We start from the raw sequence: 55,012 nt of genomic DNA, 5'->3' as shown, positions 1-55,012 counted from the left end.
CACCCTGCGCTACGAGGGCTGGGCGCGCACGGCAGAGCGCACCGTGAGCCCGCTGGGCCTGGTGCTGAAAGCGGGCGTGTGGTACCTGGTGGCTTTGCCTATGGGAGCCGACGCGCGCGGGCCACGCACCTACCGGGTGTCGAACATCCTCGCGGCCACGACGCTCGACCAACCGGCCAAACGCCCCGCACGCTTTGACCTGCCCAGCTATTGGGCTGCGTCGATCCGGCGTTTTGAGTCAGGCCTGTACACGGGCGAGGCCGCACTGCTGGCGACACCCGAAGGGCTGCGGGGCCTGCGCGCGCTCAGCAGCGCGGTGGCGCGTGCGGTGGCTGCCGCTCCACCGTCGCGCCGCAAGGATGGCCGCACGTCCGTGACGATCCCCATCGAGTCGGTGGAGCATGCCTGTGGGCAGCTGATGCGGCTGTCGCCGCAGGTGGAGGTGCTGCGGCCCGTGGCATTGCGCCGCGCGCTGGTGGCACGGGTGCAGGCCACCGCGCGGCTGTACGGCGCGCTGTAGCGGTGCCCTGACTAAGCGGCGGTGAGCGCCTTGGGGAACGGAGCCCGAACGCCCTGGGGCTGCATCTTCACGGCGCCTGGCCGCTGCTGCGGCGGGCGCTGCACATCTGCCACGGTGCGCACGGGCTCTTCCACGCGGAACACCGCCACCGATTCCACCAGGCCATGGGCCTGCTGGTTCAGTGTGTGGGCGGCGGCGGCCATCTGTTCCACCAGCGCTGCGTTTTGCTGGGTGGACTGGTCGAGCTCGGCCACTGCGTTGCCGATCTGCCCGATGCCTGCGCTCTGTTCGCGCGTGGCGGCGCTGATTTCACCGATCAGGTCGGCCACGCGGTTCACCTCGCCCACGATCTCGGTCATGGCGGAGCCTGCCGTGTGCGCCAGTGCCGACCCTGTCTCCACCTTCTCCACGCTGGCCTCGATGAGCGACTTGATTTCCTTGGCCGCTTGCGCGCTGCGCTGGGCCAGCGTGCGCACTTCGCTCGCCACCACCGCAAAGCCCCGGCCCTGCTCTCCGGCACGGGCGGCTTCCACGGCAGCGTTCAGCGCCAGGATGTTGGTCTGGAACGCAATGCTGTCGATCACGCCGATGATGTCGCCAATGCGGCGTGAGCTGGTGGTGATGTCGTCCATGGTGCTGACCACCCGCGCCACCACCGTGCCGCCGTGTTCTGCGGCCTCTCGCGCCGCCGATGCAAGCTGGGCCGCTTGTTGCGCGGTGTCGGCGTTCTGCTGCACCGTGGCGGTCATTTCTTCCATGGAGGCTGCGCTTTGCTGCAGGTTGCCGGACTGCTGCTCTGTGCGGTGCGACAGGTCTGCATTGCCCGTCGCAATCTCCTGGGAACCCGCCTCAATGGTCGTGGCCGATGCGCGCACGCGCCCCACGATGCTGGCCAGCGCGACCTGCATGTCCCCCAGCGACGCGAGCACACTGTCGGCGGGCGCTGTGGCGCTGCCGGACACGGTGCCCAGGTCGCCCGACGCAACGCGCCGTGCGGCGGCGCTGAGCTGCACCGGGTCTGCGCCCAGAGAGCGCATGAGGCTGCGGTTGATGAGCGCAGCCAGCGCCGTGGCCGCCAGGATCGACACCACGGTGGCCAGGATGAGCAGGAGGCGCTTGTTGCCGAACTTTTCGGCCGCGTGGCTGATTTCCTGGTCTGCGGAGGCCGCCACGGCTTGCGTGTAGGCAGACGTGGTGCTGATCAGCTGCTTGAGCAGTGGCTGGCATTCGGCATTCATCTTGGCGATCGCTTCGTCCTTCTTGCCGTCCCGTGCCAGGCCCACGATGGCCAGCGCCACGGGCCCGTAGCTGCGCTCGATGGTTTGCAGTTGCTCGAACAGCTCGCGCTCCCTCGCGGGCACCTGTGCGGCGTTGGCCACGGCCTGGCGCAGTTCTGACATCTTGGTCTGTACGCGCTCGTGAGCGGCCGTCACGGCCAAGGTCTCTGCCTGCAGGTCTGCCGCGCTGGTCAGCAGGATCAGGTTGCGGGCCGCAATGGCACGTGCATTGGCGGCTGCCTGGATGTCGCGCGCCAGGCCACCCCGGTGGAATTCATTGCCCACGAAGCGCTGGAAGTCTTCGCGCGCGTCGCCCAGGCTGCGCAGCGACAGGAGGGCAACGGCGATCAATATCGCGATCAATACAGAAAAGGCAAACGCCAGCTTTTGGGTGACGGTTTTTTGGTGGAAAGCCATGGAAAGTCCGGGTGGGTGTCATGCACGGCCGAGGTGCCGTCTGACCGGCTGGCAAACGGGTGCCAGCCAGAGGATGGGTGATGCGCGCAGTGCGTTGTAACCGTGCGTATCAATTTGTGAATTGTCGGTCACAGAGCGCCACGGCCGTGTAGGCCAAGTTCGACAACCTGCGCCGCCACAGGGAATCCGTCCTTGTTACAAATCAGCGAATGGGAATCCGTGCTAAGGGATGAAAGGGGGGCCACCCCGGCCCGCCCACGCGAATGCGCGCCGGAGTGGGGCGACCGATACTGCTGGCAACGGAGCCGCGAGCCAGGGCCATGCAGGGCCTGTGGGTGGGGCCTGGTGAGGCCGCGCGCTTACAGCCCCCGTTCCACCATGTCCAGCAGGCGCTGGCCCAGCAGGTCCAGCATCGGCTGGGGCGTGCCGCGCAGCGGTCCGTCGATGGCGAGCAGCGCCATGCCGTGCACGGTGGACCAGGCCAGGTATTCAGCGCCTGGGCGGCGCGCGGACGGCAGGGCGCCAGCGGTTACCAGGTCGTCCAGCGCGGCGCTCAGGTGCTGGAAGGGGTTGAGCCCTGTGGCGCCGCCCATGGCCGGGTCGGGCGTTTGCTGCACCGTGAAGCGGCCGCCGAAAGCGGTGCGAAAGAGCCCGGTCTCGGCGTGCGCGAACCGCAGGTAGCCCGCACCCACGGCGCGCACCTTGGCATGGGCCCGCTCGGCGGGCGTGCCAGTGGTGGGCACCAGGGCCAGCTCGGCCTCCATCGACCGCGCGGCGGCTGCCACAGCCGCGGCGCGCACGGCACCCAGCAGGTCGTCGCGGTTGGCGAAATGGCGGTAGGCCGCATTGGGCGCCACCCCCGCACGGCGCGTGGCCTCGCGCAGCACCACGGCATCGGGCCCGCCCTGGCGCGCCAGTTCAATGCCCGCGTCCAGCAGCGCGCGGTGCAAATCCCCGTGGCGATAGGTGCTGCGTGCGGCAGGTGTGCGGGAGGGGGCGGCCTTGTTGCGGGTGCTTACGGTCATGGATCGTTTGGATGTGGACACTGTCCATTATCTTTGCTATTGTTTGTGGACGGTGTTCACAATTGCGCGTCGAGGTGTTCACTGGCCCGCCAACCCTCCCGAGGAGATCCCATGAAAGTCGAGTCCTACCTGATGTTCGAAGGCCGCTGCGATGAAGCGCTGGAGTTCTACCGCCGCGCCCTAGGCGCCCAAGTCACCATGCTCATGCGCTACAAGGACAACCCCGAGCCCGCCGCTGGCGAGGGCTGCGCCGATGGCAGCGGACCGGGCCCCAAGCCCGAGATGGTCATGCACGCCTCGTTCACCGTGGGCGACACGCAGATCATGGCGTCGGATGGCATGGGCTCGGGCCACGCCAGCTTCCAGGGCATCTCGCTGGCGCTGAGCCCTGCCAATGCAGCCGATGCCAAACGCTATTTCGATGCGCTGGCTGATGGCGGCAAGGTGCAGATGCCGCTGACCAAGACCTTTTTCTCGCAGGCGTTTGGCATGGTGGCCGACCGCTTTGGCGTGCCCTGGATGGTGGTGGCTCCCGAATGAGTGCGACCCCCGCCAACCACACCGACCCACACACAGGACCCCGCATGCTCGCCCTCTACGGCCACCCTTTTTCCTCCTACACCCAGAAGGTGCTGATCGCGCTGTACGAGAACGGCACACCGTTTGAGCTGCTCAATCTCGACCCCGCTGAGCCCGTCAGCCATTCCGCCGACTGGTTGCGCCACTGGCCGCTGGCCAAGTTTCCGGTGCTGGTGGACGGCGACCACACGGTGGTGGAAAGCAGCATCGTGATCGAGCACCTGCAGCTCGCGCACCCGGGGCCTGTGCCGCTGATTCCAGCCGACCCCCGGGCGGCACTGGACGTGCGATTCATGGACCGCTTCTTTGACCTGCACATGATGGCCCCGGTGCAGCACGCGGTGAATGCCGCGCTGACCGGCAGCGCCGAGCGCAAGGCAGAAGGCGTGGCCTGGGCTGCGGAGAAGCTGGAGAAAGCCTACGCCTGGCTGGAGGGCATGTGGGCAGGGCGCACCTGGGCGGCGGGCGAGCCGTTCTCGCTGGCCGACTGCGCTGCGGCGCCCTCGCTGTTCTATGCCGACTGGACGCACCCCATCGCGGCCACCTACCCGCAGCTGCGCGCGTACCGTGCCCGGCTGCTGGCACGCCCCTCGTTTGCACGCGCGGTGGAAGGCGGGCGCCCCTACCGCCATTACTTTCCGCTCGGTGCGCCCGACCGCGACTGAGCAGCGTCCGCACCACGGCACCAGGAGACTCCGATGATGAATCCCGAACCCCACGCCATGCATCGCTGGCTGCAGCAGCTGCTGGGCGACTGGACCTGCGAATCCCTGGCCGACATGGGCCCGGGCGACCCCCCCGCGCAAAGCCGGGGCACCGAGCAAGTGCGCGCGCTGGGCAGCCTGTGGGTGCTCTGCGAAGGGGTGGGCTTCATGCCCGGTGGGGGCGGCGAGGCCCGCATGCTGATGACGCTGGGCTACGACCCGGACCAGCAGGCGTTTGTCGGCACCTGGGTGGGCTCGATGATGACCCACCTGTGGGTGTACCGTGGCACGCTTGATGCGGACCAGAAGGTGCTGACGCTGGAGACCGAAGGCCCCAGCTTCAAGAACGATGGCGCCACCATGCGCTACCGGGACGTGATCACCCTGGTCACCACCAACGAGCGCACGCTCACCTCATTCGGCCAGCAGCCGGACGGCAGCTGGAAGCAGTTCATGCAAGCCAAGTACACGAGAACCCCCTGAGCCGCTGCGCGGTTTCCCCCTGGAGGGGGACGCACCCGTTGGACTGGCGGAGCCAGCTCCACAGGCGCACTGGCATGGCACTCCGCCAGCCGCAAGTGCAACGCGCGTGACACACTGCGCTGTCCATCTCTTCTGATTTCCGCTGTCCCATGACCCTCCGCATCGAAGGCCGCGCACGCTGGCCCGCACTCATCCTGCTGTGCCTGGGCGAGCTGATGATCGTGCTCGACACCACCATCGTGAATGTCGCGCTGCCCAGCATCAAGGCCGACCTGGGCTTCACCGAAACCTCGCTGGTGTGGGTGGTCAACGCCTACATGCTTACCTTTGGCGGCTGCCTGCTGCTGGGTGGGCGCCTGGGCGATCTGTACGGCCACCGGCGGCTGTTCCTGGCGGGCATCACGCTGTTCACCGCGGCATCGCTGGCCTGCGGGCTGGCGAATACGCAGGGGTTGCTGGTGGCGGCGCGTGCGGTGCAGGGCGTGGGCGGCGCGGTGGTGTCGGCCGTGGCGTTGTCGCTCATCATGAATCTGTTCACCGAGCCCGGCGAGCGTGCGCGCGCCATGGGTGTCTATGGCTTTGTGTGCGCCGGCGGCGGAAGCATTGGCGTGCTGCTGGGTGGCGTGCTCACCAGCGCGTTGAGCTGGCACTGGATCTTTCTGGTCAACATCCCCGTGGGCGTGGCCATCTACCTGGCCTGCCTGGCGCTGTTGCCGGGCGGCAAGGGGCAGGCGCACGGGCAGCGGCTGGACGTGGCGGGCGCCGTCACCATCACCGCGTCGCTGATGCTGGCGGTGTACGCCATCGTCAACGGCAACGCGGCGGGCTGGACCTCGTTGCAGTCGCTGGGGCTGCTGGGGGCTGCGGCGGCGCTGCTGGCAGCCTTTTTGTTCATCGAGTCGCATGTGGCCGCGCCGCTGGTGCCCCTGCCGCTGCTGCGGTTGCGCAACCTGGCCATCTCCAACGTGGTGGGCGTGCTGTGGGCGGCGTCGATGTTTGCGTGGTTCTTCCTGTCGGCGCTGTACATGCAGCTGGTGCTGGGCTATGACGCGATGCAGGTGGGCCTGGCGTTTTTGCCGTCCAACCTCATCATGGCGGGCTGCTCGCTGGGGCTGTCGGCCTGGGTGGTGATGCGTTTTGGCATTTGCCGCACGCTGGGCTGGGGGCTGCTGCTGGCGGCGGTGGGCCTGGCCCTGTTTGCGCTGGCACCCACCGAGGGGCGCTTTGTCATCCACGTGCTGCCCGGCATGCTGCTGCTGGGCGTGGGCGCCGGCATTGCGCTCAACCCGCTGCTGCTGGCCGCCATGGGCGATGTGAAGCCCGAAGACTCGGGGCTGGCCTCGGGGGTGGTGAACACCGCGTTCATGATGGGCGGTGCGTTGGGGCTCGCCATCCTGGCCAGTCTGGCCGATGCGCGCACCGACCACCTGCGTCAGGCCGGGGCCAGTGTGCAGCAGGCGCTCAATGCGGGCTACCAGCTGGCATTCTGGGTGTCGGCGCTGTGTGCGCTGGTGGCGGCTGCGCTGGGCGGCTTCGTGTTGCGCCCGGCATCGCCGCCCTCAGCCGCTGCGCCTTCCCATCCGGGTGCCGTGTGAGAAGAAGGTTTGCTATCTAGTTGATAGCTGCTCAGGCATGTTGCACTAGCGCATGCGGCCGATTTTGCTTGAAATGGTGGCGCAAGCTGTGTGCGCACACTGTGCGGCACTGTCCTGTACGCCGCACCGCACTGTTCCACCCAGCGCACTTCTGAAAGCAGCCTCAGGCCTTATCTTTGGCAGGCGTGCTGCCCGATAGCCGGTGGCGCAAACCCAAGGAGCCCTTGATGTCGTCCTCCCCCACCGTGTCTTCGTCGGCCGCCAGCCAGCCCGTTGTGCAGGCCCAGGCGCTGGGTCCGCTGTGGCCCACGATGGACCCGTTCCTGTTCTGCGCCCACCATGACGACGCCTATCCCGCCGGCAACGGCGCGTTTGCGCCCGCCGTGTCGCTGGAAGGCCGCCAGATCGGCAGCGACTTCAGTCGCAAGGACGGCTGGAGCATGTACCACGGCGACACCGTGCCTGGCTTTCCGGGCCACCCGCACCGGGGCTTTGAAACCGTCACCCTCGTGCGCAAGGGCCTCATCGACCATTCCGACTCGCTGGGCGCCGCCGCGCGCTTTGGCGGGGGCGATGTGCAGTGGGTCACGGCGGGCAAGGGCATTGTCCATTCAGAGATGTTCCCCTTGCTCAACGCCACCGAGCCCAACCCGCTGGAGCTGTTCCAGATCTGGCTGAACCTGCCCGCGAAGAACAAGATGGTGGAGCCCCACTTCACCATGCTGTGGAACGAGCGCATTCCGCGCCTGGTGCACAACGACGACGCGGGCCGTGCCACCACGGTGACCGTGGTGGCGGGCGCCCTGCCCGGCGCGCCCGCGCCCCTGTCGCCGCCACCCGAGTCCTGGGCTTCGCAGCCCGAGGGCGATGTGGCCATCTGGACGCTGCGCATGGACCCCGGCGCGCAGTGGACGCTGCCCGCCGCGCGCGGCCAGGGCACGCGCCGCATGCTGTACTTCTTTGTGGGCGACAGCCTGCGCGTGGGCCCGCAGGACGTGGGCCAGCACGCTGCACTGGAGCTGTTGGCCGGGCAAGACTGGCTGCTGACCAACACCGGCGCCACGCCGCTGGAATGCCTGCTGCTGCAAGGCCAGCCCATCGCCGAGCCCGTGGCGCAGTACGGCCCGTTTGTGATGAACACGCAGGCCGAGATCATGCAGGCGATGAACGACTACCGCCGCACCCAGTTTGGCGGCTGGCCCTGGCCCGACCAGGACCCGGTGCATGGCACCGAGGCGCGGCGTTTTGCGCGCTACCCCGGCCAGACGGAGGAAGAACGCCCGGCCGAGGCCCCGGTGGGCGCATAGGGCTGCTCACTCAGCCCCGAACGAGGCGCCCGGCATGCCACCGGGCGCCTCGTGGACAATCCAGGGTTTCGTTCTGACCCGCGCGGCGGCTGGTGGCATACCCCTGCCAGCCCCGCGCCGATTCTTCACCGCCTGAAAGCGCAAGCACCACCATGGCCACCACCATCACCAAAGACTCCGCCGTCACCATCACCTACAAGGTCACCACGCCCCAGGGCAAGCCGCTGGATGCGGGGCATCTGTCGTACCTGCACGGCGGCTACGAGAACATCTTCCCCAAGGTCGAAGCCGCACTCGATGGCCAGGCCGTGGGCTTCAGCACCACGCTGCAGCTGGCGGTGGAAGACGCCTTTGGTGCGCGCGATGAAAGCCTGGTGCGCACCATTCCCAAAAGCGAGTTCCCGCCCGGCGTGAAGGTCGGTGGCCAGCTGCAGGGCGTGGGCAACGACGGCCAGCCCGCCGTGTTCAACGTGGTCAAGATCAAGGGCCCCGAAGTACACCTGGACGGCAACCATCCGCTGGCAGGCCAGGCGTTGACCTTCAGCTGCAAGGTCACCGAAGTGCGCGCGGCCAGCCCCGAAGAAATTGCGCACCGCCATGTGCATGGTGCCCACGGCCACCATCATTGATGGCAGCTCGCCAGCCTGAGGCTGGCGACGCATGCTGACCTTGGAAGTCCAGGCTTCTGCCCAGCGGGCAGGGGCGGATGCTTAGGCACAAAAAAAGCCCGCATTGCGGGCTTTTTTTGTGGGGCACAGCGTCGTGAATTACTTGGCGGCTTCAGGCTTGGCGGCGTCGGCCTTTTTCTCTGCCGCTGCCTTGGTCTTCTTGGCCTTTGTCTTCTTCGCCGCCTTCTTTTCGGCAGGGGCCGATGCGGGGGCTGCGGCGGGCATTGCTGCAGGCTTGGCCTCGGCGGCTGGGGCCGCTGGGGTGGCGGGCGCGGCCGGTGTGGCAGGGGTCGCTGGTGCAGCGGCCTTCGCGGGCGCTGCTGGTGTTGCGGGAGCCGCAGGGGCCTGGGCAAACGATGCGGTCGCAAAGAAACCAGCGAGCAGGGCAGCGAGGAGCTTGTTCATGAGAAATCCTTTCAGATCGGATAACCGCCCGACACAGCGTCGGACTTAGCTATGCAACGGCCCTCGCCGGTGGCGCGATGACAGGTTACGAAGTCATTGGCAACAAGGCGTTACCGCGCCCCAGGCCACGCCCGTTCAGCACCGGCTCCTTGCCCAGGCGCTCACGCGCCCATTCCACAAACGCGCGCACCTTGGCCGGGGCCCGCCGCCCTGCGGGGTACACGATGTGCACGGGCACAGGGGGCAGTTCGTGCTCTGCGAGCACGATGCGCAGCCGCCCGGCGCGCAGGCTCGCAGCGGCCTGGTAGGCGAGGCAACGGGTCAGGCCGATACCCGCCTCTGCGGCGGCAATGTCCACCTCGTTGCTGTTGCTGATCCAGGTGAACTGCGGCTGGCCGGTGGCGCCATCGCGAAACTTCCAGGGCGCTGGCGTGCGTGCGTCAAACGCGAAGCCGATGGCGCGGTGGTTGCTCAGGTCTGCAGGGTGGCGTGGCCTGCCGTGTTGCGCCAGGTAGGCGGGAGACGCCACCACCAGGCGGCGCAGCGCGCCCACCTGCACCGCAGTGAGCCCCGAGTCGGGCAGGGGCGCGATGCGGATGGCCACGTCCATGCCTTCATCGAGCAAATGCACCAGCCGGTTGACGAACAGCGTGCGCACCTGCACGCGCGGCTGGGCCTGCAAGAAGCCCTGCACGATGGGCGCCACATGCTGGATGCCGAACATTTGCGGCGCGGTGACGGACAGCAGGCCCTGGGCCTCGGCCTGTGCACCGCTGGCGGCCTGCTCGGCCTCGTGCAGGTCGTTCAGGATGGGGCGGCAGTCTTGCAAGAAGCGCTCGCCCGCCTCGGTCAGCCGCACCATGCGTGTGCTGCGCTGGAACAGCAGCACACCCAGCCGCGCCTCCAGCGCCGCGATGGCGCGCGTTACGGCCGTGGCGGAGCAGCCCAGTCGCCGCCCCGCCACTGCAAAGCCGCCCGCATCGGCCACGGTCACAAAACAGCGCAGAGTGTCGAGATAGTCCATGCGACCCATTATTGCGATATCCGCAATTATGAAAAGCGGTGGCTGGTGATTCACATCGCAGCTTGCAATAGCTATCGTCGAGCCATCTTCCCTTTCACCCACCGACGAGGCTTCTCCATGTTCCCCACCACCCCGCTCCAGCTCTACCGCATGCCCATCTCGGGCCACTGCCACCGCGTGGAGCTGATGTTGTCCCTGCTCGGGCTGCCCTATGAACTGATCGATGTGAACCTGCTGCGCGGTGAACACCAGCGCGCGGAGTTTCTGGCACTCAACCCGCTGGGCCAGGTGCCCGTGCTGGTGGACGCTGGCCAGGTGCTGAGCGACAGCAATGGCATCCTGGTGTACCTGGTGCAGCGCTACGCCCCCGGCAGTGCCTGGCTGCCGCAAGACGCCGTGGGGCAGGCGCAGCTGCAGCGCTGGTTCAGCCTGGCGGCAGGCTTTCTGGCGCCGGGCATTGCCGGGCCCCGGTTTGCGACGCTGACGGGCCGTGCCGTGAACGAGGTCGCACAGGCCACCGGCAAGCGCCTGCTCGCCTTCATGGAAGAGGAGCTGCAGGGGCGTGCCTGGTTGCTCGGGGGCTCAGCGCCCAGCCTGGCGGATGTGGCCATGGTCAGCTACACCTCGCAGGCGCATCTGGCGGGGTTGCCGCTGGAGGCCTACCCGCGCATTGCGGCCTGGGTGGCGCGCATGCAGGCCTTGCCGGGGTACCCGGTGCTGGCCGACCAGCTGCCCTTGGCCGAGCAGGTGGCGGCATGACAGCCACCGAACCCGCTGCATCGGATGCGGTGCCGGTGCCGCCCGAGGCATTCCACCCCGGCGAGCAGGCGCTGCAGGCGCGCGTCGGGGTGCGCGAGCGCATGGCGGCCGTGGGGGCCATGGTGCTGCGCGACCATATGCCCGACCAGCACCGCGAGCTGTTTGAAAAGCTGCCCACCTTGCTGCTGGGGGCGCTGGATGACCAAGGCCAGCCGTGGGCCACCATGCTTGCCGGCCCGCCCGGTTTTGTGTACACCCCCGATGCGCAGCGCATGCAGATCGCCACCGCGCCGGACTCCAAGGACCCGGTGCTCGCACACCTGGCGCTTGGCGCGGCCGTGGGCGTGCTGGGGCTGGAGCCGCACACCCGGCGACGCAACCGCATGAATGGGCGGGTGACGGCGTTGGGCGACGATGGCCTGGGCGTGCAGGTGGTGCAGAGCTTTGGCAACTGCCCCAAGTACATCCAGGCTCGCCAGCCCGGCCTGCGCGCAGCGCTGGTTGCCCCGGGCAAGGCGCAGTGGCTGGGTGCCGAGCTGAACGAAGCCGCCATTGCGCGCGTGCAGCGGGCCGACACGCTGTTCATCGCCAGTGCCTCGGCGCCGCGCCCCGGTGCCGGGCACAGCGAAGGCGTGGACGTGTCGCACCGGGGCGGCGAGCCGGGCTTTGTGCAGGTGGCGCGCACGGAGGCTGGTGTGGTGCTGAGCCTGCCGGACTACCCGGGCAACCAGTTCTTCAACACCCTGGGCAACCTCGCCCTGCACCCGCTGGCAGGCTTGCTGGTGGTGGACTATGAAGAGGGCGGCTTGCTGCACATTGCAGCGCAGGCCGAGGTGCTGTGGGACCGCGCAGCGCGTGCTGCCTGGCCGGGCGCGCAGCGCGTGTTGCGCCTTACGGTGCTGCGCGCCCTGTGGCGACCGCAGGTGCTGCCGTGGCGCTGGACACCGGCGGTGTCGGCCCCTCAGTTCCGGGTGATGCGCGAGGCGGCGCTGGGGTGAAAGGAGCCCGCCCCTGCGGCCGGCTGCGAACGCGGCGATGATGCTGCGATGCGCCTGCGTGGCACGGTGGCCTCGGCCTCCACCATCTTCGCGCTGCGCTCGTGCGCAGTTTGCGCCAGCCCGGTGATGAGCGCGGCCTCGGGCAGATTGTGCCAGTAGCGCGTGGGCATTTCCTTTTTCATCATGCTGAGCTTGAGCCGCGCGGGGTTGAAGATGTGGCGGTAGTAGGTGAGCCACAGCGCCTCGCCCGCATCGGGCGGCGGCGCGTCGCTGCGCTGCGCGCCGGGGCCGGTGTGCAGCTGCTGCCCGTCCCAGCGCACGCTGGCGTCGGGCGTGAGGATGGCCCAGCGCATCTGCGTGAAGCGGCGGATGAAGAAGCCCGCGTTGGCCACGGTGATGTAGTGGTCGGGCTCGAACCAGGCCATGTGCAGGGTGTTGCCATCGGGCTCCACCACGGGCCGAAAGCGCACAAAGGCGTGCATCTTGTGCATGTCGCGCCGCACGGCGCGCACCATGTGGTGGGCCAACATGCGGTCGGCGTCCAGCGGGTCGTTCCGCGCGGCTTCGGCTTCATGGCCGCCCTGCGCCATGCGCCACAGCAGGCGGTATATCAGCGCAAAGCGGGCCGGGTCGCGGTGCAGGATGAGCTGCTCGCACAGGTGCACAAAGTCGGGGGGGACGCGCAGTGCGGGCGCATCGGGGGCTGGCGGCGGGAGGGCGTTGTGGCTGTGGGGCTCGGGGGCAAACAGGTCTTCAGCGGCATCGGCCTGGCAGCGCCAGTCCACGGCTTGTGGAGGCACATTGGCTTGCACCAGGGTGCGTGCGGCGGTGCGAAAGCCTTGCCAGTCGGTGGGGTGGTCCAGCGTGATGGTGTGGCGCTGCATGTGTTCCGCTCCGGCTCAAAACAGGCTGCGTTGCACTGGCGGCGGCGCCAGTTGCGCAGCCAAATCAGCAGCCTCCAAAGCACGTCCGGGTCGATAGTCGGCCGCCTCCACAAACGGCAGCACTTTCTTGAGCGGCACATGCAGCCGCGCCAGGTCCGCATGCCGCAAGCGGCGCACGCGGCGGGCGGCCAGCAGGCGGTCTACCGTTTGCACGCCAAAGCCGGGCACGCGCAGCAGCAGCTCGCGCGGGGCGGTGTTGAGGTTGACCGGAAAGCGCTCGCGGTGCGCCAGCGCCCAGGCCAGCTTGGGGTCCACATCCAGCGCCAGCATGCCGACCTGGTTGCCTTGGCTGGGCGGCACGATCTCGTCGTGGGTGAAGCCGTAAAAGCGCATCAGCCAGTCGGCCTGGTACAGCCGGTGCTCGCGCACTGTGGGCGGCGCGGCCAGCGGCAGGGCGCGGGCGGCGTCGGGGATGGGGCTGAAGGCCGAGTAGTACACGCGCCGCAGCCGGTGCACGCCGTACAGCCGCGCGCTGGTGGCGAGGATGGTGCGGTCGTCCGTGGCATCGGCCCCCACGATCATCTGCGTGCTTTGCCCGCCCGGCGCAAACAGCGGTGCGCTGGCCCGGCGCGTGGTGCGCGATTGCGGCATCGATACGATGGCCTGCGCGGCTTGCTCCTTGCGCGCCGCGCGCGATTCGCCAATGTGCACGGCCATGCGGGCCATGGACCGGTCGATGGCAGCGCTGTTTTTCTCCGGCGCCAGCGCCGACAGGCTCTCGGCCGTGGGCAGCTCGATGTTGATGGACAGGCGATCGGCATAACGGCCCGCGCGCTGCATCAGCTCGGGCGATGCGTCGGGAATGGTCTTGAGGTGGATGTAGCCGCGAAAGTCGTGCTCCTCGCGCAGCACGCGAGCCACCTCCACCACCTGCTCCATGGTGTAGTCGGGGCTCTGGATGATGCCGCTGGACAGAAACAGCCCCTCGATGCAGTTGCGGCGGTAGAAATCGAGCGTGAGCTGCACCACCTCATCGACCGTGAAGCGGGCCCGGGGCACGTTGCTGGTCACGCGGTTCACGCAGTACAGGCAGTCGTACTGGCAGAAGTTGGTGAGCAGAATCTTGAGCAGCGAGATGCACCGCCCGTCCGGCGCGTAGCTGTGGCAGATGCCCATGCCCTCGGTCGAGCCCATGCCGCGCCCGCCCACCGAGTTGCGCGGCGCCGCGCCGCTCGATGCACACGAGGCGTCGTACTTGGCCGCGTCGGCCAAGATGGCGAGTTTGGACTGTAAATTCACTGTATAAATTTACAGTAAATTCAGTGCCTGACGCCAGCCTGGGGTCAAACGAGGGCAATGGATTGCTCTTGATTTGATAGCTGCAGGCGCATGATTTACTAGCGCATGCAGCCAAAAACACCCAAAACTTTCTCTTTTACACAGCTTCCAGCGCCATCACCGCCGTCGCCGTGTTCGAAATCGGGATGTGGTAATTGCTGTGCACCCGCCGCACCCCCGCGCTGGCGGTGGACAGCGCCCCGCGCATCGCCAGCCACATCAGCAGCTCCACGCCCTGGGTGCCGGTCTTTTCCACCAGTTCGTGCACGCTGAACTGCGTGGCCCATTCGGGGTTGGTGGTCAGGCTCTCGATGAACTGCAGGTCAAACGCCTTGTTGATGAAGCCTGCGCGCTCGCCGTCGAGCTGGTGGCTGAGGCCGCCTGACGCTATCACCGCCACCTTCTTGTCGCTGTCCCAACTGCTGATCGCCTGGCCCACGGCCTTGCCCAGCGCGTAGCAGCGCTTGGCCGACGGCAGCGGGAACTGCACGGTGTTGATGCACACCGGCACCACCGTCACGGGGCAATCGCCCTCGGGCCAGAAGAGCTTGAGCGGCAACGTGCAGGCGTGGTCCACCAGCATCTCCTGGCAGGTGGTCACGTCAAACTCCTGCTCGATCAGCGTGTTGATGAGGTGCCAGGACAAGTCCACCTCGCCCGGGAAGGGCGGCAGCGTAGGGATGCCCCAGCCTTCGTCGGCGTTGTTGTATTGGGCGGCAGCACCCACCGCAAAGGTGGGCATCTTGTCGAGGAAGAAGTTCAGGCCGTGGTCGTTGTAGAACATGACCACCACGTCCGGCTTCTTCTCGCCCAGCCACTGGCGGATGGGCGGAAAGCCGTCGAAGAAGGGCTTCCAGTAAGGCTCGTTCTGCAGGCCCTTGTGGATGGCGTTGCCGATGGCTGGGATGTGCGAGGTGCCGAGGCCGCCGATGAGTTGTGCCATGGGTTTGTCTCCTTATTGGCCCGCTGCGACCAGCTTGGCCTTGAATTCGTCTTTGGTCATGCCCGTCTGCTGCGCGCCGATGTCCTGCATGTCCAGTTGGAAGATGCCCGCGAACTTGGCCAGGTAGTAGGCGTTGCCGCCCGCAGCAATCAGCTGCAGCACGTTCTTGGCGCGGATGGCGGCCGCCTGCTGCTCGTTCAGGTGGTACTTCTTCATGTACGCCTCTTCGTCGGCCAGAAAGGCCTTGCGGTTGGCCTCGTCGTTGAACGAAAAGCACATCTTGTTCAGCGCATAGCCCTTGCGGGCCTGGTCGCCATCGAACGGCGTGGTGCCGGGGATGGGGGGCAGTGGGGAAGGCATGGTGTCTCCAGGTCTTGATGTAAGTCAGTGCAGTGTCGCGACGCCATTGCCAAAGATGAAGCCAGAAAACATCATCGAATGCATGAGCAAATTCGATGGATCGCAGCTGGACGGCCACCTGCTGAAGCTGCTGCTGGCGGTGCTGGAAACCGGCAGCATCACGGCGGCGGCCGAGCGCCTGGGCGTCACCCAATCGGCCGTGAGCCACTTGCTCGACAAGCTGCGCGCCATCACCGGCGACCCGCTGTTTGTGAAGCGGGGGCGCGGCATTGTGCCCACCGCGCGGGCCGAGGCGCTGGCCCAGCCCGCGCGCGACATGCTGCACCAGATGCAACTGTTTGCCCAAGGGGCCGCGTTTGACCCTGCCGTCTGGCAGACCGAGCTGACGATTGCGGCCAACGACTTCCAGCGCGACTTGCTGCTGCCCGCGCTGGCGGCCCGCCTGCGCAGCGCCGCACCGGGCGTCACGCTGCGCATCGTGCCCAGCGGTGCCCCCAGTGCCGAGCTGCTGCGCTCCAACGCGTGCCAGCTGGTCATCAGCCCCCGCCCGCCGGAGGGCAGCGACATCGTGCAAAAGCGCTTGTTGGAAGATCAATACCGCGTTTTCTACGACACCGCCGTGCGCAGCGCTCCGCTGTCAGAGGCCGAGTACCTGGCCGCAGACCACGCCACCGTGGCTTACGAGGCGCGCCGGGGGCTGGAGCTGGACCAGCTGCTGGAGGCGCGCGGCATTCGCCGTCGCATGGTGGTGCGTGTGCCGGGTTTTGCGGCCCTGCCCGCGTTTGTGCGGGGGACTGCGCTGCTCACCACCGCTCCATCGCTGATGGGGCGCACCGCATTGGCGGCGCTGGCGCATGTGCCGGTGCCAGTGGCTTGCCCCAGCCTGCCCATGTACCTGATCTGGCACGTGCGCTACCAGCAGGACGCGGCGCACCGCTGGCTGCGGGCGCAGCTGCAAGACGTGCTGGCGGAGGTGTTGCCGCCGGGCAGTGGCGCACCGGCGTCTGCGTCAGTCGCGCTGCCGTGAAAGCGCTTGCCGTAGGCGCCGCGCGGCCCGCTCCCTCAGCGAGGGCGCTGGGCGCGCCGCAGGTCGCGGGTGGGCCTTGGCTTGTTCGCAAGCCGCCAGAAAGTCATTCAGGATGGCCGTGTCGTCCAGCGTGTCCGAGCCCTGCTTGTGGAACTCCGGGTGCCATTGCGTGGCGGCAATGTAGCCGCGCCCTGGCGCGGGCTTCAGGCGAATCGCCTCGGGCACGCCATCGGGTTCGCTCAGGGCCTCGACCACGAACTCCGGTGCCACCCGCTTGATGCCCTGGTGGTGGATGCTGTTGACCCGGGCGCGTGGCATGTTGGGGTAGAGCTTGGCCAAGTGCGAGTCCGGCAAGATCTGGATGTCGTGGAAGTGCTGGTCGTACGTGGTGGCGTTGCGGTGCTGCTGCGCGCCGGGGTGCTGGGTCTCGATGTCCTGGTACAGCGCTCCGCCAAAAGCCACGTTGATGAGCTGCAGGCCCCGGCACACGCCAAAGATGGGCTTGCCCACCTGTGCAAAAGCTTTGACCACGGCCAGGTCGTACAGGTCGCGCACGCGGTCGCCCACCCACTCCTCGCGCAAGGGCTCCTCACCATAGTTGCCCGGCCACACGTCGGCACCGCCGTGCATCACGATGCCGTCCAGCCATTCGGCGTAGTGGTCCAGCGTCACGTCGCCACGCGCGGTCTCGCCCGTGGGGCACGGCACCATCACCACCATCGCACCGGCCGACATCAGCCAGTGGGCGATGGACTGCTCGACATATTGCAGCGTCTTGCCCGTGAACAGCGGGCGTGCAGGGTCGGCGTGTTGAAAGCAGGCGGACAGGCCAATCTTGAGGCGGGGGGCAGCAGGCATGGGGGAAAGCTCCGGGCAGCGCTTGTGCGCGTCATTTCTGCAGTTGTAGCACTGCGCCCCCTGTGGCGTCTGTAGGAAAGGGCCGTGCGGAGCCGCGCGTCGCCTCCATGGGTTGGCGGGGTGCGCAAAGCGTCACAACCTGCAACGAAATGTGGCTTAAATGTGGCTTTCTTCATGAAATGTGTCCGCATCGCGCTGGGGTGACGGCGGATTTTGTGAGGGTGCTGGCCATAATTTCGGCTCACCCGGTGCCAGGGAGGGGCGCCGGGTGGCGCGATGCACGCCTTCCCCGAAAGCAGAAAAAATGCCCCATCCAACATTCCGTTTGTCTGCCTTGGCCGCGCTGGTGGCCGCGACGGCCGCCGCCTGCCCGCTGGTGGCTCAGGCCACCGTGCCCGCTGGTGCCGCGGCCGAGATCATCAGTCTGCAAGGTACCGGTGACCAGCGTGCGGCCTCTGCAGCCGACTGGGGGCCTGCCAAGCTGGCCCAGGCCCTGGCCCAGGGCGACTTTGTGCGCACGCGGCAGGCCGCCAAGATGGCGCTGCTGTTTGCGGACGACACCCAGCTGCGCCTGCATCAAAACACGGTGCTGCAGGTCAAGGGCGTGGCCACTCCGGCGCAGCCGGTGACCACCTTGCTGCTCAATGCCGGCCGTGCGTGGACGCAGACCAAGCGCGCCGACGGCAGCCGCCTGAACCTGGAGACACCGGCCGCGACGGCGGCCATCCGGGGCACCGACTGGGACATCAGTGTGGAGGACGACGGCCGCACGTTGATCACCGTGCTCTCGGGCACGGTGGAGTTTTCCAACGCGCAGGGCTCGGTGTCGGTCGGCGCCAACGAGGCGGCGCTGGCCGAAGTGGGCAAGGCCCCGGTCAAGCTGGTGCTGAGCCAGCCGCGCGACCGCATCCAGTGGGTCAACGCGTTGCGGGCCGACCCGGTGCCCCACCTGTCGGCCGAGGCCGTGCCTGCAGCACTGGTGCCCGTGCGGGATGCCCTGGCAGCGCGCGACCTCGCCGCAGCCCGTGCGGCACTGGCGCAGGCGCGCACCATGGCCGCGCCCGCCTGGGTGGATGTGTTCGATGCGGCCGTGGCCCTGCAGGCGGGCGACCTGCTGGCCGCGCGCGGATCGCTGGCACGGAAGGTAGCTGCCGCCAACGCCGCGCCGCTGCCCGCGTGGCTCATGCAGTCCGACGTGTTGCTCATGGAGGGCGATGGGGCTGCTGCGGCCGACACGCTGCGCGCTGCGCTCCAGCGCTGGCCCGCCCACCCGGCGCTGGTGGCGCAACTGGCACGGGTGCAGATATTGAGTGACCGTGTGGACGAAGCAGCTGCCACCCTGGCCCCCGCGCAAGGCACGGCCCACCCAGACCTGGCGCTGGTCCGCGCCGAGCTGGCCAGGCGTCGGGGCGATGCGCCCGGCACACTGGCGGCCTATGCCGAGGCCCAAACGCTCGCACCGGGCGATGCACGCGCCTGGCAAGGCCTGGGCAGTGCACATGCCGAGCGCGAAGACGCGCGCCCCGCCCGCGAGAACCTGCGGCGCGCGCTGCAGCTGTCGCCGCAATCGCCCGGCGCCTGGGGCGAGCTGGGCACGCTGGAAACTTTTGTGAACCAGTTCACCGAGGCGGGTCAGGCCTTTGCCACCGCGCTGGGCGACAACCCGGCGGACTATGTGGCGCTCACAGGCCAGGGCTTGCTGCACCTCAAGCAAGGGCAGCCGGATGCCGCGTTGGATGCGTTCTTGCGGGCGGGCGTGATGGAGCCCCGCTATGCCCGCGCCAAGACCTGGACCGCCGTGGCGTACTACCAGCTGGGCCGCCACCAGGACGCGCTGACCACCTTGCAGCAGGCCACCGTGCTCGACGACAAGGACCCGGTGCCCTACATGCTGCTGGCGCAGATCCACACCGATCTGTTCCAGCCCGGCGAAGCGGTGGAGGCCGCGCGCGCTGCCGTGGCGCGCATGCCGTACCTCAAGTCGCTCAACCAGGTGGCCAACGACCAGAAGGGCAGTGCCAACCTGGGTGCATCGCTGGCGTTCTTTGGCATGGAAGACTGGGCGTTGGAGATGGCGCAGCAGAGCTTCTACCCCTACTGGGGCGGCAGCCATCTGTTCATGGCGGACCGCTATGCGGGCGAGTTCAACAAGAACTCGGCGCTGTTCCAGGGCTTTTTGACCGACCCCATGGCGTTTGGCGGCAGCCAGCGTTTTTCGCCGCTGCTGCAGCAGCCCGGCAGCCACGGATCGGTGGGCGTGACACTGGACCACGAGTTCTACCGCATGCGTGCGCCAGCGGTCACCCTCAATGGCCTGGACAACAGCCATGTGCCGGTGTCGTGGTTCTTCAAGGCGCAGACGGCGGATGTGAGCGCCTATCCGTTCGATCTGCAGGTCAACCGTCTTCCCGCCATGCGTGCCGGCGAGGGCGACCTGCGGGCCCACGCCATCACCGCGGGGGTCGGCATGCAGCCCACCGAGCGCATCAACCTGTTTGCCTATGCCAACCAGTTCAGCATGCGCCTGCGCGGCCAAAACGCGCAAGAGACGGCCCTGGACGACACCGTCACCCAGGGCGCCTTGGGCATGGCCTACCGGTGGGGGCCGACCGAGCAGACCTGGATCAAGCTGGGCCGCAGCGTGGACAACCTGCAATTGCTGCGCTACCCCACGGCCTACATCGAGCCGCCGTTCCTCACGGTCATGGGCGTGAGCAGTGCCCCGCGCAAGGACTTCAGCGACATCCAGCTGCGCCACACCGTGGACACGAGCCCCGGCAGCCGCTGGAGCGTGACGCTGGAGCATGTGCGCGAGCGCCAGAACAACCTGCTGGCGGGCGAGGCCGCCGTGGTGGCAGACATTCCAGGTTTGGGCCTGTACCGCGACTACCTCGTCTTGGCGGGCTACAACCGCATTGACCGCCGCTACACCGGCCTCACCCTGGCCACCACGCAACGCCTGGACCCGGCGCTGAGCCTGGACGCAGCCCTGGGGCTGCAGCAAATCCGCCACCGCGTGGACGGCCTCACGCAGAGCTACCTGGTGGGGCTGGATGCCCTGAGCGAAGACCAGGCCCGCCGCGCGGACACCGAGCGCGTGGTCACGCCGCGCCTGGGCGCGGTGTGGCAGCCTGCTGCGGGCACCACGCTGCGCGTGGCCTATCAGGACTGGCTGCGGCCTCTCAGCGTCTCCACCCTCGCCAGCGTGGAGACCGCAGGCATTCCCGTCGAAGACCGGCTGGTCGAAGCCGGTGGCCGCCACAAACGCACGGTGGCGCAGCTGGGCATGGAGGTGGGCGCCAACACCTTCGTGGGCCTGCGGGCCGACCATCTGCGGGTGAACAACCCCGGCACCGTGGGCGTGGATTTGCGCACCCCCAGCCTGCCGTTCCTCGAAGAAATGCGCAACGCGCAACTGATCAACCTGTCCACCAGCGACCTGCTCGAAGACACGCCAAGCTTCGAGCGTGGCACGCTGCAGACCCTGGGCGGCACGGTCAACCACATGTTCAGCCGCCGCTGGTCGGGCTACGCCAAGTACCTGTACCAGCACAGCGAAAGCCGCACGATCGATGGCGGTGCTGAGGTGGTGGGGCGCATTCCCTACATTCCGCGCCACACCGTCGCGCTGGGCGCCACATGGGCCAGCGCGCAGCGGCTGTACCTGAGCGCGCGTGCGGTATACCGCTCGGAGCGGTTTGAGGACAAGGAAAACCTCACGCGCCGCGCGCCGGGCTGGGGTGTGGACCTGATGGGCTTCTGGGAAACGCAGGACAAGCGCTGGGTGGTGGGCGTTGCGGCCTTGAACCTGTGGGCGCCCAAGTCCGACCGGCAAAAAGCCCGCTATGTTCTGGATGCGCGCTACCGCTTCTGATCGGGCAGCAATGCCGCAGGCCCGGCAGCGCCAGCGGTGGCTCTCGCTGGCGGCGGGGGTGCTGGCGCTGCTGCTGGTGGGGGCCGCCACGCTCAGCCGCACCTGGCATGCGCTGGAGTTCAAGACCTTTGACGTGCTGACGGCGTTGGCGGCTCCCCACCGCACGACCGTGCCGGTGGTGATTCTCGCGATCGACGAGCCGACGTTTCAGGAGCTGCAACAGACCTGGCCGTTTCCGCGCAGCGTGCATGCGGCGCTGCTGGAGCGGCTGCGCGCCGACGGCGCCCTGGCTGTGGGGCTCGACATTGTTTTTGCAGATCCCACTACCGAGGCCGAAGACGCCGCTCTGGACCGCACGATGGCCCAGGTGGGGCAGGGCGTGCCCGTGGTGCTGGCCTCCACCCGCGAGAAGATCGACAACGCCAATGCCGCGCTGTGGATGGACATCCAGCCGCTGCAGCGGTTTCTGGACGCTGGCGCCGACGCGGGCGATGCCGGGGTCGAGCCGGACGACGACTTCGTGGTGCGCCGCGCCCCCGTCGCGCGCGAAGGCTTTGCGCTGCGGCTGGCCCAGCGCGTGACAGAGGCGCGCGGCCAGACCCCGGCGCTGCACCATTTCGACTGGATCGGCTACCGGGGCCCGCGCGGCACGTTTGACACGCGCTCGTACTACCAGGCGCTGGAGCCGGGGCTGCTGCCTGCAGGTTTCTTCAAGGGCAAGATCGTGCTGGTGGGGCGCTCGGCGCGCACCGCCACCGAGCTGGCGCACTCGCAGGCCGACCTGTTCAACTCGCCGTTTGGCACGGCGGGCGGTGAGCGGCTTTTCCCGGGGGTGGAGCTGCAGGCCACGCTGCTGGACAACTACCTCACCGGCGGCGGGCTGCGCAGCGTGTCGGACGCGTGGACCCTGGTGATCACCGTGCTGCTGCTGCCTGTGCTGTTGGGGGCGAGCCGGCGGCTGCACCCGGCGGGCGCGGCGGCGCTGACGGCGGCGCTGGTGGTGGCCATGGGCGCCGTGTCGTGGGGGCTGTTTGCCGGCCCGCGCCTGTGGTGGCCGCCGCTGTTGCCTGCGGCGGCGGCAGTCGCCATTTATGGGGCGGCTGCGCTGGTGGGCTATGCCGTGGTGCGCCAGCGCGCGCGCCAGACGCGGGCGATGTTTGCGCAGTACGTGCCGCCCGCCGTGGTCTCGCGCCTCATTGCGCAGCCCGAGTTGATGCGCCTGGGTGGCGAGGCACGCGAGGTCACGCTCATGTTCACCGACCTGGCCAACTTCACCACGCTGTCCGAGCAGCTCAGTGCCGAGCAGACGGTGGAGGTGCTCACCGGCTACTTCAACGCCATGACGCCGATCGTGCACGCCACGGGCGGAACGGTGGACAAGTTCATTGGCGACGCGGTGATGGCCTTTTGGGGTGCGCCGCTGGACGACCCGCGGCATGCCGAACACGCCGTGGCCGCCGCCATCGCCATGCAGCAGGCCATGCAGGCGCTGGTGGCCGACCTGCGCGCGCGCGGACTGCCGCCCATCCACATGCGGATCGGGCTGCACACGGGGCGTGTGGTGGTGGGCAATGTGGGCTCGGACCAGCGCTTTTCATACACGGCCATTGGCGACGCGGTGAACCTGGCCGCGCGGCTGGAGGGCGCCAACAAGGCGTTTGGCACCGGCATCCTGCTGTCGGCCGCCACCGCAGCGCAGCTGCCGCCGACAGCGGCGTTGCGCGCGCTGGACGATGTGATCGTCAAGGGCAAGACCGAGCCCGTGCGCGTGTTCACGCCCTGCGACGACGCCATGGTGCGCGAGGCCAGCAGCGCAGCGCTGGCCGCCTTCCATGCGCGCGACTGGACCGGCGCCGAGGCGCAATTGGCGCGGGTGCTGGAGCGGCTGCCCGGCGACCCGGCTGCCACTCGTCTGCTGGAGCGCGTGGCCGAGGCGAGGGCGTTGCCCAACGATGCTCCCTGGCAACCCGCCGTGGCGCTGGACAAGCTGTAGACATCCTTTGACATGTGTTTACCGGGGATATGGATGCCGGTGCCATGATGGGGCCTTCGCAACTTCATCAGGAAGGACCCTCCCCATGCAAGTACAAGTCAATACCGACGACCACATCCACGGCGGCGATTCCCTGGCGCGCTGGATCACGGACGAGTGCAAGAGCCGGCTGTCGCGCTTTCAGGACCATGTGACACGGCTGGAGGTGTTCCTGAGCGATCTGGATGCCGGCAAGTCGGGCGCCAATGACAAGCGCTGCCGCATCGAGGCACGCGTCACCGGCCGCCAGCCTGTGACGGTGACCGATGACGCCGACAAGATGGCCAATGCCTTCATCGGCGCGGCCGACAAACTGGCCCGCGCCCTCGACACCGACCTGGGCCGCGTGAAGGACCGCAATGGCCGCGAGACCATCCGCGCAGCGGCTGCGGAACAGAAATAGTCAGATTATTCAAGCCGAATTGGCTTCAAGCGCATGATTCATATGCGCTGGTAGCTATCAATTCAGGAGCAAATGAAAAAGGCGCTGCAGCCCAAAGCCTGCAGCGCCTTTTTGCTGGATTGGGGCTGTTGGCGCCTACAGATCCAGCACCAGCAGCTTGCTGCGCGCGCGCGAGCAGCACGGCATGAACTGCTCGTTGGCCGCCTTTTCCTCATCGGTCAGGTACATGTCGCGGTGGTCCACCTCGCCCTCCAGCACGCGCGTAAGGCAGGTGCCACACACGCCCTGCTCGCACGAGGTCAGGATGTCGATGCCCTCCTTGCGCAGCGCCTCCACCACCGACACATCGGGCGCAATGGGGTAGACCTTGCCGGTGCTCGCAATGCGCACCTCAAAGCCCTGGTCGCCCGAGGTGTCCTGCGCCGGGGCGCCAAAGTATTCCAGGTGGATGTGGTCCTGCGCCCAGCCCAGGGCCTTGGCGGTGGTCACCACATGGTCGATGAAGCCTGCCGGGCCGCACACATACAGCCGCTTGTCGGGGCCGGGGGCCGCCAGCACGGCGGCGGTGTCCAGCTTCTGCTCAGGGGCGCCTGCATCGAAGTGAAAGTGGGCATGGGGCGCAATGGCCGATGCGGCAATTTCGGCGGCAAACGCCGTGCGTTCGGCAGAGCGGGTGCAGTAGTGCAGCGCAAAGTCAGCACCGGTGCGCGCCAGCCGGTCGGCCATGCACAGCAGCGGCGTCACGCCAATGCCGCCTGCCAGCAGCAGCGTGCGCTGTGCAGGGTGCAGCGCAAAGTGGTTGCGCGGCGTGCTGATGGTGATCACATCGCCCTCGTGCACGCTGTCGTGCATGGCGACCGAGCCGCCGCGCGATGCCGGGTCGCGCAACACGGCGATGCGGTAGCGGTGCGACTCGTGCGAGGCATTGCACAGCGAGTATTGGCGCACCAATCCGTTGGGAAGATGCACATCGATGTGCGAGCCCGCGCTGAACGGAGGCAGCGCCGCGCCGTCCAGCCGCGCCAGCTCATAGCTGGCGATGCCTTCGGCTTCGGTCTGCTTCTTGACGACGCGGACCTGCAGGGTCTCCTGCGCGGTCATGCGGCCACTGCCTGGGCTGCGGCCGGTGCACGCTCGGCGGCCAGCAGGCGGTCCAGAATCTTGCGCGACTGCACGCCGCCCGCATCGATGTTGAGCATGAGCAGCTTGCGGTCCGGGTAGCGCAGCAGGTTCTCCTGCTGCAGTTCCAGCATCTGCTGGTCTTCGGCAAAGATCTTGCCCTGGCCGTCGCGGATCTGGGTGGTGAGCGACGGGTCCTGCGGTTTGAAGTTGCGCGCCATGCCCCAGAAGTAGTGGATCGACGTTTCGGTCTCGGGCGTGATGAAGTCCACCACGATGCTCGATGCCTTCTTGTCGGCCGGGGCGTTGTAGCCACCGTGGCCAGCCAGCGCCACGCCCACCTCGATCAGCACATGGCTGGGGGGCGTGAAGTGGCAGATCTGCCAGCGGTCCACCAGCTGGTCGTCGGGCAGGCCGTTCATGCGCAGCGCCATCTTCCAGAACGGGGGGGCCTCGATGCCTTCCATGAAGCGGCTGGTGATCACCTCGTCGCCCTCCACGCGGGTCTTGCAGGGCACCTCGTCGATTTCCTTCTGGCCGATGCTGGTGGAGTGCACATAGGTCTCGTGCGTCAGGTCCATCAGGTTGTCGATCATCAGGCGGTAGTCGCAGGCAATGTGGTACAGCCCGCCGCCGTAGGCCCACTCGGGGTTGTTGGCCCAGGGCAGGTGGTGGATGGTGGCGGGGTCAGCCTTGTCGGCGTCACCAGGCCACACCCAGATGAAGCCGTAGCGCTCCACCACCGGAAAGCTGCGCGCCTTGGGGAACCCTTGCACGCGCTGGCCAGGCATGGACACCGACTTGCCGGTGCATTCCACCCGCAGGCCGTGGTAGCCGCATTGCAGATGGCCTTCGCACACCGTGCCCAGCGACAGCGGCGCGCCCCGGTGGGGGCAGAAGTCGTCCAGCGCGGCGACCTGATCGGGCGCGGGACGGTAGAACACGATCTTCTCGCCGCAGATGGTGCGGCCCAGAGGCTTGTCCGCGATCTCGTCGGGCGTGCAGGCTACGTACCAGGCGTTCTTGGGATACATGGTTGTCTCTCTCCGTGGGTGGAAGGTGTTGTCGCAGTCTTGGTATACAGCCCGGGTGCGGATCGCGGCTGGAGTAGCGCAATTGTGCGGAAAAGGGGATTTTCTGTATACATAAGAAAGCCGTAAAACAGCTATCTCAGTTTTTTATATCTCGTAAGCTGTTGTTTTGTAATGGTGCTAAACGAGGGTGGGTGGAAGTTGTCCTGATTTCTGTATACATTCTGGTGGCTGAATTCCCTCCCATCACTCGCCATGAACCTGTCCGACTCCCTGACCATCGCTCCACCGGCCGAGGCTGCCGAGGCGGGCGCCTCGCAGGCCGTCAAGGCGCAACTGCGCCTGCGCGAGATGATCCTGGCGGGCGAGTTGCCCGGCGGTGCCCGCATTGCCGAGCTGACGCTCGTCGAGAAGCTGGGCGTGTCGCGCACGCCCATCCGCGCCGCCCTGATGCGGCTGGAGCAGGAGGGGCTGCTGCACCGGCTGCCCGGTGGCGGCTACGCCGTGCGCACGTTCTCTGAAACCGATGTGGCCGATGCCATTGAACTGCGCGGGACCATGGAGGGCTTGGCCGCGCGCCTGGCGGCCGAGCGGGGCGTGGCCCCCGCGCTGCTGGCCGAGGCCCATGCGTGCCTGGACGCCATCGACGCCACGCTGGCCCCCTCCACGCTGGATGACGAGGGTTTCTCGCGCTATGTGGAGCTGAATGCGCGGTTCCATCTGCTGCTCAGCCGCATGGTGGGCAGCGACGTGGTGGCGCGCGAGCTGGACCGCGTCAAGGGCCTGCCGTTTGCGTCGCCCTCGGCGTTTGTGGTGGTGCAGACGCATTCGGCCCAGGCGCGCGACATGCTGGTGGTGGCGCAGGACCAGCACCGCCAGGCGCTCGACGCCATCGAGCGGCGCGAAGGCGCGCGGGCCGAGGCCATCCTGCGCGAGCACTCCCGCATCACCCGGCGCAACCTGCTGGCGGCGGTGCAGGCGTCGCAGGTGCAGGGCTTGCCCGGTGTACAGCTGATCCGCGAGCGGGCATAACGGCCGGTGCAAGCGTCCAGGGTGTCTTGAGTTATTGCATTTGGTAATACCTGAATGCTCGAATTTGCGCTTGTGAAATAACCCAGCCCACGCCAAACTCCCGTCAGCATTTTCTGTATACAACGACTTTCCACAGGAGACAACGATGCAAAAACGCCACCTTCTTCGTGCCTCGGCCGCTGCCGCCATTGCGCTCTCCACCGGTCTGGCCGTGCTGCCCGCCGTGGCGCAGGACAACGTGTTCAAGATCGGCCTGATCCTGCCCATGACCGGCCAGCAAGCCACCACCGGCCGCCAGATCGAAGCCGCAGCGCGCCTGTACATGGCCCAGAACGGCGACACCGTGGCCGGCAAGAAGGTGCAGCTCATCATCAAGGACGACACTAGCCTGCCCGACGTGACCCGCCGCCTGGCCCAGGAGCTGGTCGTCAACGAAAAGGTCAACGTGCTGGCTGGCATGGGCATCACGCCCTCGGCCATGGCCACCGCCCCGCTGGCCACGCAGTCCAAGACCCCCCTGGTGGTGATGGCCGCTGCCACCTCCAGCATCACCGAGGCATCGCCCTACGTGGTGCGCACCAGCTTCACGCTGCCGCAGGTGTCGGTGGCCCTGGCCGACTGGGCGCCCAAGAACGGCATCAAGAAGGTGGTCACGCTGGTGAGCGACTACGGCCCTGGCATTGACGCCGAGAAGTTCTTCAACCAGCGCCTCACTTTCAACGGCGGTCAGGTGACCGAAGCCCTGCGCGTGCCGCTGCGCAACCCCGACTTCGCCCCCTTCCTGCAGAAGGTGCGTGACGCCAAGCCGGATGCGCTGTTCGTCTTTGTGCCCTCGGGCGCGGGCGCTGCGGTGATGAAGCAGTTCCTGGAGCGCGGCATGGACAAGGCCGGCATCAAGCTCATCGGCACCGGCGACGTGACGGATGACGATCAACTGAACGACATGGGCGACGGCGCGCTGGGCGTGGTCACCTCGCACCACTACTCGGCCGCACACCCCTCGCCCATGAACAAGAAGTTTGTGGAAGCGTTTGAAAAGGCCAACAAGGGCCTGCGCCCCAACTTCATGGCTGTGGGCGGCTACGACGGCATGCGCGTGATTTACGAAGCGCTCAAGACCACCAAGGGTGCCGGCGGCGGCGACGCCCTGCTGGCCGCCATGAAGGGCCAGATCTTCGAGAGCCCACGCGGCAAGGTGTTCATCGACGCGCAGACCCGCGACATCGTGCAGGACGTGTACCTGCGCAAGGTGGAGCGTGTGAACGGCCAGCTGTACAACGTGGAATTTGACGTGATCAAGGACGTCAAGGATCCCGGCAAAACTAAATAAGCCCCCTGAGCCGCGACCCGCTCGGTGTGTCCGCCAGATGCGGCCACTCTTCGTTGCCGTCCAAGCCTGCGCAGGCAGGCTCGGAGCCGCGGCACTCAGCCCCCAAGGGGGACGCCGCCAGCGCTGCGGGGCGGCCCTTGCGCGGCGGCCGCTGGTCTGGGCCGCGCAAGTATTTACGGGCAGGCTCCCTCTGGATCCGTTCGGGCTGAGCCTGTCGAAACCGGGGGCCGCAGGTTGAACGTCCGGTTTTGGTGATTCGTCGCACTTCCACAGCCCTGAGCAGGGTGGTGCACTTTTGTCTTCAATGAAGTGATTTCATGCTGACCATTCTTTTCGACGGCGTTGCCTACGGCATGCTGCTGTTCATCCTGGCAGTCGGCCTGGCCGTGACCATGGGGCTGATGAACTTCATCAACCTGGCGCACGGGGCGTTTGCCATGGCAGGGGGCTACATCACCGTGCTGCTCATGCAGCGGCTGGATGTGCCCTTCCTTGTCTGTCTGCCCATCGCCTTTGTCGGCACGGCCCTGCTCGGCGGTGTGCTGGAGCGCACGCTGTACCGCCCGCTGTACCACAAGGCCCACCTGGACCAGGTGCTGTTCTCCATCGGTCTGGTGTTCATGGCCGTGGCCAGCGTGGACTACTTTGTGGGCTCCACGCAGCAGATCATGCAGCTGCCCGAATGGCTCAAGGGCCGCACCGAGATCGGCAGCGGCGCACTCACCCTGGGCATGGGCCACTACCGCCTGTTCATCATTGCGGTGTGTGCGGCGCTCACCGTGGGCCTGCAATATGTGCTCACCAAAACCCGCTTCGGCAGCCGCCTGCGTGCCAGCGTGGACGACCAGCGCGTGGCTGCGGGCATGGGCATCAACGTGAACATCGTGTTCCTGTCCACCTTCGCTTTTGGCTCGGGCCTGGCAGGCCTGGGCGGTGCGCTGGGCGCTGAAGTGCTGGGGCTCGATCCGAGCTTCCCGCTCAAGTTCATGATCTACTTTTTGATCGTGGTGGCCGTGGGCGGCACCTCGTCCATCACCGGCCCGCTGCTGGCTGCGCTGCTGCTCGGCATTGCCGACGTGGCGGGCAAGTACTACATCCCCAAGCTGGGCGCCTTCATTGTGTACAGCCTCATGATCCTGATCCTCATCTGGCGCCCGCAGGGCCTGTTCGTCCGCAAAGGAGGCAAATAGATGAAGCACCCCCTGAGCCGCTTCGCGTCTTCCCCCTCTCCTGCGGGAGGGGGACGCACCCGGTGGCCTGGCAAAGCCAGTTCCACGGGTGCACTGGCGTTTACGCCCCTTTCCTCGGATTCGGAACCATGAACCCCGCAACCTCCTCCTCCGCCGCAGCGTCGTTGCTGCAGGCCCGGCGCTTTCGCTGGTGGGAGCCCGTGCTGTGGCTGCTGTCCTTTGCCGCACCGTTGGCGCTGCCGAGCCATGCGCTCATCATCAACGAGATCGCCATCGTGGCGCTGTTTGCGATTTCGCTGGACCTCATCCTGGGCTACACCGGCATCGTGTCGCTGGGCCATGCGGCCTTCTTTGGCCTGGGCGGCTACGCGGCCGCGCTGTTTGCCAAGCATGTGATGCCCGACCCGCTGGTGGGCCTGGCCGTGGGCATTGGTGCCGCAACCGTGCTGGGCGCGGTGGCGTCGCTCACCATCATGCGCGGCACCGACCTCACGCGCCTTATGGTCACGCTCGGCGTGGGCCTGGTGATGCTGGAACTGGCCAACAAGCTCGACTGGCTGACCGGCGGTGCTGACGGCCTGCAGGGCGTGATGATGGGCCCCGTGCTCGGCCAGTTCGAATTCGACCTGTATGGCCGCACGGCCGCTTGGTATTCGCTCACGGTGCTGCTGGTGTTCTTCTTGCTCGCCCGCCGCATCGTGCAGTCGCCCTTTGGCGCCACGCTCAAGGCCATCCGCGACAACCGGCTGCGTGCCATGGCCATCGGCATCCCGGTGACGGCCAAGCTGGCGCAGGTGTACACGCTGGCCGCTGCGCTGGCCGGGGCCGCGGGCGCACTGCTCACGCAGACCACGGGTTTTGCGTCGCTCGATTTGTTCGAGTTCCACCGCTCGGCCGACGTGATGCTGATCCTGGTGATCGGCGGCGTGGGCTGGCTGTACGGCGGCATCCTGGGTGCTATCGGCTTCAAGCTGCTGCAGGACGTGATCTCGTCCATCACACCGCAGTACTGGACCTTCTGGGTCGGCCTGTTCCTGGTGGTACTGGTGCTGGTCGGGCGCGACCGCCTGTTCCGTCCCTGGACCTGGTTTGGCGCAGGCCGCAAGGCCGGTGCTGCCTCCAACACGGGAGGCCACTGACATGAACAACACCACCTCCAATACCGTGCTGTCGGCGCAAGGCTTGGTCAAACGTTTTGGCGGCATCACGGCCACCAACAATGTCACGCTGAACCTGCAAAAGGGCGCACGCCATGCGCTCATCGGCCCCAACGGCGCAGGCAAGACCACGCTGATCAATCTGCTGACCGGCGTGCTGGAGCCCACCGAAGGCTCCATCACGCTCGAAGGCCAGGACATCACGCGCCTGGCGCCGCACCAGCGCGTGCAGCGCGGCATGGTGCGCACCTTCCAGATCAACCAGCTGTTCGACACGCTCACGCCGCTCGAAACCTTGGCGCTCACCGTTTCGCAGCACCAGGGCTTGGGCGGCAAGTGGTGGCAGCCGCTGGGCGCGCGCAAAGCGGTCAATGAGCGCTGCGAACAATTGCTGGAGCAGTTCCACCTCACGTCCGTGATGGCCGAGGAAACGCGCGTGCTGGCCTACGGCAAACGCCGCTTGCTGGAGATTGCGATTGCGCTGGCCTGCGAGCCGCGCGTGTTGCTGCTCGACGAACCCGTGGCCGGTGTGCCCGCCGGCGAGCGCGAAGAACTGCTGCAGACCGTAGCGGCCCTGCCCGCCGATGTCTCGGTGTTGTTGATCGAACACGATATGGACCTGGTTTTCAGCTTTGCCAACCGCATGACGGTGCTGGTCAACGGCACCGTACTCACCGAGGGCGACCCCGACACCATTGCCAACGACCCGCAGGTGAAGGCCGTGTATCTGGGCCATGGGGAGGACGCCCATGTCTAAGACCGAGCTGCTGCGTATCGAAGGCCTGAGCGCAGGCTACGGCGAAGCCGTGGTGCTGCAAGGTATTTCGCTGGCCTTGCCCGAAGGCGACACGCTGGCCCTGCTGGGCCGCAACGGCACCGGCAAGACCACGCTCATCAACACGCTGGCCGGCGCCACGCGCCAGCACGCGGGCACGGTGAGCCTGGGTGGCGTGGCGCTGCACAAGCTGCCCCCGCACGAGCGCGCAGCCGCCGGCATCGGCTGGGTGCCGCAAGAGCGCAACATCTTCAAGTCGCTGACCGTGCACGAGAACCTTACGGCCGTGGCGCGTCCGGGCCGCAAAGGCTCCACCGCACGGCCGTGGACGCCCGAGCGTGTGTACGAAATGTTCCCGCGCCTGGCCGAGCGCCGGGCGAACCTGGGCACACAGCTGTCGGGTGGCGAGCAGCAGATGCTGGCCGTGGGCCGCGCGCTGGTGCTCAACCCGCGCCTGCTGCTGCTCGACGAGCCGCTCGAAGGCCTGGCACCCATCATCGTGGAAGAGCTGCTGCGCGCCATCCGCCGCATCACGCGCGAAGAGGGCCTGTCGGCCATCATCGTGGAGCAGCACCCACAGGCCATCCTGGCCATCTCCGACCACGCCGCCGTGTTGGACCGGGGCACCGTGGTGCACACCGGCAGTGCGGCCGAGCTGAGCGCGCAACCCGAGCTGCTGGATCGCCTGCTGGGCGTGGCACGGTAGCGCGCACCATGGGCAGCGCTGTGCACCGCAGAACCCTCCTGGCATGGCTGGCAGCGTCGTTCGGCGGTGCAGCCAGCGCGCAGGCCACTTTTCCCTCACGCCCGCTGCGCATCGTCGTGCCCAATGCGGCAGGCGGCGCGGCCGACATCACGGCGCGCACGGTGGGCCAGAAGATTGCTGGCCCGTTGGGGCAAAGCGTGGTCATTGAAAACAAGCCCAGCGCGGGCGGCGTGGTGGCGGGCGAACAGGTGGCCCGCGCCGAGCCTGACGGCCACACGCTGCTGCTGGTGAGCAGCGGCACGGCGGTGAGCGCGGCGCTGTTCCAGTCGCTGCCGTTCGACACGCTCAAGGACTTTGCGCCCGTCTCCCTGCTGGCCACGTTCGACCTGGCCGTGGTGGTGAAGGAGGGAGGGCGCTTTCGCACACTGGGCGAGCTGCTGACGTATGCCCGCGCCCACCCCGGCCAGCTCAATATCGGCACGCCTCAGATCGGCACAACACAGAACCTGGCGGCCGAGCTGTTCAAGGTGACGGCGGGCATCGACGCGCAGGTGGTGCCTTTCAACGGCACGCCGCCGGTCATCACCGCGCTGCGGGGTGGAGAGATCGACGTGATGATCGACATCCTGGGTGGCCTCATGCCACAGATCGGCGCCAAGGCCCTGCGGCCGCTGGCCGTGATGGGCGCGCAGCGAGCGCCGCAGCTGCCCGATGTGCCCACGGTGCGCGAGAGCGGCGGGCCGCTCGCGGGCTTCAACGTCACGTCGTGGAACGGCCTGGCCGTGCCCGCCAAGACGCCCCCGGCGGTGGTGGAGCGCCTCTCGCGCGAGGTGCAGGCCGCGCTGGCCCAGCCCGACGTCAAAATGCGCCTGCTGGAGCTGAATCTGAATGCCCAGGGCAGCACCCCCGCGCAGCTGGGCGAGCACCTGGCCGCCGATGTGCGCCGCTGGAGCGACGTGATCGCCAAGGCCAAGATCGCGCGCCAGTGAGCGCTGCCGCTGTGGATCGTTGGCGGTGGTGAAAGGCGGAAAGGAACATCGAATGAACATCACACACATCGGCCTCGTGGGCTATGGCGAGGTGGGCAAGATCTTCAGTGCGGGCTTGCGCGTCCAGCCCGGGGTGGCTTCTGTCGCCGCCTGGGACCTGAAGCTGGCCGACCCCGCGCACCGCGACGCCCTGCAGAAGCACGCCGCGCAGGCGGGTGTGGTGGCGGTGGATGCGATGCAGGCGCTGTGCGCGCGCTGCGACTGCATCATCTCGGCCGTCACCGCGTCGAACACGCTGGCCGTGGCGCAGGAGGCGGCGCAGCACATCCGCCCCGGCACCGTGTTCCTGGACCTCAACTCCGCATCGCCCGGCACCAAGCAGCAGGCGGCGGCGCTCATCGAGGCGCGTGGCGCGCACTATGTCGAGGCGGGGGTGATGACGTCCGTGCCGCCCTACGGCATCCGCGTGCCCATGCTGCTGGGCGGCGCGCAAGCTGCCGCACTGGCCGAGGTGCTGACCGGCTGGTGCATGGATGCCCAACCCGTGAGCGAGCAACTGGGCGTGGCCAGCGCCATCAAGATGTGCCGCAGCATCATGATCAAGGGCCTGGAGGCCTTGGTCATCGAAAGCTACGCCACCGCCCGCCACTACGGCGTGGAAGACCATGTACTGCCCACGCTGGCCGAGACCTTCCCGTCCATCGACTGGCACGAGCAGGGCCGCTACTTCTTCAGCCGCGTGGTGCAACACGGCCAGCGCCGCGCCGAGGAAATGCGCGAGTCCGCCCACACAGTGCGCGAGGCCGGCATGGAACCCCTGATGGCCTCCGCCATCGCCGCCAAGCAGCAATGGGTGGCCGAGCTGGCACGCGAAGGCGTGTTTCAGGGCCTGCTCAAGGACGCACGCTGGCAGGACTATGCGGACCGGGTGCTGGGCAGTTTGTCTGCGGCACCCACGAAGGACTGAGCTTGCGAATCGTCACCCGCCGTTGAAACTGGCGCGGCGCAATGCGAGAGGCACCGAGCAAGGGCCGCCCCGCAGCGATGGCGTCGTCCCCCTGGGGGGAAGGCGCGCAGCGCCTCAGGGGGGAGACCTGTACAACGCCTGCAGCGTCGTCCGAATCAGCTCCGCCATCGCCTGCTGCGTGAGCGTGGCCGGGCGTTGCGAGCTGACGGCCATGAACAGCTTGCTGCGCAGCCGCGAGTTGCCGCTGGCTTCTGCATCCTCTCCATCGCTGCCCGCGCCGTGGATGGGCCGGGTGCTGAACACCTCCGATTTGCCCGACGTGGTGACCGCATTCATGGGCAGCACCGCGCAGCCCGCGCCATCAGCCACCAGGTCCAGGATGGCGGCCACGCCGTCGATCTCCAGACTGATCTGCGGGCGCTTGCCGCGTGCGGCCAGTTCGGACTCCACCAGCATGCGGATGGAGTTGGGGCGCGTGGGAATCACCAGCGGAAAACGCGGCAGCTCGTCCAGCGGCAGGGGCGTGCGGGCCAGGGCATCAGCCTCTGCCTCGCTCTGGCCGGGGGCGCGGCGCTGCACCAGAAACAGGTCTTCCTCCAGCAGCGCCGTGGTCTCGATGCCCGGCGCGGGCGTGGTGTTGTAGAGCAGGGCAATGTCGAGCAGCCCGGTGGTCAGCGATTCGCGCATGGCCACCGACAGGCCCTCGCTGATGGCCAGCGCCGCGTCCGGCATCTTCACGCGGAAGGCGCGCGTCAGCGGCACCGTCAGCACCTTGGCAATGCTGGGTGGCAGGCCGATGGCCACGCGCCCAGCCAGGGCGCCGCGCACGCGGCCCAGTTCCTCGCGGGCGCGCTCCACCTGGTGCAGGATGCCGCGCCCGTGTTCCAGCAGCAGCTTGCCCGCCTCGGTGGGCGTGGCGCCCCGGCCGTTGCGCACCAGCAGGTTCTGGCGCAGCTCCACCTCCAGCAGGCGCACCTGGCGGCTCAGGGCGGGCTGGGCAATGTCCAGCACCACCGAGGCGCGGGTAAAGCTGCCCAGTTCGGCCACGCGCACAAAGTATTCGATCTGCTTGAGGTCCATGGGCAAGGCTCTCTGCTATTTGCAATAGCTGTGGGTCAACGATCACGGAATGATATATCTGGTAGTGCCGGGGCCGCCTTCATGTTTGGGCCGCCGCTGCCCACAATCGGCGGCATGTATACAACTGCACGCACCGCCTGGGCCACCCGCAGCCCGGCAGGAGACAACGCATGACGCAGCCCGCCCAGACTCGCGCAAACAAGAATGCATCTCAGGCGCACGCTCTGGGGCGCATTGGTTGCACAACCCCTGATTTGCGTGAGGCTTTACTGTGATCCGAGGCATTTCTTCCATGGCCACGCGCCAGGTGCTGGCCGACCTGGCGGCCGGGTTTGCGCAGCAGTCGGGCACGCAGGCCGCCATCGAATCGGTGGGCGGGGTGGACGCCGCCAAGCGCGTGGCAGCCGGTGAGGCGTTCGACGTGGTCATCCTCGCGTCCGACGCCATCGACAAGCTTTTGGCCGCAGGCCACCTGGTGCCCGGCAGCAAGGTGGACTGGGTGCACTCCGGCGTGGCCGTGGCCGTGCCTGCGGGCGCGCCGCTGCCCGACCTGTCCAGCGAAGACGCCATGCGCGCTGCCGTGCTGGCCGCGCCCAGCATCAGCCTGTCCACCGGCCCCAGCGGCGTGGCGCTGAGCAAACTGTTTGAGCGCTGGGGCATTGCCGAGCAGATCGCCCCGCGCATGGTGCAGGCGCCTCCCGGCGTGCCCGTGGGCTCGCTGGTGGCCAAGGGCGAAGTGGCGCTGGGCTTTCAGCAACTGAGCGAGCTGCTGCATGTGCAGGGCATTCAGATCGTTGGCCCGCTGCCACCGGCCATCCAGATCACCACCACGTTTTCCGCAGGCATCGGCGTGCATTCGCAGCAGGTGGATGCGGCGCGTTCGCTGCTGGCCTACCTGGCCTCGCCCGCTGCCGCAGACGCCAAACGCAAGCAGGGCATGGAGCCCGCCTGAAGCGATATGAACAACCCCCTGAGTCGCTTCGCGCCTTCCCCCTTCTCTCGCATTGCGGCGCAATGCGGGAAGGTGGACACCGCCAGCGCGGCGGGGCGGCCCTTGCGCGGCGGTCCTGGCTTGTGCCGGGCTTGAGCATGGTCCACGCTCAGTAGTCAGCCCACGAACACAACCAACGAACGATCCAAGGAGCAACCCACTATGAGCCTCATCATCGACTGTCACGGCCACTACACCACGGCCCCCAAGGCGCTGGAGAACTGGCGCAATGCGCAGATCGCCGGCATCAAAGACCCGGCGGCCATGCCCAAGGTGGCTGACCTGAAGATCAGCGACGACGAGCTGCGCGAGTCCATCGAGACCAACCAGCTCAAGCTGATGAAAGAGCGCGGCAGCGACATCACGCTGTTCAGCCCCCGCGCGAGCTTCATGGCCCACCACATTGGCGACTTCAACGTGTCCAGCACCTGGGCGGCCATCTGCAACGAGCTGTGCTACCGCGTATCCACGCTGTTCCCCGACCACTTCGTACCCGTGGCCATGCTGCCGCAAAGCCCCGGCGTGGATCCCGCCACCTGCATCCCCGAGCTGGAAAAGTGCGTGAAGGAATACGGCGCCGTCGGCATCAACCTGAACCCTGATCCCTCGGGCGGCCACTGGACCAGCCCCCCGTTGACCGACAAGCACTGGTACCCCATCTACGAAAAGATGGTGGAGTACGACCTGCCCGCCATGATCCACGTGAGCACCAGCTGCAACGCGTGCTTTCACACCACCGGCGCGCACTACCTGAACGCCGACACCACGGCCTTCATGCAGCTGATCCAGGGCGACCTGTTCAAGGACTTCCCCACGCTCAAGTTCCTGATCCCGCACGGCGGCGGCGCGGTGCCTTACCACTGGGGCCGCTTCCGGGGCCTGGCGCAGGAGATGAAGAAGCCGCTGCTCGACGAGCACCTGATGAACAACGTGTACTTCGACACCTGCGTGTACCACCAGCCCGGCATCGACCTGCTGAACACCGTGATTCCGGTGAAGAACGTGCTGTTTGCCAGCGAAATGATCGGCGCGGTGCGGGGCATTGACCCCACCACCGGCAACTACTACGACGACACCAAGCGCTACATCGAGGCCTCCACCATCCTGAGTGCCGACGAAAAGCACCAGATTTACGAAGCCAACACGCGCCGCGTGTTCTCCCGACTCGATTCACGCCTGAAGGCAAAGGGGCTCTGACATGTTTGAACTTGGCGTTGTCTACCGCAACATCACCCGCGCTGACCGCGCAGCGGCCGACGGCCTGGCCGCCCTCGGCTCGGCCACCGTGCACGAGGCCATGGGCCGCGTGGGCCTGCTCAAGCCCTACATGCGCCCCATCTACAGTGGCCAGCAGGTCAGCGGCACGGCCGTCACCGTGCTGCTGCAGCCCGGCGACAACTGGATGATGCATGTGGCTGCCGAGCAGATCCAGCCCGGCGACATCGTGGTGGCGGCCGTCACCTCTGAATGCACCGACGGCTACTTTGGCGACCTGCTGGCCACCAGCTTCCAGGCACGGGGCGCGCGCGCCCTCATCATCGACGCCGGTGTGCGCGACGTGAAGACGCTGCAGGAGATGAACTTCCCCGTGTGGAGCAAGGCCATCAGCAGCAAGGGCACCATCAAGGCCACGCTGGGCTCGGTCAACATCCCTGTGGTGTGCGCTGGTGCGCTGGTCACGCCGGGCGACGTGATCGTGGCCGACGACGATGGCGTGGTGTGTGTGCCCGCCGCCCGTGCAGTCGAGACGCTGGCCGCCGCGCAAAAGCGCGAGAGCTTTGAAGGCGAGAAGCGCACCAAGCTCGCCAGCGGCGTGCTTGGCCTCGACATGTACAACATGCGCCCCGGCCTGGAGAAGGCGGGCCTCAAGTACATCGACTGAGCGGTTTTTCAGCCTTTTGGGCTGCAAGCGCTAGTGAATAATGCGCTTGTAGCTATGCAATTTATAGCAAACAGTTTCTTCAGAAGCTTCTTCTTTCCATGCGTTGTTCCGTGCCTCCCGTTTCCCTTTCCCGCCGTGCAGGCCTGGCCCTGGGCCTGGCGGCTGCGCTGGGCTGTGTGCCCCAGCTCGCCTCGGCGCAGGCGTTTCCGTCCAAGCCCGTGCGCATCATCACGCCCTTCCCGGTGGGTGGTGGGCCGGACGGCGTGGCCCGCCTAGTGGCCGACAAGTTGTCCAAAAGCTGGGGTCAGCCCGTGGTGGTCGAGAACCGCCCCGGTGGCAATGGCTTCATCGCCATCGACGCGTTCAAGCGCGGCGCCAAGGACGGGCATGACCTGATCGTGCTCGACAACGTGCACCTGGCCGCCTACCCCAGCCTGTTCAAGAAGCTGCCTTACGACACGGCCAAGGACTTCGACACACTGCTGCCGCTGTTCAAGACCTACTTCTTCTTCACCGTGGCCGCCAACAGCAAGTACAAGGCCGTGAGCGACATCGTGGCCGACGCCAAGGCCAACCCTGGCAAGCTCAACTACGGCTCCTGGTCCATCGGCAACCCGGTGCACCTGGGCTCCGAGCTGTTTGAAAGCGCCACCGGCACGCAGATGGAGCACGTGCTCTACAAAGAGACCACGCAGCTCTACACCTCGGTCTCCACCGGCGAGCTGTCGTTTGCGCTGGGCAGTGCTGCCACCGCCGGGCCGCTGCAGCGCGCGGGCAAGCTGCGCTTTCTGGCCGTCACTGCGCCGCAGCGCCTGGCCAGCTTTCCGGACGTGCCCACCGTGGGCGAATCGGGTGGCCCCAAGGGCTTTGAGGTGACTGGGTGGAACGCCATTGCCGTGCCGCCCGGCCTGCCCGCCGCCGTGACCGACAAGATCCGCAAGGACATCGAGCAAGCCCTCTCCGGCGCCGATGTGCAGGAGAAGTTCAAGAGCTTTGGCTACGAGCCCTTCCCCACCACCCGCGCGCAATTCACCCAGTTCGTCAAGGACGAGAGCCAGCGCTTTGGCGAGGTGATCAAGAAGGCCAACGTGTCCCTCGACTGACCCGCCCCCACCCAGCAACCTAGGACCCACGCCCATGAGCGAATTCACCAAGACCCCCGGCTGGCTGGACTGGTACGCCGGCCCCAGCAAACCCCGTTTCCAGGTGCCTGCAGGCGCGGTGGACGCGCACTGCCACGTGTTCGGCCCCGGGGCAGAGTTCCCCTACGCCCCCGAGCGCAAGTACACCCCCTGCGACGCCAGCAAGCACCAGCTGTACGCGCTGCGCGACCACCTGGGCTTTGCACGCAACGTGGTCGTGCAGGCCACCTGCCACGGTGCGGACAACCGCGCCATGGTGGATGCGCTGGTGCACTCCGGCGGCAAGGCGCGTGGCGTGGCCACCGTCAAGCGCTCGGTCACTGACCAGGAACTGCAGGCCATGCACGACGCCGGTGTGCGCGGCGTGCGCTTCAACTTCGTCAAGCGCCTGGTGGACTTCACGCCCAAGGACGAGCTGATGGAGATTGCCGCGCGCATCGCCAAGCTGGGCTGGCATGTGGTGATCTACTTCGAGGCGGTGGACCTGCCCGAGCTGTGGGACTTCTTCACCGCACTGCCCACCACCGTGGTGGTGGACCACATGGGCCGCCCCGATGTGAGCAAGCCGGTGGACGGACCGGAGTTCGAGCTATTCCTGAAGTTCATGCGCCAGCACCCCAATGTGTGGAGCAAAGTGAGCTGCCCAGAGCGCCTGTCGGTCACCGGACCCAAGGCGCTGAATGGTGAGCAGAACGCCTACCAGGACGTGGTGCCCTTTGCTCGCAAGGTGGTCGCAGAGTTCCCCGACCGCGTGCTCTGGGGCACCGACTGGCCGCATCCCAACCTCAAGGACCACATGCCCGACGACGGCCTGCTGGTGGACTTCATCCCGCACATCGCGCCCACGGCTGGGCTGCAGCACAAACTGCTGGTCGCCAACCCCATGAAGCTTTACTGGCCAGAGGAGGTCTGAGATGCCGCTCGACAAACCCTACCTGGACGTGCCCGGCACGACCATCTTTGATGCGGAGCAAAGCCGCAAGGGCTACTGGCTCAACCAGTTCTGCATGAGCCTGATGAAGGCCGAGAACCGCGTCCGCTTCAAGGCCAACGAACGCGCCTACCTGGACGAATGGGCGATGACCGAAGAGCAAAAGCAGGCCGTGCTGGCGCGCGACCTGAACTGGTGCATCCGCCTGGGCGGCAACATCTACTTTCTGGCCAAGATCGGTGCCACCGACGGCAAGAGCTTCCAGCAGATGGCGGGCAGCATGACCGGCATGACGGAAGAGGAATACCGCAACATGATGATCAGCGGCGGCCGCTCGGCCAACGGCAACCGCGTGATCGGCGAAGACGGCGACGCACAGGCGCACCGGCAGCCGCAAGGTGCGGCGGGCAAGAAAGGAAATTGACCATGGCCAAGATCACCGCCTCCGTGTTCACGTCGCACGTGCCTGCCATCGGCGCTGCGCTGGACCTGGGAAAGACGCAAGAAGACTACTGGAAGCCGCTGTTCGCGGGCTACGACTTCTCCAAGCAGTGGATGAAGGACAACAAGCCCGACGTGATCTTCCTGGTCTACAACGACCACGCCACGGCTTTCAGCCTGGAGATGATTCCCACGTTCGCCATCGGCACGGCCGCGCAGTTCCAGCCCGCCGACGAGGGCTGGGGTCCCCGCCCCGTGCCCGTAGTGCAAGGCCACCCGGACCTGGCCGCGCACATCGCGCAGTCGGTCATCCAGCAGGACTTTGACCTCACCATCGTCAACAAGATGGATGTGGACCACGGCCTCACCGTGCCGCTGTCGCTGATGTGCGGCGAACAAGACCCCAAGACGGGTGCCTGGCCCTGCCCGGTGATCCCGTTTGCCGTCAACGTGGTGCAGTACCCCGTGCCCAGCGGCCGCCGTTGCTACAACCTGGGCCAGGCCATCCGCAAGGCGGTGGAGAGCTACGACGAAGACCTGAACGTGCACATCTGGGGCACCGGTGGCATGAGCCACCAGCTGCAGGGCCCGCGTGCCGGCCTCATCAACAAGGAGTTCGACAACGCCTTCCTCGACAAGCTCATCAGCGATCCCGAGGCCGCTGCCAGCATCCCGCACATCGACTACGTGCGCGAGGCGGGCAGCGAAGGCATCGAGCTGGTGATGTGGCTCATCGCGCGCGGCGCGATGTCCGATGTTGCGCGCGGTGCAACGGCCGATGTGGCCGGTGGCAAGCCGCCAAAGGTGGCGCACCGCTTCTACCATGTGCCCGCGTCCAACACCGCCGTGGGCCACCTGATTCTTGAGAACACGTAAAAACACGCCAAAGGACACACACCATGACCATCAAAGTCGCACTCGCAGGCGCTGGCGCCTTCGGCATCAAACACCTGGACGGTATCAAGAACATTCCCGATGTGGAAGTCGTCTCCCTCATCAGCCGCGACCTGGCCAAGACCCAGGAAGTGGCCGACAAGTACGGCATCAAGCACGTCACCACCGACCTGGCCGACAGCCTGGCCATCAAGGACGTGGACGCCGTGATCCTGTGCACGCCCACGCAGATGCACGCCAGCCAGACCATTGCCTGTCTGGAAGCGGGCAAGCACGTGCAGGTCGAGATCCCGCTGTGCGACGTGCTGGCCGATGGCGAGAAGGTTGTCGCCCTGCAAAAGCAGACCGGCCTGGTGGCCATGTGCGGCCACACCCGCCGCTTCAACCCCAGCCACCAGTACGTGCACCAAAAGATCACAGCCGGCGAGTTCAACATCCAGCAGATGGATGTGCAGACCTACTTCTTCCGCCGCACCAACATGAACGCGCTGGGCCAGCCCCGCAGCTGGACGGACCACCTGCTGTGGCACCACGCTGCCCACACGGTGGACCTGTTCGCCTACCAGGCTGGCAGCCCCATCGTCAAAGCCAACGCCATTCAGGGCCCCATCCACAAGGACCTGGGCATTGCCATGGACATGAGCATCCAGCTGCAGGCGGCCAACGGCGCCATCTGCACACTGTCGCTGAGCTTCAACAACGACGGCCCGCTGGGCACCTTCTTCCGCTACATCGGCGACACCGCCACCTACATCGCCCGCTACGACGATCTGGTGAACGGCAAGGAAGAAAAGATCGACGTGAGCAAGGGCTATGTGTCGATGAATGGCATCGAGCTGCAGGACCGGGAGTTCTTCGCCGCGATCAAGGAAGGCCGTGAGCCCAACGCCAGCGTGGCCCAGGTGTTGCCGTGCTACCAGGTGCTGCACAACCTGGAGCAGCAGCTCAACGCAGGCTGATTGCAAGCCAAATTGGCTGCCGGCGCTTATCCAATAAGCGCCAGCAGCTATTCATTTGATAGGGATGGGGTGTGCGGCCTCATCCCTTCAATGCCGTCTTGTGCTCAATGACGCGCGAGACCAGGCCGTAGTCCACCGCCTCCTCGGCCGACATCCAGCGGTCCCGCTCGATGTCTGCCAGCACCACCTCCAGTGGCTTGCCCGTCTGCCGGGCAATGGTGCCCGCAATTCGCTCACGCGCTTTCACCATCTCGCGCGCCTGGATGGCGATGTCGCTGGCCGGGCCACCCGCGCCGCCGCTGGGCTGGTGGATCAGAAAGCGTGTGTTGGGCAGGCAGAACCGCCGCTCGCGGGGTGCCGCCAAGTACAGGTGCGTGGCCGCACTGCCCACCCAGCCGGTGCCGATCATGTTCACCGGCGCAGAAATGAAGCGCACCAGGTCGTGGATCGTGTCGCCCGACTCCAGGTGCCCGCCGGGCGAGCTCACCAGCATGTCGATGGGCTCGGCGCTCTCGGCATCCAGCGCAATCAGCCGCCGCGCCACATCGGCGGCCAGCGTGTCGGTGATGGTGCCGAAGACGAGCAGGGTGCGGGCCTTGAAAGCCTTTTCTTCCAGGTAAGAGGTGCGCGGCTCGGAGCCTGGGGCAGAGGGTGGAGTGTGGGTGTCTGGCGTGTCCATGGGGCCAAGTCCTTGAAAAGAGTGACAGGACTGCCATGACGAACGAGACACGCCGGACGTGACATTTCCGTGCGCTGGCGCATTCAGGGGAGCGCTGCAGAGCGGACCGAATGGCCCGCTCTGTGCCCCTGGGACTGCTCAGCTCACCGCCACGCGCTGCCCTGGCGCAATGGTGGGCGGCGCCGCATTCAGTGTCTCGATCGCAAAGCCCGCCGCCGCCTTGTAGCGGGCCATGAAGCCCTCGCGCTCCTCGCGCGGCAGCACGTCGTCGATGTGGTCGAACACCCCACCGCAGCGCTCGTCCACCAGCCCCAGCAGGCCAAAGGGGCCAGAGCCCCGGTTGCGCAGCACCAGCGCAGAGATGTCCTTGCACAGCTTGTCGTCGTAGGCGCGCAGCGCCTGCGGGCCCACGCCATGCGCAATCAGCTGGGCGCCCAGCACGCGTGCATCCACAATGGCCTGGCTGGCCCCGTTGGAGCCCACGGGGTACATCACATGCGCTGCATCGCCCAGCAGCGCCACGCGGCCGTCCACCCAGGTGGGCACCGGGTCTCGGTCGATCATGGGGTATTCAAAAATGTCCTTGGCACCGCGCAGCATGGCGGGCACGTCCAGCCAGCTGTAGTTCCAGCCGTCGAAGTGGTGGATGAACTCCTCCAGCGCAACGCGCCGGTTCCAGTCGCCGTGCTGCCAGCCGCCCTGGTTGTCCACCGTGATCTCGGCGATCCAGTTGATGGTGGCCAGCCCTGTGGTCGGGTCGGGTGGCGTGATGGGGTAGAACACCACGCGGTGCCGCAGCGAGCCCACGCCCACAAACGACGCGCCCGTGCGCACCGGCACCCCCGGCGTGGTACCCCGCCACATGATGGCGCCGCCCCACTGGATGGGCGGCTGCGTGGGGTGCATTTGCGCCCGCACGGCCGAGTGCAGGCCGTCGGCCGCAATCAGCAGCGAGCCCGCCACTTCGCGTTGCGTGCCGTCGCGTGTTTCGACGATGGCGGTGACGCCATTCGCATCCTGCCGGTAGCCCACCACACGTTGCCCCAGCTGCACGGCGTTGTCGCCCAGGCGGGCTTTGACAGCGTGGTAGAGCATCATCTGCAGCTGCCCCCGGTGTACCGAATACTGCGGCCAGTGGTAGCCCGCCTCCAGGCCGCGCGGCTCGGCATACACCTCGTTCCCGTTACGGCCCACCAGCGCCCATTCGCGTGCCTGCAGGCCAATGGTGTCCAGCACGTCGTTGCCAAACCCCAGGTCGTGCAGTTCGCGCACGGCGTTAGGCTGCAGGTTGATGCCCACGCCCAGCGGCTGCAGTTCCGGCACCGTTTCAAAGACGATGCAGGGCACGCCGATCTGGTGCAGGGTGAGGGCGGTGGCCATGCCACCAATGCCACCCCCGGCGATCAGCACGGGGTGGGCGGAAGAAGGGTGTGAAGTAGTAGGTGCGCCAGACATGCCGAGATTGTCCATGCAATGGGGGGTGAAGCTTGTCGCGGACGCCGCAGGCCCATGCGGTGCCGGACGCATGCCGGGGGCGGTGTGCTGCAGGTTGGCAGCCGTCTCAGAGAGCCTTAGATCGTCAACACGTTCTTACTGGTCAGGCGTAGGTATCGACGTTGTTGCCCAGCCCAGAAGATGGAGTCTTTGCCGCCTGGGTCTTCTTTTGCTGCGCGGCATTGGCCGCCGCCTCTTCGGCCTTCGCCACCTGGGACAGTTGCTGCTCTTGCTGTTGCGCGCGCTGTATCGCCGTAATCTGGGCTTGCACCATCTGGATCTGCGCCTGCAGCAGCTTGGCCTTCTCTTGTTTGGCCTTGGCGTCCATGTCGGAACTGACCACGCCCTTGAGTTCCTCCGTCAGCTCGCGCAGCTGCTTTTGCAGCTTGGCGATGTCGCTGCTGCCGGTGGAGGAAGAAGGTTTGACGGGGGATGAGGTGGTGCTGGCAACTTGCATCCCTGGTTATCGGCAAGGCACCGGGAAAGTTGACGGGACTGCTCGCAAAGAGGGCGATTGAACTGAATGCCGCCTACCCATCCGAGCCATGGTCTGCCGATGTGCGGCTTGCCGCAGCCTATGGCACCATGCTCCGATGCAGAACGATGAACACCTGATGGCGCTGGTGAACGCCAACCGCAGTACCCTGCTGCGCGCCGCTACGCGCCTGCTGGGTTCTGCCGAGGCCGAGGACGCCGTGCAGGACGCCTACGTGCGTGCGCTGGAGGCCCAGGCCCCGGCGCTCAATGCGGCCCAGGCGTGGCTGTTGACGGTGGTGCGCAACCTAGCCATCGACCGCCTGCGGCGGCGCCAGTGGATGGCCCAATGGCTGACCGAAGCCACGCAGACTGCGCATGGCGCTGTTGCCGGTTCGGTCGCGCCCTCGGCAGAGGCCGATGCCGCGCTGGCGCAGCAAGCCACGCTCGCATTGCGGCGGCTGGCGGCGTGCGTCACGCCCATGGAGGGCGCCGCAGTGCTGCTGCATGCGGTGTTCGATGCCAGCCATGCCGAGCTGGCACAGGCCACCGGCCGGACGGAAGCGGCCAGCCGCCAGCAATTGCGCCGCGCATTGCAGCGCCTGCGGCAAGCCGAAGCGCAGGCCCGCCACTGTGATGAACGCGGTGAACCCAGTGACGGCGACCCGGCGGTGCTGCGCCTTTATCTGCAGTCTTTGCAACTACGGGACCCGCAGGCCCTGTGGGCCCTGCTGCGCCAGCCGCCCGTGAGTGCGATGGCGACGCAGCGCTCCGTGCAATCCGTACCACCGCGTGCCTCGCGCGCACCGGCCACGGTGGGTGGGGTGGTTCAGGTGGGCGGGCAACTGGGGTTGGTGCTCACGCTCGACGGCGTGACACTGTGCGTGTTGCCCCTGGGGCCCTGCGCCGAGCTGGCCCAAGACATCGTGGTGGCCTAGCCGACCCACCGGCACAGCAGCAAGAGCCCGCCCGGCAGCACTCAGTAAGGACGTTCGCAACACCATGGCCTCCCATACCACCCCTACCTTCTTCGCCACCCCCCAGGCATTCCGCCAGTGGCTGGAGCGCCATGCGGCCAGCGCGCCGGAGTTGCTGGTGGGTTTTCACAAAGTGGGCTCGGACCGCCCCAGCATGGGCTGGTCGGAGTCGGTGGACGAAGCCCTGTGCTTTGGCTGGATCGATGGCATCCGGCGGCGCATTGACGAGCACACTTATTCGATTCGCTTCACGCCGCGCAAGCCGTCGTCGATCTGGAGTGCGGTCAACATCGCCAAGGTGGAGCAGTTGCAGGCGGCAGGCCGCATGACGCCTGCGGGGCTGGCCGCTTTCGCGCACCGCAAGGCCGACAAGTCGGCCATCTACTCGCACGAGCAGGCGGGGGTGGCCGAGCTGCCGGTGGCGCTGCAGCGTGCATTCCAGCGCAACAAAGCCGCGTGGCGGTACTTTCAGGAATCCACACCTCCCAGCTACCGCAAGGTGATGCTGCACTGGGTCACATCCGCCAAACGCGATGCGACCCGGGAGGCCCGGTTTGCGCAGCTGGTGGCCGCCTGCGCAGCGGGTGAGCGCATTGAGTTGTGGGCGAAGCGGCCGTCCAGTACCAAGGCTTAGTCCGGCCCCAAGCCCGAGCCACCCGGTAGGTTGCCGCGCTTGCCGTAAGCTCGCGGAATGCAACAAAGAAACCTTGGACCTTTCTCCGTCTCGGCCATCGGCCTTGGCTGCATGAACCTCTCGCACGCCTATGGCGCGCCGGTGTCTGCCGAGCAGGGCGAGCGCGTGCTGCTGGCCGCGCTGGATGCGGGCGTGACGTTGTTCGACACCGCCACGCTCTATGGCTTTGGCGCCAACGAAACCTTGGTGGGCCGTGTGCTGAAGCAGCACCGCAGCCGTTTCACCCTGGCCAGCAAATGCGGCATGCAGGGCGTCGATGTGAACGGCGACGGCAAGCTGGTGCGCGTGATCGATGGCCGGCCCGCCACGCTGCGCCAGACCTGCGAAGACAGCCTGCGCCGCCTGCAGACCGATGTGATCGACCTGTACTACCTGCACCGCTGGGACAAGAAGGTGCCCATCGAAGACAGCGTGGGTGCTTTGGCCGACCTGGTGCGCGCGGGCAAGATCCGCAGCATTGGCCTGTCGGAGGTGTCTGCCGCCACCCTGCGCAAGGCCCACGCGGTGCATCCCATTGCGGCGGTGCAGACCGAGTATTCGCTGTGGACGCGCAACCCCGAGATCGCCGTGCTGGACGCCTGCCGCGAGCTGGGTGCCGCCTTTGTGGCGTTCAGCCCCGTGGCGCGGGGCTTTCTCTGTGGCGAGCTGCGCGATGTGAGCACGCTCGACGCCAAGGACATCCGCCGCGCCATGCCCCGTTTTGCGCCCGACGCCTATGCGGCCAACCTGGCGCTGCTCGACGACTACCAGGCCATTGCGCGCGATGTGGGCTGCACGCCCGCCCAGCTGGCGCTGGCATGGCTGCTGCACAAGGCCGAGCACATCATCCCCATCCCAGGCACCACCAGCGTGGCGCATTTGCAGGACGACTTGGGCGCCGTCGATGTGCGGCTGGATGTCGCCACCATGGCGCGGCTGGACGCGCTGATCAACGAGCGAACGGTGGTGGGCAGCCGCTACAACGCGCAGAGCGCGAGTGAAGTCGATACCGAGACGTTTGAAGACCGCGCAGCGTGAGCGGCGCGGTCTTTGTTGCGTTTATTGATATAGGCCGCAGAAACCGGCGTGGCTCAAGCCAGCGGCCGCCGCGCAAGGGCCGCCCCGCCGCGATGGCGGCGTCTCCCTGCCCGCAACGCGCAGCGGTGCGAGAGCGGGGGGAAGGCGCGAAGCGCCTCAGGGGGGTGTGCTTTATCTCCCGCGCAGGTTCCCCTTGTCATCTGCAATCACGATCTCCACACGGCGGTTCATGGCGCGGCCTTCGGGCGATGCGTTGTCGGCCACCGGGTGGGCCTTGCCATAGCCGCGTGCGGTGATGCGGCTGCTGTCCACCCCGCGCTGCACCAGCGCATCGCGCACGGCCTGCGCGCGGCGGTCTGACAGGTCCTGGTTGTAGCTGTCGCCACCCACGCTGTCGGTGTAGCCCTCGATCAGCAGCTTGCGGTCCGGGAACTGCTTGAGGAAGTTGGCCAGCTTTTCGAGACGTGGGGCCGCTTGGGCCGACAGCTCGGCCTTGTTGAAGGCAAACAGCACATCGCCCAAGGTCACCAGCAGGCCGCGTTCGGTTTGCTGGGCTTCCATGTCGCGCAGCTGGGCTTCGAGTGCGCGCACACGGTCCTGCGCGGCGTTGGCCTGTGCCATGGCGGCGGTGGCTTGTGCCTGCTGTTGTGCGGCGCGCTGCTCGGCGCTCATCGCCTGCTGCTGGGCCTGTTGTGCGCGCAGGCGGGCGGCGTCGGCCTCCTGGGTGCGGGCTTGCAGGCGGATGCGATCCGCTTCGCTGCCGGCCTGCTTGATATTGGCATCGAGCTGGCGTGCCCGGGCCGTGTTGGTAGCGATCTCGGCACGTTGGCGGGCGATGTACGCCAGGTGGTTGGTCTCAGACGTGTCCTTGTCATCGGCCCACACGCGGTCAGCCTGGGCCAGTGCATCGGTGGCCTGCTTGAGTTCGAGCTGGGCGTACTGGTTGACGGCCGGGTCGCCTGCCGCAGTGCTCACGGCAGTGCGGGCTTCTTCGAGGGCGGGCGACGGGGTGGTGCTGGCGCAGGCGGCCAGCAGGCCCACAGCAATCAGGCTGGTGCACAGGGCGGTGGTGCGGTGAAAAAAGCGTGGCATGGTCGGGTGTTCCTTGGGTGTTGGGTGAATTCAATCGCGGGGCCATCGGGGGCCTTGGCGCCGGTGTGCGAGAGGCGCAGCCGCCAAGTGGGGCGTACTCGGCACCGCGCAGGGCGCTGGACTAGCGGGGCGATCGGCGGTTGATTTCGTCTTGCAGTGCGCGGATGCTGTCCTGCACCTGGGCCAGGGTGGCGGCATTGCCTGCGGCGTCGGCGCGGGTCTCGGCCACGCGGGCATCGACCTCTGCCTCTGCGGCCAGGCGGCGCGCGGCCACATAGTCCTTTTCTGCCATGGCCTTCTCGGCCTGGATGAGCTTCTCGCGGGCCTGCTGCAGCTGTACAGGGGCGCTGGTGGCCACCGCCGGTGCCGCCGCCACGCGGTTCACGGTGGTGCGGGTGACCGCCATCTGTTCAGTAGGGGCGGGGGTGGACGAGCAGGCGGCCAGTGCGCCCAGTGCGAGTGCCGCTGTGGCAGTGCGGATCAGTGCAGTTGAATGCATGGTGTATGGGACTCCTCTGGAGGTTGTTGGAGACGCCGCACCCGTGTGGGGTGGGCAACCAGTGGGTTCTGCTGTTGATGCATTGTTGGGCCCCGCTCGGCGAGCGGGCGTAGGTCCCGCCTCTGTATCGCTGTCGGGCATGTCTTACGAACATTTGCACGCCGGGCGCTGACACTGTGAGTGCGACGGATGTGAAGGCCCGTTGGGGAACTCTCGCTTTGCAGGTGTCTCGATCAAGGGCAATACGCACGCACACCGCGTTGTCCCCAGGCCGCGCCATCTGCTGCCGATGCTTTTGCGCGGACTGCGCGCGCACGCCGTACGCCCGCGTTCACCTATCCCCATTGCACAACGAAGAGGAGAGTTACTGCATGCCGCCATCCACGTTTTTCACCTGGGTCCAGGAGACCACTTTTGCGGGTGTGCCGCTATGGAGCCTGTGTGTGGCCCTGGCGGCGGCTGTCGCTACCTACGCCGCCATCCTTGTGGTGTTGCACTTGCTGACCCGCCGCGCCAAAGGGTGGGCCACGCAGTCACACAGCGGTATGGCACTGACCCTGGTGGACGTGCTGGAAGGCACGAGCCGCACGCTGATGCTGGTGGTGGCACTGCTCGTGGGCGCCAGCCTGCTGGACCTGCCGGGCCGCTGGGAGAGCCGTCTGAGCCAGCTGTGGTTTGTGGCCGTGGCGCTGCAGATGGGGCTGTGGGGCATGCGCGCGATCGGCATCGGCGTGCGCCGCTATGTGGAGCGGCACTCGTCCAGCGGCATGACGCAGGTCAGCGCTTCGGCCACGCTCATGTCGTGGGGGCTGCGCACGCTGCTGTGGAGCGTGGTGCTGCTGGCCATCTTGTCCAATGTGGGGGTGAACATCACGGCCTTCATCGCCAGCCTGGGGGTGGGCGGTATTGCCGTGGCGCTGGCGGTGCAGAACATCCTGGGCGACTTGTTTGCCTCGCTGGCGATTGCGGTGGACAAACCCTTTGAGGTGGGCGACTTCATCGTGGTGGGCAACGTGTCGGGCACGGTGCAGGTGATCGGCCTCAAGACCACGCGCATCCGCAGCCTGCAGGGCGAGCAGATCGTGATGTCCAACACCGACCTGCTCAAGCAGACCATCAGCAACTTCCGCATGCTGGAGCGGCGGCGCATCGTGTTCACCTTTGGCGTGGCCTATGACACCACCCCCGAGCAGGCGGAGGCGATTCCCGGCGTGGTGCGCAAGCTCATCGAGTCGCACCCGGAGCTGCGCTTTGACCGTGCGCATTTCAAGGCGCTGGGCACCAACTCGCTGGATTACGAGGTGGTCTACATCGTCGAAGACCCGGCCTACAACCTGTACATGGACCTGCAGCAGTCCATCAACCTGGGGTTGCTGCGCGAGTTCAAGGCCATGGGGGTGGAGTTTGCATTCCCCACCCGCACGGTGCACATTGCCAGCGCACCGCCGCAGGCCCCTGCTGCTGCGGTGTCCTGATTGCGCAGGCGGGTACTGCGTAGGCAAAAAAAAGCCGGCAGCCTTTGCAGGCGGCCGGCTTGAACAGGGTAGTTACCTCTAGCGCTTTTTCAACTTCTCAAAGAAAGCTTACTTGGCGACTACGCGCACCATTTCCAGGCACTTGTTCGAGTAGCCCCATTCGTTGTCGTACCAGCTCACGACCTTCACGAAGGTGCCGTCCAGCGCGATGCCGGCGTCCGCGTCAAAGATCGAAGTGCGGGTGTCGCCACGGAAGTCGGTGGCCACCACCTTGTCTTCGGTGTAGCCCAGCACGCCCTTCAGCGCGCCTTCGGACTGGGCCTTCATCTCGGCCTTGATTTCTTCGTAGGTGGCGGCCTTTTCCAGCTCCACCGTCAGGTCCACCACCGACACGTCGGAGGTGGGCACGCGGAAGGACATGCCGGTCAGCTTCTTGTTGAGGGCTGGGATCACCACGCCCACGGCCTTGGCAGCGCCAGTGCTCGAAGGAATGATGTTTTCCAGAATGCCACGGCCACCGCGCCAGTCCTTGTTCGAAGGGCCGTCCACGGTCTTTTGCGTGGCGGTGGCGGCGTGCACGGTGGTCATCAGGCCGCGCTTGATGCCCCACTTGTCGTTCAGCACCTTGGCCACGGGGGCCAGGCAGTTGGTGGTGCACGATGCGTTGGAGATGATGGCCTGGCCCGCGTAGGTGTCGTGGTTCACGCCGAACACGAACATGGGGGTGTCGTCCTTGGAGGGGGCCGACAGCACGACCTTCTTGGCGCCTGCGTCGATGTGCTTCTGTGCCGTGACCTTGTCCAGGAACAGGCCGGTGGATTCGATCACGATGTCGGCGCCGACTTCGTTCCACTTCAGGTTGGCAGGGTCGCGCTCTTGCGTCAGGCGGATCTTCTTGCCGTTGACGATCAGGGTGTTGCCTTCCACAGCCACGGTGCCGTCGAAGCGACCATGCACCGAGTCGTACTGCAGCATGTAGGCCAGGTAGTCGGGCTCCAGCAGGTCGTTGATGCCCACGACTTCGATGTCGCTGAAGTTCTGGATGGCCGAGCGCAGCACGTTGCGGCCGATGCGGCCGAAGCCGTTGATACCAATCTTGATCGTCATAGGGAGCCTCTTCAAAGTTGCAAAGTCGAAATCGGGAATCTGCGGCTGCGCGCCCGCTGGCAGCGGGGCACAGCGGGCAGAAGAAGTTTTAGCGGGCCTTCTTGGCGGGCTTCAGGCGCGCAGCACCGGTGGCCACCAGCACGGCATCGGCCACGTTTTCTTCGGTGAAGCCGAAGTGCTTGAACAGCACGGGCGCGGGGGCCGATTCGCCGTAGGTGTCGATGCCCACCACGGCGGCGCAGCCGTATTTCCACCAGCCGTCGGTCACGCCCATTTCCACGGCCACGCGCGGTATGCCGGCAGGCAGCACGCTGCTCTTGTACTTGGCGTCTTCACGGTCGAAGGTGGTGGTGCTGGGCATGGAGACCACGCGCACCGGCACCTTCTTGTCGGCCAGCAGGCGCTGGGCCTTGAGGGCCAGCTGCACTTCGGAGCCGGTGGCGATGATCACGGCCGCGGGCTTCTTCTTGAGGCCCACATCGGCAGGCTCGCTCAGCACGTAGGCACCGCGCGAGATGTCGCCCAGGTCGCGCTTGGGCGCGTACGGAAGGTTCTGGCGCGACAGGGCCAGCACGGTGGGCTTGTTGCGGTTGGACAGGGCCACGCTCCAGGCCACGGCGGTTTCGGCCGTGTCGGCAGGGCGCCACACATCGAGGTTGGGGATCAGGCGCAGGCTGGCCACATGCTCGATGGACTGGTGCGTGGGGCCGTCTTCGCCCAGGCCGATGGAGTCGTGCGTGAACACGTGGATCACGCGCTGCTTCATCAGCGCGGCCATGCGGATGGCGTTGCGGCTGTAGTCGCTGAAGGTCAGGAAGGTGCCGCCGTAGGGGATGAAGCCGCCGTGCAGTGCCACGCCGTTCATGATGGCGGCCATGCCGAACTCGCGCACGCCGTAGTTGATGTGGCGGCCACCGATCTTCTGGCCTTCGGCCACTTCGGTCTTGACCACGTTGCCCTGCATGTCGAAGCGCAGGTTGGGCGTGCTCTTGGTGTTGGTGAGGTTGGAGCCCGTCAGGTCGGCGCTGCCGCCCAGCAGTTCGGGCAGTGCGGCGGTGAAGGCTTCCAGCGCCAGCTGGCTGGCCTTGCGGCTGGCCACGGTTTCGCCCTTGGTGTGGGCGGCCACCACGGTGTCCACGGCCACCTGGGCAAAGTTGGCGGGCAGGTCGCCCTTCATGCGGCGGGTGAATTCGGCGGCCAGTTCGGGGAAGGCCTTGCTGTAGGCGGCAAAGCGGTCATTCCAGGCGGCTTCGGCTTGTTGGCCGCTGGCCTTGGCGTCCCAGCCGGCGTACACGTCTTCGGGGATGGCGAAGGGCTCTGCCGTCCAGCCCAGGGCTTCGCGGGTGAGCTTGATTTCTTCAGCGCCCAGGGGCTCGCCGTGGGCCTTGGAGGTGTTGGCGCGGTTGGGGCTGCCCTTGCCGATGTGCGTCTTGCAGATGACCAGCGTGGGGCGCTCAGTCTGCTTCTTGGCTTCGGCAATCGCGTCCGCCACCTTGTCGGCATCGTGGCCGTCGATGGGGCCGATCACGTTCCAGCCGGCGGACACAAAACGCAGGGCGGTGTTGTCGGCAAACCAGGGCGTCACCTGGCCGTCGATGGAGATGCCGTTGTCGTCGTACAGGGCGATCAGCTTGTTCAGCTTCCAGGCGCCTGCCAGCGAAATCGCTTCCTGGCTGATGCCTTCCATCAGGCAGCCGTCGCCCAGGAACACGTAGGTGTTGTGGTCCACCACGGCATGGCCTTCGCGGTTGAACTCGGCGGCCAGCAGCTTCTCGGCCAGCGCAAAGCCCACGGCGTTGGTGATGCCCTGGCCCAGCGGGCCTGTGGTGGTTTCCACGCCGGGGGTGATGCCCACTTCGGGGTGGCCGGCGGTCTTGCTGTGCAGCTGGCGGAAGTTCTTCAGCTCGCTCATGGGCAGGTCGTAGCCCGTGAGGTGCAGCAGCGAATAGATCAGCATCGAACCGTGGCCGTTGCTCAGCACAAAACGGTCGCGGTCAAACCACTGGGGGTTGGTGGGGTTGTGCTTGAGGTGGCGAGCCCACAGGCCCACGGCCATATCGGCCATGCCCATGGGGGCGCCGGGGTGGCCGGAGTTGGCTTGTTGAACGGCGTCCATGGCCAATGCGCGGATCGCATTTGCCATCTGTTGGGATTGCTGGGTGTTGGCCATGGGGGAGTGGTTCAGGGTGGGAGGTTCAGGGGAAACCCGGCATTTTACCGGCGCGGCTTTCACCCGCCTGAATCGGCCAGCCGCACGCTGGGCGCAGAGCGGCAATGCACTACAGTGCGGGCCATGCAAGGACTGCACCTCACTGCCGATCTCCAGGGCTGCCGCTGCGCCAGTGCCTGGCTGCTGGACGCCACCGCCCTGGGCCGAGCCTGTACCGATGCGGTGCGCGCCGCCGGGCTGCAGGCCGTGGGGCAGTTGTTTCATGAGTTTCCGGCCACGGCGCACGGCCCTGGTGGGGTGACAGCTACTGTTTTGCTAGCGGAGTCGCACCTGTGTGTGCACACCTGGCCCGAGCAGCACGCGGTGACGCTGGATGTGTATGTGTGCAACTTCGGCGCCGACCATTCGGCCAAAGCACATGCGCTGATGGACGCGCTGCTGGCCTTGTTCCAGCCCACGGCCGTGGATCGCCACGCGCTGCAGCGGGGTGCGGTGAGCGGGGTGGCGGCATGAGTCCTGTTCACCACCAGGTGCCCGCCCTGTTGCTGGCCGCTGGCCGGGGCGAACGCATGCGCCCGCTGACCGACACCACGCCCAAGCCCCTGCTGCAGGTGCAGGGTCAGCCGCTGCTGCAGTGGCACCTGCAGGCCTTGCTGGATGCGGGTGTCGAGAGGGCGGTGATCAACACCGCATGGCTGGGCGAACAGATCAGCGGGCATTTTTCCAGCGGTTTTGCCTCCAAGCGCAGGAAGAATATGCCTGAGCAGCTATCAATTTCATACTCCCACGAAGGGGTGGACTTTGGTGGCGCCCTGGAAACTGCGGGCGGTATTGCCCGTGCATTGCCCCAGCTCGGCCCGGTGTTCTGGCTGGCGGCGGGCGATGTGTTTGCGCCCGACTTTGTGTTCGACCGCGCGGCGGTGGCGGCCTTCGAGGCCAGCAACCATCTGGCCCACCTGTGGCTGGTGCCCAACCCCGCCCACAACCCGCGTGGCGACTTCGGCCTGTCGGCCGACGGCCTCGCGCTGAACCTGCCCGCCGACGACCCCGCACCGCGCTACACCTACAGCACTATCGCCCTGCTGCGCGCCGAGCTGTTTGCGCTGCCCTGGTGCGACATTCCGCCGGGCAATCCCAGCGGCATCAAAGCCCCGCTGGCGCCGCTGCTTCGCCGGGCCATGGACAATGGCCGCGTCAGTGCGCAGCTCTACACCGGCCGCTGGACCGATGTGGGCACG

General features: G+C 67.0%; 54 protein-coding genes (2 of these 54 only partly in view). 35 read left to right on the top strand and 19 right to left on the bottom strand.

Annotation, left to right across the window (positions count from 1 at the left end; translation table 11 throughout):
• On the top strand, positions 1–520 hold the 3' portion of the coding sequence (locus tag ACOYR4_RS22055; protein ID WP_422848064.1) for a helix-turn-helix transcriptional regulator. The gene continues 461 nt to the left of window position 1, outside the view; only the last 520 of its 981 coding nucleotides appear in the window; its start codon lies beyond the left edge, outside the window; the stop codon is at positions 518–520.
• 11 nt (positions 521–531) lie between these two features.
• On the opposite strand, the gene ACOYR4_RS22050 is transcribed toward ACOYR4_RS22055, so the two are convergent.
• Positions 532–2,214, bottom strand: coding sequence for a methyl-accepting chemotaxis protein (locus tag ACOYR4_RS22050; RefSeq protein ID WP_422848063.1), 1,683 nt, complete (start codon positions 2,212–2,214; stop codon positions 532–534).
• Between the two features lie 359 nt (positions 2,215–2,573).
• Positions 2,574–3,239, bottom strand: a complete 666-nt coding sequence (locus tag ACOYR4_RS22045) for a TetR/AcrR family transcriptional regulator (protein WP_209816876.1) — start codon at positions 3,237–3,239, stop codon at positions 2,574–2,576.
• 111 nt (positions 3,240–3,350) lie between these two features.
• Between ACOYR4_RS22045 and ACOYR4_RS22040 the strand changes: the two genes are divergently transcribed.
• The 6 genes from ACOYR4_RS22040 to ACOYR4_RS22015 all read left to right on the top strand — a co-directional run bounded on the left by ACOYR4_RS22040 (position 3,351) and on the right by ACOYR4_RS22015 (position 8,536).
• The gene (locus ACOYR4_RS22040; protein ID WP_422848062.1) at positions 3,351–3,779 is read left to right on the top strand and encodes a VOC family protein; all 429 of its coding nucleotides are present in this window, start codon (positions 3,351–3,353) and stop codon (positions 3,777–3,779) included.
• A gap of 44 nt (positions 3,780–3,823) precedes the next feature.
• Positions 3,824–4,483 (top strand): glutathione S-transferase family protein, encoded by a 660-nt coding sequence (locus tag ACOYR4_RS22035; protein ID WP_422848061.1) that lies wholly within the window; start codon positions 3,824–3,826, stop codon positions 4,481–4,483.
• A gap of 33 nt (positions 4,484–4,516) precedes the next feature.
• On the top strand, positions 4,517–5,005 hold the full coding sequence (locus ACOYR4_RS22030) for a DUF1579 domain-containing protein (RefSeq protein WP_422848060.1): 489 nt from the start codon (positions 4,517–4,519) through the stop codon (positions 5,003–5,005).
• A 149-nt stretch (positions 5,006–5,154) separates the two neighbouring features.
• Positions 5,155–6,600, top strand: coding sequence for an MFS transporter (locus ACOYR4_RS22025; protein ID WP_422848059.1), 1,446 nt, complete (start codon positions 5,155–5,157; stop codon positions 6,598–6,600).
• A 227-nt stretch (positions 6,601–6,827) separates the two neighbouring features.
• Positions 6,828–7,907: a pirin family protein gene (locus tag ACOYR4_RS22020; protein WP_422848058.1), complete on the top strand. Its 1,080-nt coding sequence runs from the start codon at positions 6,828–6,830 to the stop codon at positions 7,905–7,907.
• A 152-nt stretch (positions 7,908–8,059) separates the two neighbouring features.
• Positions 8,060–8,536 carry an FKBP-type peptidyl-prolyl cis-trans isomerase gene (locus ACOYR4_RS22015; RefSeq protein ID WP_060985498.1) on the top strand — a complete coding sequence of 159 codons (477 nt, stop codon included), beginning with the start codon at positions 8,060–8,062 and terminating at the stop codon, positions 8,534–8,536.
• A gap of 138 nt (positions 8,537–8,674) precedes the next feature.
• Here the strand turns inward: ACOYR4_RS22015 and ACOYR4_RS22010 are convergent, their stop codons facing one another.
• Together ACOYR4_RS22010 and ACOYR4_RS22005 are read right to left on the bottom strand one after the other, a co-directional pair.
• Entirely contained in the window at positions 8,675–8,980 is a 306-nt protein-coding gene (locus ACOYR4_RS22010) for a hypothetical protein (protein WP_422848057.1), read from the bottom strand.
• Between the two features lie 85 nt (positions 8,981–9,065).
• Positions 9,066–10,004 carry a LysR family transcriptional regulator gene (locus tag ACOYR4_RS22005; protein ID WP_110960838.1) on the bottom strand — a complete coding sequence of 313 codons (939 nt, stop codon included), beginning with the start codon at positions 10,002–10,004 and terminating at the stop codon, positions 9,066–9,068.
• A 117-nt stretch (positions 10,005–10,121) separates the two neighbouring features.
• Here ACOYR4_RS22005 and ACOYR4_RS22000 point away from each other — a divergent pair, with 117 nt between their 5' ends.
• Both ACOYR4_RS22000 and ACOYR4_RS21995 read left to right on the top strand, forming a co-directional pair.
• Positions 10,122–10,763 (top strand): glutathione S-transferase family protein, encoded by a 642-nt coding sequence (locus ACOYR4_RS22000; protein WP_422848056.1) that lies wholly within the window; start codon positions 10,122–10,124, stop codon positions 10,761–10,763.
• Complete coding sequence (locus ACOYR4_RS21995) at positions 10,760–11,761, top strand: pyridoxamine 5'-phosphate oxidase family protein (RefSeq protein ID WP_422848055.1); 1,002 nt, start codon at positions 10,760–10,762, stop codon at positions 11,759–11,761. Before ACOYR4_RS22000 ends, ACOYR4_RS21995 begins: the two co-directional genes overlap by 4 nt.
• Here ACOYR4_RS21995 and ACOYR4_RS21990 read toward each other — a convergent pair.
• From ACOYR4_RS21990 to ACOYR4_RS21975, 4 genes are all read right to left on the bottom strand, one after another.
• Positions 11,725–12,645, bottom strand: a complete 921-nt coding sequence (locus tag ACOYR4_RS21990; protein ID WP_422848054.1) for a TIGR03915 family putative DNA repair protein — start codon at positions 12,643–12,645, stop codon at positions 11,725–11,727. The genes ACOYR4_RS21995 and ACOYR4_RS21990 overlap by 37 nt on opposite strands.
• A gap of 15 nt (positions 12,646–12,660) precedes the next feature.
• On the bottom strand, positions 12,661–13,944 hold the full coding sequence (locus ACOYR4_RS21985; protein WP_422848053.1) for a putative DNA modification/repair radical SAM protein: 1,284 nt from the start codon (positions 13,942–13,944) through the stop codon (positions 12,661–12,663).
• 136 nt (positions 13,945–14,080) lie between these two features.
• Complete coding sequence (locus ACOYR4_RS21980; RefSeq protein ID WP_422848052.1) at positions 14,081–14,926, bottom strand: class III extradiol dioxygenase family protein; 846 nt, start codon at positions 14,924–14,926, stop codon at positions 14,081–14,083.
• 12 nt (positions 14,927–14,938) lie between these two features.
• Positions 14,939–15,286 carry a protocatechuate 4,5-dioxygenase subunit alpha gene (locus ACOYR4_RS21975; RefSeq protein ID WP_422848051.1) on the bottom strand — a complete coding sequence of 116 codons (348 nt, stop codon included), beginning with the start codon at positions 15,284–15,286 and terminating at the stop codon, positions 14,939–14,941.
• 73 nt (positions 15,287–15,359) lie between these two features.
• Here ACOYR4_RS21975 and ACOYR4_RS21970 point away from each other — a divergent pair, with 73 nt between their 5' ends.
• Entirely contained in the window at positions 15,360–16,313 is a 954-nt protein-coding gene (locus ACOYR4_RS21970; RefSeq protein WP_422849695.1) for a LysR family transcriptional regulator, read from the top strand.
• Here the strand turns inward: ACOYR4_RS21970 and ACOYR4_RS21965 are convergent.
• Entirely contained in the window at positions 16,296–17,171 is an 876-nt protein-coding gene (locus ACOYR4_RS21965) for a gamma-glutamyl-gamma-aminobutyrate hydrolase family protein (protein WP_110960844.1), read from the bottom strand. The genes ACOYR4_RS21970 and ACOYR4_RS21965 overlap by 18 nt on opposite strands.
• A 304-nt stretch (positions 17,172–17,475) precedes the next feature.
• Here ACOYR4_RS21965 and ACOYR4_RS21960 point away from each other — a divergent pair, with 304 nt between their 5' ends.
• From ACOYR4_RS21960 to ACOYR4_RS21950, 3 genes are all read left to right on the top strand, one after another.
• Complete coding sequence (locus tag ACOYR4_RS21960; protein WP_422848050.1) at positions 17,476–21,045, top strand: TonB-dependent receptor domain-containing protein; 3,570 nt, start codon at positions 17,476–17,478, stop codon at positions 21,043–21,045.
• 10 nt (positions 21,046–21,055) lie between these two features.
• Positions 21,056–23,038, top strand: coding sequence for a CHASE2 domain-containing protein (locus tag ACOYR4_RS21955; RefSeq protein WP_422848049.1), 1,983 nt, complete (start codon positions 21,056–21,058; stop codon positions 23,036–23,038).
• Positions 23,039–23,123: 85 nt separating this feature from the next.
• Positions 23,124–23,480: an HPF/RaiA family ribosome-associated protein gene (locus ACOYR4_RS21950; RefSeq protein WP_422848048.1), complete on the top strand. Its 357-nt coding sequence runs from the start codon at positions 23,124–23,126 to the stop codon at positions 23,478–23,480.
• Between the two features lie 135 nt (positions 23,481–23,615).
• On the opposite strand, the gene ACOYR4_RS21945 is transcribed toward ACOYR4_RS21950, so the two are convergent.
• Together ACOYR4_RS21945 and ACOYR4_RS21940 are read right to left on the bottom strand one after the other, a co-directional pair.
• Positions 23,616–24,581, bottom strand: a complete 966-nt coding sequence (locus ACOYR4_RS21945; protein WP_422848047.1) for a PDR/VanB family oxidoreductase — start codon at positions 24,579–24,581, stop codon at positions 23,616–23,618.
• Positions 24,578–25,633 (bottom strand): aromatic ring-hydroxylating oxygenase subunit alpha, encoded by a 1,056-nt coding sequence (locus ACOYR4_RS21940; RefSeq protein WP_015016190.1) that lies wholly within the window; start codon positions 25,631–25,633, stop codon positions 24,578–24,580. The genes ACOYR4_RS21945 and ACOYR4_RS21940 overlap by 4 nt, the downstream gene beginning before the upstream one ends.
• 252 nt (positions 25,634–25,885) lie before the next feature.
• Between ACOYR4_RS21940 and ACOYR4_RS21935 the strand changes: the two genes are divergently transcribed.
• The 8 genes from ACOYR4_RS21935 (at position 25,886) to ACOYR4_RS21900 (ending at position 33,776) form a co-directional block, all read left to right on the top strand.
• On the top strand, positions 25,886–26,662 hold the full coding sequence (locus ACOYR4_RS21935; RefSeq protein ID WP_209816894.1) for a GntR family transcriptional regulator: 777 nt from the start codon (positions 25,886–25,888) through the stop codon (positions 26,660–26,662).
• Positions 26,663–26,807: 145 nt separating this feature from the next.
• A complete protein-coding gene (locus ACOYR4_RS21930) occupies positions 26,808–27,992 on the top strand; it encodes an ABC transporter substrate-binding protein (protein ID WP_015016188.1) in 1,185 nt (394 codons plus the stop codon).
• Between the two features lie 317 nt (positions 27,993–28,309).
• Complete coding sequence (locus ACOYR4_RS21925; protein WP_015016187.1) at positions 28,310–29,182, top strand: branched-chain amino acid ABC transporter permease; 873 nt, start codon at positions 28,310–28,312, stop codon at positions 29,180–29,182.
• 128 nt (positions 29,183–29,310) lie between these two features.
• Complete coding sequence (locus tag ACOYR4_RS21920) at positions 29,311–30,321, top strand: branched-chain amino acid ABC transporter permease (RefSeq protein ID WP_422848046.1); 1,011 nt, start codon at positions 29,311–29,313, stop codon at positions 30,319–30,321.
• Position 30,322: 1 nt separating this feature from the next.
• Positions 30,323–31,096 carry an ABC transporter ATP-binding protein gene (locus ACOYR4_RS21915; protein ID WP_015016185.1) on the top strand — a complete coding sequence of 258 codons (774 nt, stop codon included), beginning with the start codon at positions 30,323–30,325 and terminating at the stop codon, positions 31,094–31,096.
• On the top strand, positions 31,089–31,820 hold the full coding sequence (locus ACOYR4_RS21910) for an ABC transporter ATP-binding protein (RefSeq protein ID WP_422848045.1): 732 nt from the start codon (positions 31,089–31,091) through the stop codon (positions 31,818–31,820). Before ACOYR4_RS21915 ends, ACOYR4_RS21910 begins: the two co-directional genes overlap by 8 nt.
• Before the next feature lie 8 nt (positions 31,821–31,828).
• Positions 31,829–32,809, top strand: a complete 981-nt coding sequence (locus ACOYR4_RS21905; protein WP_422848044.1) for a tripartite tricarboxylate transporter substrate binding protein — start codon at positions 31,829–31,831, stop codon at positions 32,807–32,809.
• Between the two features lie 52 nt (positions 32,810–32,861).
• Positions 32,862–33,776, top strand: coding sequence for a DUF1932 domain-containing protein (locus tag ACOYR4_RS21900; protein WP_422848043.1), 915 nt, complete (start codon positions 32,862–32,864; stop codon positions 33,774–33,776).
• Positions 33,777–33,890: 114 nt separating this feature from the next.
• On the opposite strand, the gene ACOYR4_RS21895 is transcribed toward ACOYR4_RS21900, so the two are convergent.
• Entirely contained in the window at positions 33,891–34,856 is a 966-nt protein-coding gene (locus ACOYR4_RS21895) for a LysR substrate-binding domain-containing protein (RefSeq protein WP_422848042.1), read from the bottom strand.
• Between the two features lie 292 nt (positions 34,857–35,148).
• Between ACOYR4_RS21895 and ACOYR4_RS21890 the strand changes: the two genes are divergently transcribed.
• From ACOYR4_RS21890 to ACOYR4_RS21855, 8 genes are all read left to right on the top strand, one after another.
• Positions 35,149–35,808, top strand: coding sequence for a substrate-binding domain-containing protein (locus ACOYR4_RS21890; RefSeq protein ID WP_422848041.1), 660 nt, complete (start codon positions 35,149–35,151; stop codon positions 35,806–35,808).
• A 201-nt stretch (positions 35,809–36,009) separates the two neighbouring features.
• Entirely contained in the window at positions 36,010–37,044 is a 1,035-nt protein-coding gene (locus tag ACOYR4_RS21885) for an amidohydrolase family protein (protein WP_422848040.1), read from the top strand.
• A 1-nt stretch (position 37,045) separates the two neighbouring features.
• Positions 37,046–37,729, top strand: coding sequence for a 4-carboxy-4-hydroxy-2-oxoadipate aldolase/oxaloacetate decarboxylase (gene ligK / locus ACOYR4_RS21880; RefSeq protein ID WP_422848039.1), 684 nt, complete (start codon positions 37,046–37,048; stop codon positions 37,727–37,729).
• A gap of 98 nt (positions 37,730–37,827) precedes the next feature.
• Positions 37,828–38,832 carry a Bug family tripartite tricarboxylate transporter substrate binding protein gene (locus tag ACOYR4_RS21875; RefSeq protein ID WP_060984435.1) on the top strand — a complete coding sequence of 335 codons (1,005 nt, stop codon included), beginning with the start codon at positions 37,828–37,830 and terminating at the stop codon, positions 38,830–38,832.
• 34 nt (positions 38,833–38,866) lie between these two features.
• The gene (locus ACOYR4_RS21870; protein WP_422848038.1) at positions 38,867–39,784 is read left to right on the top strand and encodes an amidohydrolase family protein; all 918 of its coding nucleotides are present in this window, start codon (positions 38,867–38,869) and stop codon (positions 39,782–39,784) included.
• Between the two features lies 1 nt (position 39,785).
• Positions 39,786–40,226 carry a protocatechuate 4,5-dioxygenase subunit alpha gene (gene ligA / locus ACOYR4_RS21865; RefSeq protein WP_422848037.1) on the top strand — a complete coding sequence of 147 codons (441 nt, stop codon included), beginning with the start codon at positions 39,786–39,788 and terminating at the stop codon, positions 40,224–40,226.
• Between the two features lie 2 nt (positions 40,227–40,228).
• Positions 40,229–41,119, top strand: a complete 891-nt coding sequence (locus ACOYR4_RS21860) for a class III extradiol dioxygenase subunit beta (RefSeq protein ID WP_422848036.1) — start codon at positions 40,229–40,231, stop codon at positions 41,117–41,119.
• A 23-nt stretch (positions 41,120–41,142) separates the two neighbouring features.
• A complete protein-coding gene (locus ACOYR4_RS21855) occupies positions 41,143–42,096 on the top strand; it encodes a Gfo/Idh/MocA family oxidoreductase (RefSeq protein ID WP_422848035.1) in 954 nt (317 codons plus the stop codon).
• A 79-nt stretch (positions 42,097–42,175) separates the two neighbouring features.
• Here the strand turns inward: ACOYR4_RS21855 and ACOYR4_RS21850 are convergent, their stop codons facing one another.
• The 3 genes from ACOYR4_RS21850 to ACOYR4_RS21840 all read right to left on the bottom strand — a co-directional run bounded on the left by ACOYR4_RS21850 (position 42,176) and on the right by ACOYR4_RS21840 (position 44,726).
• Positions 42,176–42,775: an ATP-dependent Clp protease proteolytic subunit gene (locus ACOYR4_RS21850; RefSeq protein ID WP_422848034.1), complete on the bottom strand. Its 600-nt coding sequence runs from the start codon at positions 42,773–42,775 to the stop codon at positions 42,176–42,178.
• 138 nt (positions 42,776–42,913) lie between these two features.
• Entirely contained in the window at positions 42,914–44,230 is a 1,317-nt protein-coding gene (locus ACOYR4_RS21845) for a flavin-dependent oxidoreductase (RefSeq protein ID WP_422848033.1), read from the bottom strand.
• 142 nt (positions 44,231–44,372) lie between these two features.
• Positions 44,373–44,726, bottom strand: coding sequence for a FlxA-like family protein (locus tag ACOYR4_RS21840; RefSeq protein WP_291441900.1), 354 nt, complete (start codon positions 44,724–44,726; stop codon positions 44,373–44,375).
• A 136-nt stretch (positions 44,727–44,862) separates the two neighbouring features.
• Here ACOYR4_RS21840 and ACOYR4_RS21835 point away from each other — a divergent pair, with 136 nt between their 5' ends.
• The 3 genes from ACOYR4_RS21835 to ACOYR4_RS21825 all read left to right on the top strand — a co-directional run bounded on the left by ACOYR4_RS21835 (position 44,863) and on the right by ACOYR4_RS21825 (position 47,431).
• A complete protein-coding gene (locus tag ACOYR4_RS21835) occupies positions 44,863–45,681 on the top strand; it encodes a sigma-70 family RNA polymerase sigma factor (RefSeq protein WP_422848032.1) in 819 nt (272 codons plus the stop codon).
• A 64-nt stretch (positions 45,682–45,745) separates the two neighbouring features.
• Complete coding sequence (locus ACOYR4_RS21830; RefSeq protein WP_422848031.1) at positions 45,746–46,354, top strand: YdeI/OmpD-associated family protein; 609 nt, start codon at positions 45,746–45,748, stop codon at positions 46,352–46,354.
• Positions 46,355–46,411: 57 nt separating this feature from the next.
• Positions 46,412–47,431, top strand: coding sequence for an aldo/keto reductase (locus ACOYR4_RS21825; protein ID WP_422848030.1), 1,020 nt, complete (start codon positions 46,412–46,414; stop codon positions 47,429–47,431).
• Positions 47,432–47,602: 171 nt separating this feature from the next.
• Here ACOYR4_RS21825 and ACOYR4_RS21820 read toward each other — a convergent pair whose 3' ends face one another.
• Together ACOYR4_RS21820 and ACOYR4_RS21815 are read right to left on the bottom strand one after the other, a co-directional pair.
• Complete coding sequence (locus ACOYR4_RS21820; protein ID WP_422848029.1) at positions 47,603–48,523, bottom strand: OmpA family protein; 921 nt, start codon at positions 48,521–48,523, stop codon at positions 47,603–47,605.
• Between the two features lie 121 nt (positions 48,524–48,644).
• On the bottom strand, positions 48,645–49,022 hold the full coding sequence (locus ACOYR4_RS21815) for a DUF4398 domain-containing protein (RefSeq protein WP_422848028.1): 378 nt from the start codon (positions 49,020–49,022) through the stop codon (positions 48,645–48,647).
• A gap of 371 nt (positions 49,023–49,393) precedes the next feature.
• Between ACOYR4_RS21815 and ACOYR4_RS21810 the strand changes: the two genes are divergently transcribed.
• On the top strand, positions 49,394–50,497 hold the full coding sequence (locus ACOYR4_RS21810) for a mechanosensitive ion channel family protein (RefSeq protein ID WP_422848027.1): 1,104 nt from the start codon (positions 49,394–49,396) through the stop codon (positions 50,495–50,497).
• A gap of 108 nt (positions 50,498–50,605) precedes the next feature.
• On the opposite strand, the gene gap is transcribed toward ACOYR4_RS21810, so the two are convergent.
• Positions 50,606–51,604: a type I glyceraldehyde-3-phosphate dehydrogenase gene (gene gap, locus ACOYR4_RS21805; protein WP_015016165.1), complete on the bottom strand. Its 999-nt coding sequence runs from the start codon at positions 51,602–51,604 to the stop codon at positions 50,606–50,608.
• An 88-nt stretch (positions 51,605–51,692) separates the two neighbouring features.
• On the bottom strand, positions 51,693–53,774 hold the full coding sequence (gene tkt, locus ACOYR4_RS21800) for a transketolase (protein WP_422848026.1): 2,082 nt from the start codon (positions 53,772–53,774) through the stop codon (positions 51,693–51,695).
• Positions 53,775–53,897: 123 nt separating this feature from the next.
• Here tkt and speD point away from each other — a divergent pair, with 123 nt between their 5' ends.
• Positions 53,898–54,287 (top strand): adenosylmethionine decarboxylase, encoded by a 390-nt coding sequence (speD, locus tag ACOYR4_RS21795; protein ID WP_422848025.1) that lies wholly within the window; start codon positions 53,898–53,900, stop codon positions 54,285–54,287.
• On the top strand, positions 54,284–55,012 hold the 5' portion of the coding sequence (locus ACOYR4_RS21790; RefSeq protein WP_422848024.1) for a nucleotidyltransferase family protein. Its footprint extends 48 nt past the window's final position; only the first 729 of its 777 coding nucleotides appear in the window; its start codon is at positions 54,284–54,286; its stop codon lies beyond the right edge, outside the window. Before speD ends, ACOYR4_RS21790 begins: the two co-directional genes overlap by 4 nt.

It is taken from the genome of Acidovorax sp. M14 (assembly GCF_049331375.1).
Classification (GTDB): Bacteria; Pseudomonadota; Gammaproteobacteria; order Burkholderiales; family Burkholderiaceae_C; genus Acidovorax.
The sequence above is the reverse complement of the archived record's forward strand: the minus strand, read 5'-3'. Positions and strand labels throughout refer to the sequence as shown.

Bases quoted from the DNA above. Each gene is read 5' to 3' on its own strand.
- ACOYR4_RS22050 (WP_422848063.1), bottom strand. From the start codon at position 2,214: ATGGCTTTCCACCAAAAAACCGTCACCCAAAAGCTGGCGTTTGCCTTT.
- ACOYR4_RS22045 (WP_209816876.1), bottom strand. From the start codon at position 3,239: ATGACCGTAAGCACCCGCAACAAGGCCGCCCCCTCCCGCACACCTGCC.
- ACOYR4_RS22040 (WP_422848062.1), top strand. From the start codon at position 3,351: ATGAAAGTCGAGTCCTACCTGATGTTCGAAGGCCGCTGCGATGAAGCG.
- ACOYR4_RS22035 (WP_422848061.1), top strand. From the start codon at position 3,824: ATGCTCGCCCTCTACGGCCACCCTTTTTCCTCCTACACCCAGAAGGTG.
- ACOYR4_RS22030 (WP_422848060.1), top strand. From the start codon at position 4,517: ATGATGAATCCCGAACCCCACGCCATGCATCGCTGGCTGCAGCAGCTG.
- ACOYR4_RS22025 (WP_422848059.1), top strand. From the start codon at position 5,155: ATGACCCTCCGCATCGAAGGCCGCGCACGCTGGCCCGCACTCATCCTG.
- ACOYR4_RS22020 (WP_422848058.1), top strand. From the start codon at position 6,828: ATGTCGTCCTCCCCCACCGTGTCTTCGTCGGCCGCCAGCCAGCCCGTT.
- ACOYR4_RS22015 (WP_060985498.1), top strand. From the start codon at position 8,060: ATGGCCACCACCATCACCAAAGACTCCGCCGTCACCATCACCTACAAG.
- ACOYR4_RS22010 (WP_422848057.1), bottom strand. From the start codon at position 8,980: ATGAACAAGCTCCTCGCTGCCCTGCTCGCTGGTTTCTTTGCGACCGCA.
- ACOYR4_RS22005 (WP_110960838.1), bottom strand. From the start codon at position 10,004: ATGGACTATCTCGACACTCTGCGCTGTTTTGTGACCGTGGCCGATGCG.
- ACOYR4_RS22000 (WP_422848056.1), top strand. From the start codon at position 10,122: ATGTTCCCCACCACCCCGCTCCAGCTCTACCGCATGCCCATCTCGGGC.
- ACOYR4_RS21995 (WP_422848055.1), top strand. From the start codon at position 10,760: ATGACAGCCACCGAACCCGCTGCATCGGATGCGGTGCCGGTGCCGCCC.
- ACOYR4_RS21990 (WP_422848054.1), bottom strand. From the start codon at position 12,645: ATGCAGCGCCACACCATCACGCTGGACCACCCCACCGACTGGCAAGGC.
- ACOYR4_RS21980 (WP_422848052.1), bottom strand. From the start codon at position 14,926: ATGGCACAACTCATCGGCGGCCTCGGCACCTCGCACATCCCAGCCATC.
- ACOYR4_RS21975 (WP_422848051.1), bottom strand. From the start codon at position 15,286: ATGCCTTCCCCACTGCCCCCCATCCCCGGCACCACGCCGTTCGATGGC.
- ACOYR4_RS21965 (WP_110960844.1), bottom strand. From the start codon at position 17,171: ATGCCTGCTGCCCCCCGCCTCAAGATTGGCCTGTCCGCCTGCTTTCAA.
- ACOYR4_RS21960 (WP_422848050.1), top strand. From the start codon at position 17,476: ATGCCCCATCCAACATTCCGTTTGTCTGCCTTGGCCGCGCTGGTGGCC.
- ACOYR4_RS21955 (WP_422848049.1), top strand. From the start codon at position 21,056: ATGCCGCAGGCCCGGCAGCGCCAGCGGTGGCTCTCGCTGGCGGCGGGG.
- ACOYR4_RS21950 (WP_422848048.1), top strand. From the start codon at position 23,124: ATGCAAGTACAAGTCAATACCGACGACCACATCCACGGCGGCGATTCC.
- ACOYR4_RS21945 (WP_422848047.1), bottom strand. From the start codon at position 24,581: ATGACCGCGCAGGAGACCCTGCAGGTCCGCGTCGTCAAGAAGCAGACC.
- ACOYR4_RS21940 (WP_015016190.1), bottom strand. From the start codon at position 25,633: ATGTATCCCAAGAACGCCTGGTACGTAGCCTGCACGCCCGACGAGATC.
- ACOYR4_RS21935 (WP_209816894.1), top strand. From the start codon at position 25,886: ATGAACCTGTCCGACTCCCTGACCATCGCTCCACCGGCCGAGGCTGCC.
- ACOYR4_RS21930 (WP_015016188.1), top strand. From the start codon at position 26,808: ATGCAAAAACGCCACCTTCTTCGTGCCTCGGCCGCTGCCGCCATTGCG.
- ACOYR4_RS21925 (WP_015016187.1), top strand. From the start codon at position 28,310: ATGCTGACCATTCTTTTCGACGGCGTTGCCTACGGCATGCTGCTGTTC.
- ACOYR4_RS21920 (WP_422848046.1), top strand. From the start codon at position 29,311: ATGAACCCCGCAACCTCCTCCTCCGCCGCAGCGTCGTTGCTGCAGGCC.
- ACOYR4_RS21915 (WP_015016185.1), top strand. From the start codon at position 30,323: ATGAACAACACCACCTCCAATACCGTGCTGTCGGCGCAAGGCTTGGTC.
- ACOYR4_RS21910 (WP_422848045.1), top strand. From the start codon at position 31,089: ATGTCTAAGACCGAGCTGCTGCGTATCGAAGGCCTGAGCGCAGGCTAC.
- ACOYR4_RS21905 (WP_422848044.1), top strand. From the start codon at position 31,829: ATGGGCAGCGCTGTGCACCGCAGAACCCTCCTGGCATGGCTGGCAGCG.
- ACOYR4_RS21900 (WP_422848043.1), top strand. From the start codon at position 32,862: ATGAACATCACACACATCGGCCTCGTGGGCTATGGCGAGGTGGGCAAG.
- ACOYR4_RS21895 (WP_422848042.1), bottom strand. From the start codon at position 34,856: ATGGACCTCAAGCAGATCGAATACTTTGTGCGCGTGGCCGAACTGGGC.
- ACOYR4_RS21890 (WP_422848041.1), top strand. From the start codon at position 35,149: ATGGCCACGCGCCAGGTGCTGGCCGACCTGGCGGCCGGGTTTGCGCAG.
- ACOYR4_RS21885 (WP_422848040.1), top strand. From the start codon at position 36,010: ATGAGCCTCATCATCGACTGTCACGGCCACTACACCACGGCCCCCAAG.
- ligK (WP_422848039.1), top strand. From the start codon at position 37,046: ATGTTTGAACTTGGCGTTGTCTACCGCAACATCACCCGCGCTGACCGC.
- ACOYR4_RS21875 (WP_060984435.1), top strand. From the start codon at position 37,828: ATGCGTTGTTCCGTGCCTCCCGTTTCCCTTTCCCGCCGTGCAGGCCTG.
- ACOYR4_RS21870 (WP_422848038.1), top strand. From the start codon at position 38,867: ATGAGCGAATTCACCAAGACCCCCGGCTGGCTGGACTGGTACGCCGGC.
- ligA (WP_422848037.1), top strand. From the start codon at position 39,786: ATGCCGCTCGACAAACCCTACCTGGACGTGCCCGGCACGACCATCTTT.
- ACOYR4_RS21860 (WP_422848036.1), top strand. From the start codon at position 40,229: ATGGCCAAGATCACCGCCTCCGTGTTCACGTCGCACGTGCCTGCCATC.
- ACOYR4_RS21855 (WP_422848035.1), top strand. From the start codon at position 41,143: ATGACCATCAAAGTCGCACTCGCAGGCGCTGGCGCCTTCGGCATCAAA.
- ACOYR4_RS21850 (WP_422848034.1), bottom strand. From the start codon at position 42,775: ATGGACACGCCAGACACCCACACTCCACCCTCTGCCCCAGGCTCCGAG.
- ACOYR4_RS21845 (WP_422848033.1), bottom strand. From the start codon at position 44,230: ATGTCTGGCGCACCTACTACTTCACACCCTTCTTCCGCCCACCCCGTG.
- ACOYR4_RS21840 (WP_291441900.1), bottom strand. From the start codon at position 44,726: ATGCAAGTTGCCAGCACCACCTCATCCCCCGTCAAACCTTCTTCCTCC.
- ACOYR4_RS21835 (WP_422848032.1), top strand. From the start codon at position 44,863: ATGCAGAACGATGAACACCTGATGGCGCTGGTGAACGCCAACCGCAGT.
- ACOYR4_RS21830 (WP_422848031.1), top strand. From the start codon at position 45,746: ATGGCCTCCCATACCACCCCTACCTTCTTCGCCACCCCCCAGGCATTC.
- ACOYR4_RS21825 (WP_422848030.1), top strand. From the start codon at position 46,412: ATGCAACAAAGAAACCTTGGACCTTTCTCCGTCTCGGCCATCGGCCTT.
- ACOYR4_RS21820 (WP_422848029.1), bottom strand. From the start codon at position 48,523: ATGCCACGCTTTTTTCACCGCACCACCGCCCTGTGCACCAGCCTGATT.
- ACOYR4_RS21815 (WP_422848028.1), bottom strand. From the start codon at position 49,022: ATGCATTCAACTGCACTGATCCGCACTGCCACAGCGGCACTCGCACTG.
- ACOYR4_RS21810 (WP_422848027.1), top strand. From the start codon at position 49,394: ATGCCGCCATCCACGTTTTTCACCTGGGTCCAGGAGACCACTTTTGCG.
- gap (WP_015016165.1), bottom strand. From the start codon at position 51,604: ATGACGATCAAGATTGGTATCAACGGCTTCGGCCGCATCGGCCGCAAC.
- tkt (WP_422848026.1), bottom strand. From the start codon at position 53,774: ATGGCCAACACCCAGCAATCCCAACAGATGGCAAATGCGATCCGCGCA.
- speD (WP_422848025.1), top strand. From the start codon at position 53,898: ATGCAAGGACTGCACCTCACTGCCGATCTCCAGGGCTGCCGCTGCGCC.